41 protein-coding genes and 2 pseudogenes are annotated in these 45,848 nt (G+C 68.5%); 17 read left to right on the forward strand and 26 right to left on the reverse strand.

Going from position 1 to position 45,848, the window contains the following annotated elements:
• The 5 genes from AC3WRI_RS24705 to AC3WRI_RS24725 all read right to left on the reverse strand — a co-directional run.
• The coding region (locus AC3WRI_RS24705) for a DMT family transporter (RefSeq protein ID WP_492294268.1) at window positions 1-864 on the reverse strand (864 nt) is incomplete at its 3' end.
• A 353-nt stretch (window positions 865-1,217) separates the two neighbouring features.
• Entirely contained in the window at window positions 1,218-2,081 is an 864-nt protein-coding gene (locus tag AC3WRI_RS24710; RefSeq protein WP_010811188.1) for an NAD-dependent protein deacetylase, read from the reverse strand.
• Complete coding sequence (locus tag AC3WRI_RS24715; RefSeq protein ID WP_338031253.1) at window positions 2,078-2,260, reverse strand: oxidoreductase-like domain-containing protein; 183 nt, start codon at window positions 2,258-2,260, stop codon at window positions 2,078-2,080. Before AC3WRI_RS24715 ends, AC3WRI_RS24710 begins: the two co-directional genes overlap by 4 nt.
• A 98-nt stretch (window positions 2,261-2,358) precedes the next feature.
• Entirely contained in the window at window positions 2,359-2,685 is a 327-nt protein-coding gene (locus AC3WRI_RS24720) for a hypothetical protein (RefSeq protein ID WP_010811186.1), read from the reverse strand.
• 45 nt (window positions 2,686-2,730) lie between these two features.
• Window positions 2,731-2,967 (reverse strand): hypothetical protein, encoded by a 237-nt coding sequence (locus AC3WRI_RS24725; protein ID WP_010811185.1) that lies wholly within the window; start codon window positions 2,965-2,967, stop codon window positions 2,731-2,733.
• 224 nt (window positions 2,968-3,191) lie between these two features.
• Here AC3WRI_RS24725 and AC3WRI_RS24730 point away from each other — a divergent pair, with 224 nt between their 5' ends.
• The 4 genes and pseudogenes from AC3WRI_RS24730 to AC3WRI_RS24745 all read left to right on the forward strand — a co-directional run bounded on the left by AC3WRI_RS24730 (window position 3,192) and on the right by AC3WRI_RS24745 (window position 7,087).
• Window positions 3,192-5,486, forward strand: a complete 2,295-nt coding sequence (locus AC3WRI_RS24730) for a patatin-like phospholipase family protein (protein ID WP_011617946.1) — start codon at window positions 3,192-3,194, stop codon at window positions 5,484-5,486.
• Between the two features lie 232 nt (window positions 5,487-5,718).
• Window positions 5,719-5,844 (forward strand): annotated as a pseudogene (locus AC3WRI_RS24735) (YeeE/YedE family protein); the annotation flags it as partial.
• Window positions 5,845-5,847: 3 nt separating this feature from the next.
• Window positions 5,848-6,061 (forward strand): annotated as a pseudogene (locus AC3WRI_RS24740) (DUF6691 family protein); the annotation flags it as partial.
• Between the two features lie 177 nt (window positions 6,062-6,238).
• Entirely contained in the window at window positions 6,239-7,087 is an 849-nt protein-coding gene (locus AC3WRI_RS24745; RefSeq protein ID WP_010811182.1) for an IclR family transcriptional regulator domain-containing protein, read from the forward strand.
• Window positions 7,088-7,164: 77 nt separating this feature from the next.
• Here the strand turns inward: AC3WRI_RS24745 and AC3WRI_RS24750 are convergent, their stop codons facing one another.
• Together AC3WRI_RS24750 and AC3WRI_RS24755 are read right to left on the reverse strand one after the other, a co-directional pair.
• Window positions 7,165-7,938, reverse strand: a complete 774-nt coding sequence (locus AC3WRI_RS24750) for a flagellar brake protein (protein ID WP_037025021.1) — start codon at window positions 7,936-7,938, stop codon at window positions 7,165-7,167.
• A 159-nt stretch (window positions 7,939-8,097) separates the two neighbouring features.
• Window positions 8,098-8,991 (reverse strand): LysR substrate-binding domain-containing protein, encoded by an 894-nt coding sequence (locus AC3WRI_RS24755; protein WP_010811180.1) that lies wholly within the window; start codon window positions 8,989-8,991, stop codon window positions 8,098-8,100.
• A 132-nt stretch (window positions 8,992-9,123) separates the two neighbouring features.
• Here AC3WRI_RS24755 and AC3WRI_RS24760 point away from each other — a divergent pair, with 132 nt between their 5' ends.
• A complete protein-coding gene (locus tag AC3WRI_RS24760; protein ID WP_041688256.1) occupies window positions 9,124-9,747 on the forward strand; it encodes a LysE family transporter in 624 nt (207 codons plus the stop codon).
• Here the strand turns inward: AC3WRI_RS24760 and thpR are convergent.
• The 3 genes from thpR to AC3WRI_RS24775 are packed head-to-tail and all read right to left on the reverse strand — an operon-like array spanning window position 9,731 to window position 12,298.
• Entirely contained in the window at window positions 9,731-10,300 is a 570-nt protein-coding gene (gene thpR / locus AC3WRI_RS24765; RefSeq protein WP_010811178.1) for an RNA 2',3'-cyclic phosphodiesterase, read from the reverse strand. The two genes, AC3WRI_RS24760 and thpR, sit on opposite strands and share 17 nt — an antisense overlap.
• A gap of 19 nt (window positions 10,301-10,319) precedes the next feature.
• Complete coding sequence (locus AC3WRI_RS24770; protein WP_011617949.1) at window positions 10,320-10,820, reverse strand: methylated-DNA--[protein]-cysteine S-methyltransferase; 501 nt, start codon at window positions 10,818-10,820, stop codon at window positions 10,320-10,322.
• A complete protein-coding gene (locus AC3WRI_RS24775; RefSeq protein ID WP_010811176.1) occupies window positions 10,817-12,298 on the reverse strand; it encodes an AlkA N-terminal domain-containing protein in 1,482 nt (493 codons plus the stop codon). Before AC3WRI_RS24775 ends, AC3WRI_RS24770 begins: the two co-directional genes overlap by 4 nt.
• Before the next feature lie 163 nt (window positions 12,299-12,461).
• Here AC3WRI_RS24775 and AC3WRI_RS24780 point away from each other — a divergent pair, with 163 nt between their 5' ends.
• Window positions 12,462-15,308 carry a M16 family metallopeptidase gene (locus AC3WRI_RS24780; protein ID WP_011617950.1) on the forward strand — a complete coding sequence of 949 codons (2,847 nt, stop codon included), beginning with the start codon at window positions 12,462-12,464 and terminating at the stop codon, window positions 15,306-15,308.
• A gap of 171 nt (window positions 15,309-15,479) precedes the next feature.
• On the forward strand, window positions 15,480-15,854 hold the full coding sequence (locus AC3WRI_RS24785) for a hypothetical protein (RefSeq protein ID WP_010811174.1): 375 nt from the start codon (window positions 15,480-15,482) through the stop codon (window positions 15,852-15,854).
• A 101-nt stretch (window positions 15,855-15,955) separates the two neighbouring features.
• On the opposite strand, the gene AC3WRI_RS24790 is transcribed toward AC3WRI_RS24785, so the two are convergent.
• The 3 genes from AC3WRI_RS24790 to AC3WRI_RS24800 all read right to left on the reverse strand — a co-directional run bounded on the left by AC3WRI_RS24790 (window position 15,956) and on the right by AC3WRI_RS24800 (window position 19,623).
• Window positions 15,956-16,531: a hypothetical protein gene (locus AC3WRI_RS24790; protein WP_011617952.1), complete on the reverse strand. Its 576-nt coding sequence runs from the start codon at window positions 16,529-16,531 to the stop codon at window positions 15,956-15,958.
• A gap of 32 nt (window positions 16,532-16,563) precedes the next feature.
• Window positions 16,564-17,721: an acyl-CoA dehydrogenase family protein gene (locus AC3WRI_RS24795; RefSeq protein ID WP_010811172.1), complete on the reverse strand. Its 1,158-nt coding sequence runs from the start codon at window positions 17,719-17,721 to the stop codon at window positions 16,564-16,566.
• A 123-nt stretch (window positions 17,722-17,844) separates the two neighbouring features.
• Window positions 17,845-19,623, reverse strand: a complete 1,779-nt coding sequence (locus tag AC3WRI_RS24800) for an OPT/YSL family transporter (protein ID WP_011617953.1) — start codon at window positions 19,621-19,623, stop codon at window positions 17,845-17,847.
• A gap of 194 nt (window positions 19,624-19,817) precedes the next feature.
• Here AC3WRI_RS24800 and AC3WRI_RS24805 point away from each other — a divergent pair, with 194 nt between their 5' ends.
• Genes AC3WRI_RS24805 through AC3WRI_RS24815 form a run of 3 tightly spaced genes read left to right on the forward strand, consistent with a single transcriptional unit; the run spans window position 19,818 to window position 22,182 of the window.
• Window positions 19,818-21,500, forward strand: a complete 1,683-nt coding sequence (locus tag AC3WRI_RS24805; protein ID WP_492294269.1) for an FAD-dependent oxidoreductase — start codon at window positions 19,818-19,820, stop codon at window positions 21,498-21,500.
• Window positions 21,490-21,669 carry a hypothetical protein gene (locus AC3WRI_RS24810; RefSeq protein ID WP_011617955.1) on the forward strand — a complete coding sequence of 60 codons (180 nt, stop codon included), beginning with the start codon at window positions 21,490-21,492 and terminating at the stop codon, window positions 21,667-21,669. The genes AC3WRI_RS24805 and AC3WRI_RS24810 overlap by 11 nt, the downstream gene beginning before the upstream one ends.
• Window positions 21,670-21,711: 42 nt before the next feature.
• A complete protein-coding gene (locus AC3WRI_RS24815; RefSeq protein ID WP_010811168.1) occupies window positions 21,712-22,182 on the forward strand; it encodes a MarR family winged helix-turn-helix transcriptional regulator in 471 nt (156 codons plus the stop codon).
• Window positions 22,183-22,186: 4 nt separating this feature from the next.
• Here AC3WRI_RS24815 and AC3WRI_RS24820 read toward each other — a convergent pair whose 3' ends face one another.
• Window positions 22,187-22,642: a YccF domain-containing protein gene (locus tag AC3WRI_RS24820; RefSeq protein WP_010811167.1), complete on the reverse strand. Its 456-nt coding sequence runs from the start codon at window positions 22,640-22,642 to the stop codon at window positions 22,187-22,189.
• 385 nt (window positions 22,643-23,027) lie between these two features.
• Here AC3WRI_RS24820 and AC3WRI_RS24825 point away from each other — a divergent pair, with 385 nt between their 5' ends.
• The gene (locus AC3WRI_RS24825) at window positions 23,028-23,963 is read left to right on the forward strand and encodes a 2-hydroxyacid dehydrogenase (protein ID WP_439669504.1); all 936 of its coding nucleotides are present in this window, start codon (window positions 23,028-23,030) and stop codon (window positions 23,961-23,963) included.
• Window positions 23,964-24,023: 60 nt separating this feature from the next.
• Here the strand turns inward: AC3WRI_RS24825 and AC3WRI_RS24830 are convergent, their stop codons facing one another.
• The 5 genes from AC3WRI_RS24830 to zwf are packed head-to-tail and all read right to left on the reverse strand — an operon-like array spanning window position 24,024 to window position 29,289.
• Window positions 24,024-25,352, reverse strand: coding sequence for a sensor histidine kinase (locus tag AC3WRI_RS24830; RefSeq protein ID WP_011617958.1), 1,329 nt, complete (start codon window positions 25,350-25,352; stop codon window positions 24,024-24,026).
• Entirely contained in the window at window positions 25,352-26,065 is a 714-nt protein-coding gene (locus AC3WRI_RS24835; RefSeq protein WP_011617959.1) for a response regulator transcription factor, read from the reverse strand. The genes AC3WRI_RS24830 and AC3WRI_RS24835 overlap by 1 nt, the downstream gene beginning before the upstream one ends.
• A gap of 2 nt (window positions 26,066-26,067) precedes the next feature.
• Entirely contained in the window at window positions 26,068-27,081 is a 1,014-nt protein-coding gene (glk, locus tag AC3WRI_RS24840; RefSeq protein ID WP_011617960.1) for a glucokinase, read from the reverse strand.
• A gap of 35 nt (window positions 27,082-27,116) precedes the next feature.
• A complete protein-coding gene (gene pgl / locus AC3WRI_RS24845; protein WP_011617961.1) occupies window positions 27,117-27,797 on the reverse strand; it encodes a 6-phosphogluconolactonase in 681 nt (226 codons plus the stop codon).
• 34 nt (window positions 27,798-27,831) lie between these two features.
• Entirely contained in the window at window positions 27,832-29,289 is a 1,458-nt protein-coding gene (gene zwf, locus AC3WRI_RS24850) for a glucose-6-phosphate dehydrogenase (RefSeq protein WP_011617962.1), read from the reverse strand.
• 226 nt (window positions 29,290-29,515) lie between these two features.
• On the opposite strand from zwf, the gene edd reads away from it, so the two are divergent.
• Entirely contained in the window at window positions 29,516-31,372 is a 1,857-nt protein-coding gene (gene edd, locus AC3WRI_RS24855) for a phosphogluconate dehydratase (protein WP_011617963.1), read from the forward strand.
• Here the strand turns inward: edd and AC3WRI_RS24860 are convergent.
• Together AC3WRI_RS24860 and AC3WRI_RS24865 are read right to left on the reverse strand one after the other, a co-directional pair.
• A complete protein-coding gene (locus tag AC3WRI_RS24860) occupies window positions 31,369-32,307 on the reverse strand; it encodes a mechanosensitive ion channel family protein (protein WP_492294270.1) in 939 nt (312 codons plus the stop codon). The genes edd and AC3WRI_RS24860 overlap by 4 nt on opposite strands.
• Window positions 32,308-32,766: 459 nt before the next feature.
• Window positions 32,767-34,014: an MFS transporter gene (locus tag AC3WRI_RS24865; RefSeq protein ID WP_454750614.1), complete on the reverse strand. Its 1,248-nt coding sequence runs from the start codon at window positions 34,012-34,014 to the stop codon at window positions 32,767-32,769.
• Between the two features lie 351 nt (window positions 34,015-34,365).
• On the opposite strand from AC3WRI_RS24865, the gene AC3WRI_RS24870 reads away from it, so the two are divergent.
• Entirely contained in the window at window positions 34,366-36,522 is a 2,157-nt protein-coding gene (locus AC3WRI_RS24870) for a TonB-dependent receptor family protein (RefSeq protein WP_492294272.1), read from the forward strand.
• A 90-nt stretch (window positions 36,523-36,612) separates the two neighbouring features.
• Here the strand turns inward: AC3WRI_RS24870 and AC3WRI_RS24875 are convergent, their stop codons facing one another.
• Both AC3WRI_RS24875 and AC3WRI_RS24880 read right to left on the reverse strand, forming a co-directional pair.
• Window positions 36,613-38,214: a peptide chain release factor 3 gene (locus AC3WRI_RS24875; protein ID WP_010811156.1), complete on the reverse strand. Its 1,602-nt coding sequence runs from the start codon at window positions 38,212-38,214 to the stop codon at window positions 36,613-36,615.
• A 173-nt stretch (window positions 38,215-38,387) separates the two neighbouring features.
• Entirely contained in the window at window positions 38,388-39,461 is a 1,074-nt protein-coding gene (locus AC3WRI_RS24880) for a YihY/virulence factor BrkB family protein (protein ID WP_011617967.1), read from the reverse strand.
• Window positions 39,462-39,563: 102 nt separating this feature from the next.
• Between AC3WRI_RS24880 and AC3WRI_RS24885 the strand changes: the two genes are divergently transcribed.
• From AC3WRI_RS24885 to AC3WRI_RS24895, 3 genes are all read left to right on the forward strand, one after another.
• Window positions 39,564-39,758 (forward strand): hypothetical protein, encoded by a 195-nt coding sequence (locus AC3WRI_RS24885; protein ID WP_010811154.1) that lies wholly within the window; start codon window positions 39,564-39,566, stop codon window positions 39,756-39,758.
• A gap of 416 nt (window positions 39,759-40,174) precedes the next feature.
• The gene (locus AC3WRI_RS24890) at window positions 40,175-40,399 is read left to right on the forward strand and encodes a hypothetical protein (RefSeq protein WP_231881471.1); all 225 of its coding nucleotides are present in this window, start codon (window positions 40,175-40,177) and stop codon (window positions 40,397-40,399) included.
• A 146-nt stretch (window positions 40,400-40,545) separates the two neighbouring features.
• On the forward strand, window positions 40,546-40,935 hold the full coding sequence (locus tag AC3WRI_RS24895; RefSeq protein WP_492294274.1) for a hypothetical protein: 390 nt from the start codon (window positions 40,546-40,548) through the stop codon (window positions 40,933-40,935).
• A gap of 113 nt (window positions 40,936-41,048) precedes the next feature.
• Here the strand turns inward: AC3WRI_RS24895 and AC3WRI_RS24900 are convergent, their stop codons facing one another.
• The 3 genes from AC3WRI_RS24900 to AC3WRI_RS24910 all read right to left on the reverse strand — a co-directional run bounded on the left by AC3WRI_RS24900 (window position 41,049) and on the right by AC3WRI_RS24910 (window position 45,088).
• On the reverse strand, window positions 41,049-42,416 hold the full coding sequence (locus AC3WRI_RS24900) for a sigma-54 dependent transcriptional regulator (RefSeq protein WP_058697707.1): 1,368 nt from the start codon (window positions 42,414-42,416) through the stop codon (window positions 41,049-41,051).
• Window positions 42,417-42,541: 125 nt separating this feature from the next.
• Window positions 42,542-43,012: a hypothetical protein gene (locus tag AC3WRI_RS24905; protein WP_011617970.1), complete on the reverse strand. Its 471-nt coding sequence runs from the start codon at window positions 43,010-43,012 to the stop codon at window positions 42,542-42,544.
• A gap of 699 nt (window positions 43,013-43,711) precedes the next feature.
• Window positions 43,712-45,088: an NCS2 family permease gene (locus AC3WRI_RS24910; protein ID WP_010811150.1), complete on the reverse strand. Its 1,377-nt coding sequence runs from the start codon at window positions 45,086-45,088 to the stop codon at window positions 43,712-43,714.
• Window positions 45,089-45,506: 418 nt separating this feature from the next.
• On the opposite strand from AC3WRI_RS24910, the gene AC3WRI_RS24915 reads away from it, so the two are divergent.
• The gene (locus AC3WRI_RS24915) at window positions 45,507-45,710 is read left to right on the forward strand and encodes a cold-shock protein (RefSeq protein WP_010811149.1); all 204 of its coding nucleotides are present in this window, start codon (window positions 45,507-45,509) and stop codon (window positions 45,708-45,710) included.
• The last annotated feature ends 138 nt before the right edge of the window (window positions 45,711-45,848 follow it).

Raw genomic sequence — 45,848 nt, forward strand, 5'->3', positions numbered from 1 at the left:
CGCCAGCACCGCCCCCATCCCCGCCATCGCCAGCGGCGCCATGCGGTTGCCCAGCAGCAGGTAGTCGAGCACCGCCGTGCCCGCCGGCACCAGGTAGAACAGGCTGGTGACGTTGACCAGGTTGCCCGCGCGGATCAGGCGGTAGAACAGCAGCGTCGCGCCGATCGAAATGACCAGCGCCAGCCACAACAGCGGCGCAGCAAAAGCCAGCGAAGCATCGAAGGCGAAGGGCTGGAAAGGCAGGCACAGCAGGCAGGCCGCGAGGCTCACGCCGTATTGCAGCGGCAGCACTTCTGCGGGTGCGCGCGTGATGCGCTTCTGCAGGATGGCGCCGACGGTCGTGCTGGCGAGCGAGGCCAGCGCGCACAGCACGCCTGCCAGCGACAGCCTGGCCAGCAGCAGGCTGTCCGCCACCACCATGGACAGCCCGGCGAGCGCGAGGGCCAGGCCCGCCATGCGAGCGGCGCTGAAGCGCCGCTCGGTCAGCAGCAGCGTCAGCATCGGCTGGGCACCAAGCACGGTGGCGAGCACGCCGGGTGTCATGCCGTGGTCGAGTGCAAGGAAGTAAAAGACGGAGTAGCCGCCGATCAGCAGCAAGCCGGTCAGGGCGGTGTACCGCCACTCGCCGCGCGGCGGCAGCAGGCGGTGCCTGGCCAGGCCGATCGCGCCCAGCACGGCGCAGACCAGCGCGAAGCGCAGCGTCAGCAAGGCGAAGGGCGTGGCGTGGTCTAGGGCCAGCCGGGCGGCGATGGCGCCGCTGCTCCACAGCAGCACGAAGAGGGGCGTGGCCCAGGCGGAAGTGTTGGTGGTGCGTGTGCCGGTGGCGGCGTCGAAATGCGCCGGGCAGTCTTTGTCGGTTGTCATGGATGTCATCTGTCGTCAGCTTGGCAGGCTCCAGCGACGCGCATGCGGCCATGGCACAGCGGCAGCGCGCACAGGCGTGCGGCTGCCGTGCGCACAGGGACACGGATGCGGGACTACCGGAGACGAATGAGGCTGGGGGGCGTGCCCGTCAGCCGCGCGGCGGCGGCGGCGGGTGCGCACCGCCGATGCACGGCGGCGGCGCGACAGATGTGAACGCAGGCTGGCGACGCACGCATGGCAACGCGCGGCCCGGGGGCGCGGCGTTGACGGGGCGTTGGCGGTCTGCGGTCATGGCGGGAATTGAAGACTTCGAAGATGTGGTCTGGCGATGCTATGCCAGTGCGGCCATCGCGTCAACGCGATTCTGTTGTGCGCTGCTCCAGCCGGGACACCAGCGCCTGCAGCGTCGGCGCGCATCCGGCTTCCACCTTCAGCGCCAGCATCGCGTCCGCCCGCGTGGTGCCCAGGTTGAGCGCGGCCACGGGCTTGCCCATCTGTCCGGCCCAGACGCAGAAGCGGTAGCCGGAATAGACCATCAGCGACGAACCGACCACGAGCATGGCATCCGCTGCTTCCAGCGCCGCGCGGGCGGCATCTACCCGCGGGCGCGGCACGGATTCGCCGAAGAACACCACGTCCGGCTTGAGGATGCCGCCGCAGCGCCCGCACTCGGGCACGCGGAACTGCGCGAACAGCGGCGATTCGAAATGCACGTCGCCATCGGCGGCGGGCTCGGCGATCACGTCGCGCAGCGCGGCGTTCTGTGCCAGCAGCCAGTCCTGCAGGCCGGCGCGGTCATGGCGCGTGCCACAGTCCAGGCAGATGGCGCTGGCCAGGCTGCCATGCAGTTCGATCACACCCTCGCTGCCGGCGCGCTGGTGCAGGCCGTCGACATTCTGCGTGACCAGCGCCGTGAGCCGGCCGTGCGCGCCAAGGCGCGACAGCGCATGGTGCGCGGCATTGGGCCGCGCCTGCCACGCCACCGGCCAGCCCAGCATGCTGCGCGCCCAGTAGCGCTGGCGCCCCGCGTGCGAGCCCAGGAAGGCCTGCAGCGTGATCGGCTGCGAGCGCTGCCACTGGCCGCGCGCGTCACGGTAGCCGGGAATGCCGGAATCGGTGCTGATACCCGCGCCGGTCAGCACGAACAGGCGCGGGTGGCGCTGCACGAAATCGAACAGCGCGGACGTCGGGTGCGGGAGTTGCAGCGGCTCGCTCAATTTGCCGGATCCTCGGCATGACGCGCCGCCTGGCGCGCTTCCCAGGCGCGCAGCTCCTCGCGGTAGCGGTCCATTTCCTGGTAGTAGTAGTCGAAGATGCAGGGATCGCAGCCGGAGCCGCAGCACTCGTCATCGCCGGGCCGCTCTGGCGGCACCGGGCGGGGGTCGTCGGGGGACACGGCAGGGGACGCTTGGGACACTGACAGTTCGCGAACAGGCGCGTTGGCGGATCAACCGCCAGTATATTCCCGCCGGCCCCGGCCTGCCGCCGGACCCCTCAGTGGCTGAGCAGCCCTTCGCCGACCGGGATCACCAGCGCCGTGCCCGCCAGGCAGGCGATGTCGTCCTCGGCAAGCCGGCGCGACACCACGCTGGCCAGCCTGGCGCCGATGCGGGCAAGTTCGGCGGCGTCGGCCAGGTAGACGGCGTCGATCACGCTCTGGTCGAACTGCAGGGCCGCGCTCAGGCGGCAGCGTCCGGGCGAGCCGGCCGGCTCGGCCTGCCAGCTGACCTGCACCTGATTGCCGTCGCTGCGGTGGTATTCGGCCGACATCGGAAACAGCCGGCAGGTATGCTCGCGGGCCCACTCGACCAGGGCAGTCATGGCGATTCCCCTTTGGCGGGACAGCGCGTCCGCCGGTACGCCGCGTCAGCGGCTCAGTACATGGTAGAGCCAGTCGTGCGCGCGTGCCGGCACGCCCAGCGCGCTGGCATCGATGCGCCGCCCCTGCACCCGCAGTGTGCCTTCGTGCAGGGCATCAACCGCTGCCTGGGCATCCGGGAACCTCCCCATCACGCCATTGCCCAGCATCAGCATCCAGTCCTTCTCGCGGGGAATGAGCGTGAGCTGTCCCGCTGCGGTCTGGCAAAAGAAATAACCGTACATGCAACCCCCAAGCACCTCGCCTGTGTCCATCTTAGAGCAGGGCACCATGGGGCCGCGTGCCGATCTGCACGCTTCCGAACGGCGTGATGAATTGTTTTTGCACGGCCGCGAGGGGGCGGCCAGAATGCCGCATTTTGCCCGAAGATAGCCGGACCTCCCCGCCCGGCTGATGCCGGGCCGGGCTACTGCCGCCCGTTGCGGCCGACAGCGAACCCCACGGTGCCATGAAGGCAGCCTCATTCCATTGCTTGCACAAACTGCTCGTGCCGGCGGTCCTGGCACTGGCTGCGGGCTCGGTCCTGGCCGCTGAGCCGGCATCCATGCCAACGGCCTCGGGCATCGAGCCGCCCGCAGACCAGGCCGCGGCAGCCACGCCGCAGGTGGCCGCGGGCGCGCGCCCCCGCATCTGCCTGGTGCTCTCGGGCGGCGGCGCGCGCGGCGCGGCCCATATCGGCGTGCTCAAGGTGCTGGAGGCGATGCGCATCCCGGTCGACTGCATCGCAGGCACCAGCATGGGTTCGCTGGTGGGGGGCGCCTATGCCACCGGCATGGCTCCCGCCGAAATGGAGCGGCTGGTCGGCGGCCTGAGCACCGACAGGATCTTCAAGGAACGCCCGCCGCGCCAGGACCTGACCATCCGGCGCAAGCAGGACGATTTCACCAACCTGTTCACGCCCGAGATCGGAGTGCAGGCCAGCGGCCTCTTGCTGCCCAAGGGCGCGGTCTCGGGCGTGCAGTTGGAGACCGTGCTGCGCCAGCTGGCCAAAGTGCCCGGCTACCGGGACTTCGACCAGTTTCCGATTCCCTACCGCGCTGTCGCCACGGACCTGGTGGCAGGCACGCCGGTGGTGTTCAGCCAGGGCGAGCTGGCCAACGTGATGCGCGCCAGCATGTCGGTGCCGGGCGCGGTGGCGCCGGCCGAGTACGAGGGGCGGCTGCTGGTCGACGGCGGCCTGACCGACAACCTGCCGGTGGACGTGGCGCGCAGGATGGGCGCCGATATCGTGATCGCGGTGAACCTGGGCACGCCGCTGATGAGGCGTGAGGAACTGACCTCGATCATCGGCGTGACCGGCCAGATGCTCAATATCCTGACCGAGCAGAACGTGCGTGCGTCGCTGGCCTCGCTGCGGCCCACCGACGTGCTGATCGAGCCGGCGCTGGGCGATTTTTCCGCGACCGACTTCGACCATCTGCCGGCAACTATCCCCATCGGCGAGGCTGCCGCGCGCAAGGTCGCCGACCGCCTCGCGCCGCTGGCGCTGCCGCCGGCGCAATATGCACAACTGCGCGCCAGGCAACAGGCGGTGCAGCCGCCTGACACCCGCCCGGTCGATGAGATCCGGCTGGCGCCGCTGCAGCGCGTCAACCCGGACTACGCCACCGCGGTGATGGAAACCAAGCCCGGGCAGCCGGTCGACCAGGCCACGCTGGACCAGGACATGCGCCGCCTGTTCGGCACCGGCGACTTCGAGCACGTCAACTACGGCATCCTGGAAGAGCCCGGCAAGCGCGTGCTGGCGGTCAATGCGGTGGAAAAATCCTACGGTCCCGACTACCTGCGCTTCGGGCTCGGGCTGAGCTCGGATTTCCGCGGCGATGCCTACTTCAACCTGGTGGGCAGCTACCGGCGCACCTGGCTCAATGCGCTTGGCGCCGAATGGCGCACCGATGCGCAGGTGGGCCAGACCTCGTCGCTGATCAGTGAGTTCTACCAGCCTCTGGATACGCGCCAGTATTTCTTTATCGCGCCGCGCATCGAGCTGGAGCGGCGCCCGGTCAATGTCTTCCAGGGCAGCACGCGCATCGCCACCTATGACCTGCGCCGCTTTGACGTCGCGCTGGACGCGGGCAGCCAGTTCACCAAGTACGGCGAGCTGCGCGTGGGCTTGCAGACCGGCGCGGAACACGCCACGCTGAGCACCGGCCCGGAGTCGCTGTCGCCAGGCCCGGGCAATATCCGGCGCGGCGCCATCACCGGGCGGCTCATCTTCGACCAGCTCGACAGCGTCGACTTCCCGCGCTTCGGCTATGCGGCCCGGTTTCACATCTACGGCTCGCAGCCGGGGCTGGGCGCCGACCAGGCTTATGTCAAGGCGCAGGCGGACGGCATCTATGCCCACTCGTTCGGCGACAACACGGTCTCGCTGGCCTTCAAGGTCGGCAGCAATATCGGCGGCAAGCCGTTGCCGCGCTATGACCTGTTCCAGTGGGGCGGCTTCCTGCAGCAATCCGGTTATGCCACCGGGCAACTGCTGGGCGGCAACCTGCAGTTTGCGCGGCTGGTCTACTACAACAAGCTGGCGCGCCAGACCCTGCTGCAAGGCGTGTACGCAGGCTTTTCGCTGGAGGCGGGCCGCATGGGCGACCCGCTGGTGCCGGGGAGCCCGACCGGGCTGCTCAAGTCCGGCTCGGTCTTCCTGGCGCTGGACAGTCCGCTGGGCCCGCTTTACCTGGCCTATGGCCGCGCCGCCGCAGGCACATACAGCTTTTACCTGTTCCTGGGTAAACCCTTCTGAGCCGGTCAGCATAAGCATCCAGAAAATGTGAGCCGGCCGCACCCTACCAAAGTTGTATGTAATGTCTTAATTCAAATGTCTATACTTTTTACGTCACCAAGACCCCCTCTTGAATGACGACCTTCCCCGGTCGCCGCTCCCCAGCGGCGACATTTTTTTTGGGCGCCCGCCTGGCATGCGGCGCCTATGATCCGCGCCTCGGGCTGCACTGGCGGGCGCTCCGCGCCTTTGCTGCACCAGCGGGCACGGCGTGTGCGGCCTGTCGCGGGGCTCGGTGCGCTCGCTGGCCGCCACGGTGACCTTCATGGCGGCGGGCTTCCTGACGGTGCTGGTGCAGCGCCATTGGCTGGGAGGCTGACCGATGGGCACGCTCTTCTCATTGCTGGCCGGGCTGGTATTCGGCATCGGCCTGATCCTGTCCGGCATGGCCAACCCGACCAAGGTGCCTGGGGTTTCTCGACCTGGCCGGGGCCTGGGACCCGTCGCTCGCCTTTGTCATGGCCGGCGCGATCCTGGTGGGAGTGGTGGCCTTCGCACTGGCGCGCCGGCGCCAGCGCTCCTGGGCGTTGATGCCGTGCAGCATCCGGCCCGCGTGCCATGCGTGCCATGCGTGCCATGCGTGCCATGCGTGCCATGCGGGCGATGCGGGCGATGCGGGCGATGCGCGCATGCAGCAAAGGCTGGCCCCTGGCGGCCAGCCGGTTTAAGATTGCGCGATTATCGGACAACAAGCCCAGACAACACACCTCCCAATGGACGTCCTCCGCCCCCTCGGTCTTGGCCATGCACAGGCCGACACCGTCCGCGTTGCCCGGCCCCAGGCCGACCTGCTCGCCAGTTTTGCCGGCGATCCCAACTTCATGCTGTCGCTGGCGCGCGGGCTGACCGTGCTGGAGGCGTTCTCGGAACGCAAGCGCCCGCTGACGATCTCGCAGGTGGCGCAGCGCACGCAGCTGTCGCGCGCCTCGGTGCGGCGCTGCCTCTATACGCTGGAACAGCTCGGCTACGTCAGCCAGCAGGACGGCCAGTTCGCGCTGCGGCCGCGCGTGCTGCACCTGGGCCACGCGTATTTCTCGTCGACCTCGCTGGTGTCTCTGGCGCAGCCGATCCTGGACAACCTGAGCGCGCGCATCCACGAGACCTGCACGCTGGCGATCCTGGACGGCACCGACATCCTGTACCTGGTGCGCTCCGAAGTGCAGCGGGTGCTGAACTATTCGCTAGGCATGGGCAGCCGCCTGCCGGCCTACTGCACCTCCAACGGCCGGCTGCTGCTGGCGCACCAGCCCGCCACGGTGCTGGACGGCTTCTTCGAGCACGCCGAACTGCGCCCGCGCACGCTGCAGACCAAGGTCTCGCGCCAGGAGCTGGAAGCATGCTTCGAGCGCGCCCGCGAAGTGGACTACGTGATCGTCGATGAGGAGCTGGAACCGGGCCTGCGCGCGATGGCCGTCCCGGTGCGCTCGGCCTCGGGCATCGTGCTGGCGGGGCTGAGCGTGAGCGTGCGCGCCGCGCGTGTCTCTGAAACAGAGATGATCTCGCGGCTGCTGCCGCCGATACGCGAAGCCGCGGCGGCAATTGGCCGGCTGATCGGCTCCTGATTGCCGCTGACTACCCGGGCAGCCGCACGGGATTGAGGTAAGCCGGGTCCGGGTTGCGCGGCCTCGGCACCAGTGCTTCAGCCCCGGTGCGCCAGTTCCAGCGCAAATACCAGCCGCTGCAGGAAGTTCTCCATGCGCCCGTCCGGATGGATGAAGGCGCAGCCGAAATGGTGGATGGCGCTGTCGTCATGGCCCACCAGCCAGTGGCCAACCACCTGCAGGTCCAGCTCAAGCTTGCCCAGTTCGCGGAAGTCCAGCCGGCACTTGCCGACCGTGGTGCCGACCGGCAGGTGCTCTGCCGAGACCGTCTTCGAGCGCAGCCCCACGCCCGACAGCGACAGGTCGGCGATATCGAGCCCCAGCACGGTCTTGTCCGACATGTGGATCTCGCAGCGGTAGCCCCTGGTCACCAGCGTGCGCGCGCGGAAATGGCGGCGGCGCTGGAAGTGGTAGAGCTTCTCGGGGAATTCGACGACGAAGGCCGGGCCTTCCTCATAGCGCATGGCGGCCGGCTGGCCCACCACAAAGTTGACCGGCACGCCGCGCAACAGCCCCGAGAACGCATTTTCATCCGAGGTCATCAGCGACATCCGCTCGGGTTCCGCGTTGCACCAGTCGAACACGAAGGTGCGGTCGACCGGGTCGACGTGCAGGACCGACGTGACGAACTGGTGCCCGGTGCGGGTGCGCACGCTCAGCATGCACTTCTGCCAGGACAGGTCGCGCAGCACGGTGCCGATCTGCGAGTTGTGCGTCAGGCGATAACGGTCATCCGCCGGCTCAATGTCGGATTCGGCGCCGTTATCGGCTGGCCCGGAGGCATCGTGCTGATTCATGGATTCACGCAACATCTGGAGTGGCTGGGATCGCCGGGTACGGGGGCTTCGGCCTGCCGGCCGCGCGCATGTTAAGCGCGTGTCCCGATGCCCGGCAAGACGCATGCTCTCACTTCGGCAGATCTGTGGCAGAACTTGAGCACAGACTTCCGGGGGGTAGCGCGCACGGCGCTTTCAGGCGTCCGGGGGTAAAGGCGGCGGCGCAGCAAGCGTTGCCTGCGCCTCTTCGCGCAACCACGCCAGCAGCACCAGCCGGCGCGTGTCGTGTTCAAACGGCGCGGGCGACAACAAATGATAGGCCGTTCCGTCAGCAACGAAGCCGAACGGCGCGGCCAGCCGGCCATCGGCGATCTCGTCGGCGGCCATCAGCTGCGAGGCCATGGCCCAGCCCAGCCCCGCTGCGGCGGCCTGCAGGCTGAGGTAGAAATGTTCATACCAGGCGTCGCCGTCGCACTGCACGGCGGGGGCGGCATCGCCGCGCACCGCCTGCCAGCGCTGCCATGCCTCGGGCCGCGTGCGCGTATGCAGCCGCGCCGGGACCGTGGCTGCCCCCTGCGCAAGCTGTGGCCGGCACACCGGCCCCACCCGTTCCTGCGCTACCTCGCGCGCGTGCCAGCGCGCATCGAAGGCAAAGTCATTGCGCCGCAGTGCCAGGTCGGCGCCGCTGCGGGTGAAGTCGATCGGCCCGCCCGCAGCCATCAGGTGCAGCGGGATATCGGGATGGCGCGCGGCAAAGCGCGGCAGCCGCGGGATCAGCCAGCGCATGGCGATGGTCGGCTCGCATGACAGCACCAGCGCTCGCCCCGGCGGCTGCGTGCGGATGCGCGCGGCGGCGCCGGCCAGCACCTCCATCGATTGCGTGGACGCCGCAAACAGCGTGCGCCCCGCCTCGGTCAGGAAGACCCCGCGGTTGCGCCGCTCGAACAGCGCCACGCCCAGCGTGTCCTCGAGCTGGCGGATCTGCCGGCTGACCGCGCCATGGGTCAGGTGCAGTTCCTCCGCCGCCCGGACAAAGCTTTCGTGGCGTGCCGCGGCCTCGAAGAATCGGATCCAGCCCAGCCAGTGCATCAGTCAGTTTTTCTCACGTAATTGCGCGAGTATATATCGGTTGTGACGGCGCTTTCCGGCACGCAGAATTGGGTACGCCCGGATCTCCCGATGTGGCGATCTCCGGATAATTACAACGTAACCTGACAGAAAATGCCCCCAATCGCCGAATCCCTGGCGGTCGCCGCCGTGACCGTGCTGGCCGTTGTCAGTCCGGGCCCGGACTTCGCCATGGTGACCCGCAACAGCTACCTGTACGGCCGCCGCGCCGGCCTGCTCAGCGCCCTCGGAATCGCGCTGGGGGTGCAGGTGCATGTGCTCTATACGATGTTCGGGGTGGCGCTGCTGATGGCTCATGCGCACAGCATGCTGACGGTGGTGAAGATGCTGGGGGCGGCCTACCTGGTGTGGATCGGCGTCCAGACCCTGCGCAACCGCGAGGCGCTGGCAGCAGACCTGCAAGGTGCGCGCACGCTGCGGCCGTGGGCGGCGCTGCGCATGGGCTTCCTGACCAATGCGCTGAACCCGAAGACCACGCTGTTCGTGGTCAGCACCTACACCCAGGTGGTCGGTGCGCACACGCCGGTGCCGGTGCAATGGGCTTATGGCGGATTCATGTCGGTGGCGCACCTGGCGTGGTTCAGCCTGGTGGCGTGCGTATTCACCGCGCCGGCGCTGCGCGCGGCGATGCTGCGGCGCCAGCGGCTGCTGGACCGCACCATCGGCTCGGCCTTGTGCGGGCTGGGCGTGGCGCTGGGGCTCAGCAACCTGGCGTAGGGCCAGCCTGCGTCAGTGGCCAGGCCTGGCGCACGAGATGCTGGGGACCTTGCGGGCCGAGCCGGCTTTCGAACAGCACCAGCCGCTGCACGTGCCAGGGCTCGCTGGCCAGCGTGCGGTGCGTGTCGAGCCAGGCGCGCAGCACGCTTTCGGGCACTGACGGCTTGCAGCGCGCCAGCGTCAGGTGCGGATGGAAGCGCCGCCGCTCTGGGGTAATGCCCGCGGCCCCGGCCAGCGCCTGCCCGACATCGGCGTGCAGGGCGCGCAGCGCGTCCAGGCCGGGACCTGGCGCCAGGCCTGCCCACAGCACCGAACCCTGGCCGCTGCGGAAGCGCCCGGTACCGGCCGCCTGAAGCAGGAAGGCAGGCGCGCGGATGCTGTCGAGCGCGGCCTCCAGCGCGGCGCCAGGCACGTTGCACTCACCCAGGAAGTGCAGGGTCAGGTGGACCTGCTCTGGCGCTGCCGGCCGCACACCATGCGCGGGCGGCAGGGTCGCCAGCAGCCTTGCCGCCCGCGCGGGCGGGACTTCCACGGCAATGAACAGGCGCGGCATGGCAGCGCGGCCAGCGCCATCAGCCGGGCGTGGTGCCGACGCCTTCGCGCTGCAGCAAGGCGCGCTTGCGCTCGATGCCGCCGGCGTAGCCGGTCAGCGCGCCGGCGCTGCCCAGCACGCGATGGCAGGGCACGATCACCGACAGCGGGTTGCGTCCCACCGCGCCGCCGACTGCGCGCGCATGCGTGGGCGGCAGGCCCAGGGTGCGGGCCAGTTCGCCGTACGACGCGGTCTCGCCGCAGGGGATGGCCAGCAGCGCCTCCCACACGCGCTGCTGGAACGGGCTGCCGGCAAAGCGCACCGGCACGGTGAAGGTATCGCGGCGGCCGGCGAAATATTCGGCCAGTTCCGACGCGGCGCCGTCGAGCACCGCGGCATCGGCCGGCGACACGTCGCGGCTGTCGGCAATGCCCGCGGGATGGTATTTCTGCCCGGCGAAGAAGAGGCCGGTCAGGTGTGCGCCTTGCACGCGCAGCAGGATGGTGCCGAGCGGGCTGTCGATATGGCGATAGCTGGTCATGTGATCGTCTCCGGTTCGGCCGCGGCGCTGGCCGCGTCCTTCATCGCTTCGTAGCGATGCCACAGGTGGATGGCGGCGTAGGCACGCCACGGTGCCCATTGCGCGGTGCGCTCGTGCATCGCGCGCACGGTACTGACGCCCAGCACCTTGCGCAGCGCATAGTCGGTGCCGGGGAACGCATCGGGCCAGCCCAGCGCGCGCATGGCGACATACTGCGCGGTCCAGTCGCCGATGCCGTCGACCTCGCGCAGCGCCGCCACGGTCAGTTCCGGCTGCGCGTGCGCATCGAGGGCCAGCGTGCCGTTGGCCACGCGCTGCGCCAGCGCCAGCAGCGTGCGCGCCTTGCCCGCCGACACCCCGGCATCGCGCAAGCCTTGCTCTGGCAGTGTGGCAATGGCGGCGGCACTCGGGAACGTGTAGCGCAGGCCGTCCGGGGGCGTGCCGTCCAGCGCCTGTCCCGCGTGCCGCGCCAGCGCGCCCAGGATGCGCCGCGCCTGCACCACCGAGATCACCTGCCCCACCACCGCGCGCACCGCGATCTCGAAGCCATCGACGCTGCCCGGCAGGCGCACGCCCGGCATGGCCTCGGCAAGCTCGCCCAGGTGCCGGTCCACCACGTCCGGGCGGCAGCCCAGGTCGCACAGGCGGCGCACCTTGCCCAGCGCCTGCGGAATGACGCGCGCCAGCGAGGCCGACAACGTCACGCGCAGCACCAGCCGGCGCGGCACGTGTTCGATCCGTACCCAGCCGGTGTGCGTGCTGCCGCCGGCATCCACCAGCAGCGTGCGCATATAGGTGCCGTCCCGGATCGCCTCGATGCCATCCACCGCGCGGGTAGCCAGGAAACGCAGCCATGCCTCCCAGGCAAACGGCGGGCGGTAACCCAGGTCGAACACCAGCCGGTCGGCCACGCCGTCGGCGGCGCGGCGGCGCAGCGCCAGCGGCGTCAGGCCGTAGCGGGTCTTCAGCACATCGTTGAAGCGGCGCACGCTGCCGAAACCCGCCGCCAGCGCCACTTCGGTCACCGGCAGCGCGGTGTCGGCCAGCAAGCGCTTGGCCAGCAGCAGCCGCTGCGTCTGCGCGTACTCAAGCACCGACACGCCGAACTGCGCATCGAACAGGCGCCGCAGGTGCCGCTCGGTCACGCCGATGCGCGCCGCCAGCGTGGCCACGCTGCCTTCGGCCATGAAGCCCTCGTCGATCAGCGTGGCCGCTGCCTGCGCCAGCCGGCCTGAAATATCGGCCAGCCCATGCCCGGGCGCAAGCTCCGGACGGCAGCGCAGGCAGGGGCGGAAGCCATGCTTCTCCGCCGCCGCGGCGCTCTCGTAGAAGGTGCAGTTTTCGCGCTTGGGCGTGCGTACTGCGCACACGGGCCGGCAGTACACGCCGGTCGACGACACGCCCACGAAGAAGCGTCCGTCGAAGCGGCGGTCGTGCGAGGCGACGGCCTTGTAGCAGGTGTCGGGATCGAGGTGCATGACGGCATGCTACCGCTACCGGCAACCGCTTACCCGCTGGATTCGGACATTTCCCTCTGGCGCGCGGGCGTGGGCTGCGGCACAGTTCCTGGCAGGGGCGGCGGCTAGAATGCGCTTCGTGCCTCACCCGCCAACCCACTGCCACCGCCCGCCCGGAGACGCCATGCGCCGCACTGCCCTGCACCTGTCCTTGCTTGCTTCGCTTGCCTGCGCGCCGGCGTTGGCACAGCCGGTGCAGACCGCCCCCACGACGACGCCTGCCATGGCCACGCAGGTGGCATCGGTCGAAGGCATCACCGAATACCGCCTGCCCAACGGCCTGCGCATCGTACTGGCACCGGACGCGGCCAAGGCCACCACGACCGTCAACATCACCTACCTGGTCGGCAGCCGCCATGAGAACTACGGTGAGACCGGCATGGCCCACCTGCTCGAGCACCTGCTGTTCAAGGGCACGCCATCGCTGCCCGGCAAGACCATCCCGACCGAGTTCGCCCGGCGCGGCATGAGCGTGAACGGCACCACCGCGCAGGACCGTACCAACTACTTCGGCACCTTCAGCGCCAACGATGAAAACCTCGACTGGGCGCTGCGCATGGAAGCCGACCGCATGGTCAACAGCGTGATCTCGCGTGCCGACCTGGACAGCGAGATGACGGTGGTGCGCAACGAGATGGAAATGGGCGAGAACAGCCCCGGGCGCATGCTGATGCAGCAGACCATGGCCGCCGCCTACCGCTGGCACAACTACGGCAAGGCCCCGATCGGCGCGCGCAGCGATGTCGAGCACGTCAGCATCGACGGCCTGCGCGCCTTCTATCGCCGCTACTACCAGCCCGACAACGCGGTGCTGGTGGTGGCCGGCAAGTTCGATCCCGCCGCCACGCTGGCACGCATCGAGCGCTACTTCGGGCCAATCCCGCGCCCGACGCGCGTGCTGCCGCCCGAGCATACCGTCGAGCCCGCACAGGAAGGCGCGCGCGAACTGGTAGTGATGCGCCCCGGCGACAACAGCCTGGTCGCCGCGCAATACCACGTCAGCCCGGGTGCGCATCCGGACAGCACGGCACTCTCGCTGCTGACCCTCATCCTCGGCGATACGCCGGGCGGGCGGCTGTACAAGGCACTGGTCGAGCGTGGCCAGGCCGTGTCGGTCGGCACCGCGCTCTATGCGATGAAGGACCCGGGGGCACTGCTGCTCATGGTCGAGACGTCCAAAGACCAGCCGCTCGCGGCTGCGCGCGCCGGGCTGATCACGCAGGTCGAGGGCTTTGCCGAGGCGCCCGTGACCGAGGCCGAGCTGGAACGTGCGCGCGTGCGCATGCGCAACGCGTACGAGCACTACATGAACGATCCCGGCGCGCTCGGCGTGGCGCTGTCCGAGGCCATCGCCAAGGGCGACTGGCGCCTGTTCTTCCTGGCGCGCGACCGCATCGAGACCACCACGCTGGCAGACGTGCAGCGCGTGGCGCTGAACTACCTGCAGGCCTCGAACCGCACCGTGGGCGTGTTCCTTCCCGCCGAGCAGCCGTCGCGCGCGCAGGTGCCGCCGGCGCCCGATGTCACGGCCATGGTCAGCGGCTACCAGGGCAGGCAGGCGATGGCCGCGGTGGCGGCATTCGATCCCAGCCCCGCCAATATCGAGGCCCACACCACGCGCCAGACGCTGGCCAACGGCATGCAGCTGGCGTTGCTGCCCAAGCCGGCGCGCGGTGAAGTGGTGCACGGCGCGCTGGTGCTGCGCATCGGCGACACGCAGAGCCTGCAGGGGCTGACCACGGTGGGCGCGCTGACCGCCTCCATGCTCCGACGCGGCGCGGCTGGCATGGACCGCCAGCAGATCGCCGACCGCATCGAGGCGCTGCGCGCGCGCGTCGGCATCTCTGGCAGCTCTGAGCGCGTGACCGTCAGCTTCGAGACGCGCCGCGCGCACCTGCCGGAACTGCTGGCCCTGCTGCGCGACCTGCTGCGCGCACCGACCTTCCCCGAGGCGGAGTTTGAGACGCTGCGCAAGACCAGCATCGCGGAGATCGAGAGCATCCGGCGCGAGCCGGGCGTGATGGCGTCTAACGCGCTGGGCCGCCATGGCGACCCCTACCCCGCTGGCGACCCGCGCCATGCGCGCACCTTTGCCGAGAACATCGCCGACCTGCAGGCCGCCACCCTGGCGCAGGTGCGCGACTTCCACGCGCGCTTCTATGGCGCGGGCCATGCGCAACTGAGCCTGGTGGGCGACTTCGATGCCGCGGCCGCGGCCGCGCAGGCAGCGCAGCTGTTCGGCGACTGGAGCGCGCAACAGCCCTACGCGCGCGTCGAGCGCCCCTTTGTGCCGATCCCGCCGGCGGAGTTCACGCTGCCCGCGCCGGGCAAGGCCAATGCCATCTACCTGGCCTCCACGCCGATCGACCTGACCAACGACGCGCCGGACTATGCGCTGATGATGATTGCCAACCGCGTGCTCGGCGGCGCCAGCCTGCGCGGCCGCCTGGCTGACCGGCTGCGGCAGCGGGAAGGCCTGAGCTATGGCGCGAGCAGCTGGGTGCAGGTGGGCGCGCTCGACCGCGCGGGACGCTTCGGCCTGCAGGCGCAATACGCACCGCAGAACCTGCCGCGCCTGCAACGCGCCGTGACCGAGGAGCTGGAGCGCTTCGTGCGCGACGGCATCACCGCGCAGGAACTGGCCGAGGCCGTCAGCGGCCTGCTGCAGCAGGGCATGGTCAGCCGCAGCAACGACGCCGCGCTGGCCGGCGCGCTGGCCAACCAGCTCTACCTGGGCCGCACCATGGCCTTCACCGCCGAACTCGAAGAGCGCCTGCGCAACGCCACGCCGGACGCCGTCAACGCGGCCATTCGGCGTTACATGCAGCCAGGCACGCTGTCGCGCGTCTATGCTGGCGACTTCAGCGGCGCACCGGCGCAGGCGGGCGCAACCGGCAGCGGAAGTGGCTCCGGCGCGGCCGGCAGCACAGGCAACGAAGCGGCCGGCGCGGCACCGCAGGCGCAGCCCTGACATACGCAGGAAACAATATTCGGCTGCACTGGCGAAAGGCCGCAGGCGCGGCCAGCGCAACATCGCAGTGGCAAGGCAGGGAGCGCTCGGCAGGCGTCCGGTGCAAGCCCCTTGCCGCGACCCCGGGTTGACTGTATATTCGTACAGTATAAGTCGATATAAGAGGTGTGGATGTCAATCGTGCGAGCTGGCAGCAAGGCAGAAGCGCTCAGGCTTCTGGCCTCGGAAGGTGTGCTGGCGCTTGAGCTGGACTACGAGACAGGATGGCAGGATGCCGTCGAACTCGGCAGGCTCGGAGAAAAGCGCGGTATCAAGGTGCAGTATCGCGGACAAGAAAGCATCGCCGTCCGTTCCCGCGAAGCCCTGATCGAAGGGCTGGCCAAACCCAAGGCCACGTTCCGTCAACGCAATCTCTATTGCCAGTTCGATCTCGGGACGCTGGCGGACCATGAACTGCTCGACCTCGAGGCCAAGGCCACGCGGCTCGGGGACTATATCCTCGCCGGCCACCTGCTGCGCGATGTCGATGGCGTGTGGCCGCAATAAGCGGCTTGCGCGCACGCCGGGCCACTAGAAGAGAAAAAGCCGCCATGCAGGCGGCTTCCGTCATATTGCGCTGAGCACGTTCTTCGTGCCCGATGCCCCGGTCAATGCCACACCCGCGTGGCGTTGGCCCAACGCGCCGCGCACGACGACTGCGCTACGGCCGCGTCGATCGTTTCGTTGGCGGCCTCCGCCGCCGGCACCGTCGCGGCAACATCCAGCGCGGCGCGCCACAGCACCGCCGACACCAGCGTCTTGCATTGCCGCCGTTCGCCATGCGCAAGCGCGAGCAGCCGCTCATAGCCGTCCAGCACGATCAGCCGGTCACCACGGCGCGGATGCAGCGACAGCGTGTAGAGGTGGTCAGACTCGCATTGCAGGCTGCCGCCGCTGACCGCGACCACGATTGCACCCGGCAACGCAATGCCGCTGGCCTGGACCTCGCCACGCAAGCGCGCCAGGTACGCGTGCGCGCGTGGATCGCAGGTGCCGCCCACACCGCCCGCCATCTCTGCCGGCAGCGCGCAGAGCGCCATCAGCTCGGCCGGCGAAACCGCCAGCGTATAGGCCTGCAGCGTGGGACGATAGGTTGCCACCACGGCGCGCAGCCGGTGCGGCGCATCGCCATCATGCCCTGCCTGCAGCGGGCTGTCCGGCCCGCGTAACTGCATCGTGTTCATGTCGACTCCTGCCGCGCGGGGCGTTTACCTGGTCAGTCGCGCAGCAGTTGCTTGGCGATGATCAGCTGCTGGATCTGCGTGGTGCCTTCATACAGGCGCAGCAGGCGCACGTCGCGGTAGAAGCGCTCGGCCTTGTACTCGGCGATATAGCCGGCGCCGCCATGGATCTGCACCGCGCGGTCGGCCACGCGGCCCACCATCTCGGTACAGAACATCTTGGTGCACGAGGCCAGCATGCTGACCTCCGGATCGCTCTTGCCGGCGGGCTTGGCGTCGTAGCGCTGGGCGCAGTCGCGCACCATCGACAGGCCGGCGTAGAGCTCGGCCTGGCTGTCGGCCAGCATCGCCTGGATCAGCTGGAAGTCGCCGATGGGCTTGCCGAACTGCTTGCGCTCCCTGGCATAGGCCACAGCGTCGGTGATCAGGCGATGCGCCATGCCGCAGGCCAGCGCCGAGATATGCAGGCGGCCGCGGTCGAGCACCTTCATCGCGGTCTTGAAGCCCACGCCCGGCACGCCGCCGATGATATTGGCGGCCGGCACGCGCACGTTCTCAAGCACCACGTCGCAGGTCTTGGTGCCGCGCTGGCCCATCTTCTTGTCCGGCTTGCCCAGCGAGATGCCCGGGGTGTCGGCCGGCACGATGAAGGACGAGATGCCCGAAGCGCCCGCGCCGCCGGTGCGCGCCATCAGCGTGAAGGCGCCGGCGCGCGGTGCGTTGGTGATGAAGCGCTTGGTGCCGTTGATGACATAGTGGTCGCCATCCAGCTCCGCCTTGGTCTGCAGCGAGGCCGCGTCGGAACCCGCATTGGGCTCGGTCAGCGCGAACGAGATGATCAGCTCGCCGCTGGCGATGCGCGGCAGGTACTGCTGCTTCTGTTCCTCGGTGCCATCCATCAGGATGCCTTGCGAGCCGATGCCGACGTTGGTGCCGAACACCGAGCGGAAGGCAAAGGCGGTATGGCCCAGGTCGTAGACCACATCGCATTCCTGCGACATCGACAGGCCGATGCCGCCGTAGTTCTCGGGGATGGAGATGCCGAACAGGCCCATCTCCTTCATGTCCGCGACGATCTCGGCGGGCACGTCGTCGGTTTCCTCCAGCGTGTCTTCGGCGGGCTTCAGGCGTTCGTCGATGAAGCGCTGCACCGAGGCGCGCAGCAGGGCAAAGGATTCTTGGTCAAGGGCCATGATGATTCTCCGGGTCAAGCCAGTGCGTCAGTCTGGCCGCCTATGGTACGCTGGTCGCGGGATTTGACAATCCACTGAAACTTGGACAGAAGCGTCAGTATAATTTGACAATCGCAGCCGGCCTCAACCCAATGTGGCGGATAACAGGCCCGCCACGCCGATGGCCAGCGCCGCCAGCGCATCGCCCGCGATCAGGCCGCCACCGACCAGCGATGCCGTGCTCATATCCTGCGGCAAACCCCGGGCCGGCCTTGCGGGCCTGGCCACGGCGGCGGCCACGCTCGCCACCACGCCGCCGGCCGCCATCCACCCGGCCGCCGCCAGGTTGACGAAGCCGCCGAAAGATGACGCATAGGGCGAAGGCAGGATCACCGCATCGAGCAGGAAATCCGCCACCCGCCCGCGCCGGCTGGCTTGCGCGAAGCGCTGCCACGCCTGCCGGCCGAGGATGGCCTTGCGCAATACCGCGGTAGCCAGGCCGAGCGCGAGGCCCGTTGCCACTGCCACATGCTGGCCGGCACGGCTTTGCGCCAGCCCGTGCAGCACGCCCACGATCTTGTATGTCATGGCCGAGGTCCAGCGCGCCGGCTGCTGGTCGGCCGGCAGGCTGGTCTGGTCCAGCGCCAGCACCGGGTAGGCATGCATGAACAGCCGTGCCATCGCCACCGCAACCAGCGCACCCACGACGATGCCCGCCACCTGGTAGCCGAACTGCACCATGCGGTCGCTGCCCAGGCGCCAGCCGGTGGAGCGGTCCTGCTGCATGTCGCTCGCCTCGGCCGTGGCCACCAGCAAGACCGTGGCGGCGATCAGCCCGACATGGGGCGCGCGCAGCCCGGCGGCGGCCATCAGGATCACGGACAGCACGAAGGCCGACGAGATCGGGTTCTGGTCGACCATGCCGACCGAGATGCCGTTGACCAGCGCAAACACCAGCACCAGCAGCACGGCCATCAACTGGAAACCCAACGGCTGGCCGAACCATGCCACGCCCGCCGCCACCGTGGCCGCGCCCCACAGCAGCGCCCAGGCCGCCACCCAGCCCATGCCCGGCCCGCGCCGCGGCGCAGGGTGGCGGCGCGCGCGCCACTGGCGGCACGCCTGCGCCAGCAGCAAGGCCACATCGACCGCAGCCGCCCCCATGATCATGCCCAGGGCCACCAGGAAGGTGGCCTTGCGATAGGGCTCGCCAGGCGCCATCCAGCCCGCGGCAACAAACCACGGGGTCATGGCCCAGCCGGCCAGCCCGCCCACCAGCGCGGCAATGCCCACGCGCGCGCCGACGATCATCCCGGCGCCGAAGGTCGCGGCCGACAGGTCCAGCGCCGCCAGCCACGGCATGCGCGCGGCGCCCAGGCCGCAGCCCAGGCCCAGTGCCATGCCGCCCCCGAGCCGCGCCACCGAACGCCGCAGCAGCGCCGGATCGGTCAGCGCGCGCAGGATATTGGCCACGGCCAGCCCCGACGGAAAGGTCAGCTGCATCCGGTCCACCAGCAATGGCGTGTACAGCATGCCCACACCCACCCCGAACATGCCGATGCACAGCATGTACAGCACCAGCTGCCACAGCGGCGGCTGCGCCATGCCCAGCCACGCCATCGCCTGCAGCACCACGGCCATGCCGCCCATGCCCGCCACCGACGCCGCCGCGGTCTGGATGTAGTTGGCGCCGTGGCGCCCGGGCGCGCCATAGCCCGCCGTCACCACCGAGCCGAGGATGCCCGCCAGCACCTGCCCGCCAACAAAGAAGCCCAGCGAGAAATTCATATACGCGGCAGCGATGCCGCCCAGCGGCCCCAGCACCAGCATGCCTGCCGCGCCCAGCAGCACGTGGTACTGCCAGCTGCCCGGCGAGGGCAGCCTGGTGGCGCGGGGTGCGGCGTCGGTCGGGAGCGTGGGCATGGCGCAGCGGGCGGGCTGAGGCAGCGTGCCTCTTGCGAAGCATAGGCCAAGGCCGCCCTGCAGCAATGTGCGACTTGTCTCCGACTTTCGCCGGGCGGCCGATGCCCGGCCGGGTTAACACTAGTTTCGCACGCAACCATCTGGTCGATATAGTTGCGCACACAACTACATCGCAGAGACACCACAGCCCCGCCATGCCAGACTCCACCGCTCCCCACGCGGCCGTGCCGCCGGCACCGCCGCCCTCGTCATCGCGCCCATGGCCGCAGCGCGTGCCGGTACTGATTGCCGGCGGCGGCCCGGTCGGCCTGACGCTGGCCGCACTGCTGGCGCGCCAGGGCATTGCCGCGCTGGTGGTGGAAGCCGACGACGGCTACTGCGCCGGCAGCCGGGCCATCTGCATGGCGCGGCGTTCGCTGGAGATCCTCGGCTGGGTGGGCGCGGACCGCGCCACCGTCGAAACCGGCCTGCCGTGGGTGGGCGGGCGCAGCTACTACCGCGATGCCGAGGTGCTGCATTTCCGCATGCCCAGCGAGCCCGGCGAGCGCTTCGCGCCGATGGTCAATATCCAGCAGTACTACGTGGAGGCCTTCGCCCACGACGCCGCGCTGCACGGCGCTGCGCCAGCGGATGTGCGCTTCGGCGCGCGCGTGCAAGCAGTACGCCAGCACGGCAGCGGCGTCGTGGCCGAGATCCAGACAGACGAAGGCGTGGTGCAGGTCGACGCGCAATGGCTGGTGGCCTGCGACGGCGGGCGCAGCACCGTGCGCGAGCAACTGGGCCTGCGCATGGAAGGCACCCAGTACGAAGGCCGCTACGTGATCGTCGATATCGTGCAGAAGACGCGGCGCGAGGTGGAACGGCTGGCCTGGTTCGACCCGCCTTCCAACCCCGGATCGACCATCCTGATGCACCGCCAGCCTGACGATGTCTGGCGCATCGACTACCAGATCCGCGACGACGAAGACCCCGATGAAGCCGTCAAGCCGGAGAACGTGCTGCCGCGCGTGCAGAGTCACCTCGACATGATCGGCGAGACCGAGCCGTGGCGGCCGCTGTGGATCTCCATCTACAACGCCAAGTGCCTGACCTTGCAGGACTACCGCCACGGCCGCGTGCTGTTTGCCGGCGACGCCGCGCACCTGGTGCCGATCTTTGGCGTGCGCGGGCTCAACTCCGGGCTGGACGATGCCGGCAACCTGGCCTGGAAGCTGGCGTGGGTGCTGCGCGGCCAGGCGCCCGAAAGCCTGCTCGATTCCTATTCGACCGAACGCGTGCATGCCACGCGGCAGAACATCGCCTACGGCGCCAAGAGCACCGAGTTCATGGCACCGCCCGACTTTGCCTTCCGGCTGATGCGCGAGGCCACGCTGCGTCTGGCGCAGCATGAGCCCGCGGTGCGGTCACTGATCAATCCGCGGCAGTCGGCACCGATTGCCTATACGGATTCGGCGCTGAACGGTCCCAGCGACTTTGGCGACGACTGTCCTGGCGCCGCGCCCGGCCTGCCCGCGCCGGAAATGCGCGTGGCAGGCCCCGACGAGGTCGTGCACCTCACGCAATGCTTCGGGCAACGGTTCACGTTGCTGTACTTCAGCGATGCGCCCACGCTGCCCGAGCCACTGGCCGCGTTCGCGCATGCGCATCCGGACGCCATGCAGACACACGTGGTGGTCACCGGCGGCAACGTGGCCGGCGCCACGGCGCTGGCCGACGTCGCCGGCCAGGCCCACGCCCGCTACGGCGCACGACCCGGCACGCTCTACCTGATCCGCCCCGATGGCTATGTCCTGGCACGCTGGCGCGAACCGTCATGGGACGCCGTGCGCGCCACCCTTGCCCCCCTGATGCAAACCGGAGCCCGCCATGCAAGCTGAAGACCTCGACCTCGCCTACACCCATCTGTGCGAGGCCATGGGCCGTGCCGGCGAAGCGCGCACCCCGCTGCTATTGGCAATGGTGTGCCTGGGCCTGATGAGCCGGCAGGAAGCGCTGGCGCCGGTGCTCGCGCTGATCGACGAAGCCGAGGCGCGCAGCCAGAAATAGGGAACATAGGGCTAGAATGCCGACGCCTGACAAGGACACGCCATGAAGCCACTGCCACGCCTCGACCAGTTCCTGACCTACCGCCTGCACCAGGTCAACAAGCTCAGCGACAAGGACAGCGCCGCCGCCTACCTGGAGCAATGCGGCCTGCCGCTCGGCGAGGGCCGCTGCCTGGCCGCGATCGGCGCCTTTGCGCCGCTGTCGGTCAACGAGCTGGCGCACCGCGCCAACCTGACCAAGGGCCAGGCCAGCCGCTCTGCGCAGGCGCTGGTGGCGCGCGGGCTGGTCAGCAAGGAGGCCAGCGAGGCCGACGGGCGCGGCGTGGTGCTGTCACTGACAGCACAGGGCAAGCCGCTGTACCGGCAGGCGATCACGATGATCGCCAGGCGCAATGCAGAGATCTTCGGCTGCCTGAGCGACGCCGAACGGGCGCTGCTGGGCAGCCTGCTCGACCGGCTGGTCGCGCACGCCGGCCAGCAGGACGAAGAAGGCGCCGAAGACGCCGGCGCCTGATCCTTCAGCGGCGCAGGTTGTCCACCTGCACGCGCGCGCCATCGCGGCGCGCTGCGTCGGCCACCTCATTGGTGACCACGGTCTGGCCGATCGGCGCCAGCGCAATGCCGGCCAGCTTCAGGTGCTGGATCGCAAACGGGATGCCGATGATGGTTACGAAGTTGGCGACCGCCGCCATCACGTGGCCGATGGCCAGCCACACGCCGGCAAAGACAAACCACAGCACATTGCCGACCAGCCCCAGCGCGCCGGTGCCGACATCGTCGCGTCCGCTCAGCTCGCGCCGGCTGATGGCCTGCTTGCCGAACGGGAAAAAGGTGAAAGTGCCGATCACGAAGCAGGCCTTGCCCCAGGGGATCCCGATGATCGAGATAAAGGCCAGCAGCCCAACCAGCCACCAGGCCAGGCCCATGACCACGCCGCCAAGGATGAACCAGAGGAAGTTGCCGATTGCGCGCATGTCATTCTTTCGCGAGTGAGGAAGAGAACACGCATGATACGCAACGGTGTGGTGCGGGCATGGCGCCGAGCGGGTCGTGGCAGCAAAGCGTACCCGTTTCTGCGTGCCTCGCCGAAACCGGCGGAACGGCATCGCCGGCCCTTCGGGAAACGCGTTCGACCCTTGTTTATAGGCATATTCCATTCTGCAAGACCGATCGCAAACCCCGCTGCCGCGGGCAAAGCGTACCCGTTTCTGCGTGCCTCCGCGCGTGCTGTCGCCTTCGGCAAGCCCGGCGCCGCAGCGCTAGAATGTGACGTCTGCCCGCTATCCGCGTGACGGACTCCGGGTGCATCCCACCCGCTGTCACCCTTCTCCGACTCCATCGCCTGCTCCGCTGTCCCCCATGAAGCCCACGCTGCTGATCCTGACCCAAGTCGCCACCCACCACCGCGACGCCATTGCCGAACGATTCGAGATCCTCTACGCGCCAGACGCCGAAGGCCGCGCCGCGCAGATCGCCACGCAGGGCGAACGCATCCGCGCGGTACTGACCATCGGCTCCACCGGCCTGACCGCGGCGGAGATCGACGCGATGCCGGCACTGGAACTGGTGTGCGCACTGGGCGCGGGCTTCGAGAACATCGCCGTGGCCCACGCCCGCGCACGCGGCATCGCCGTGGCCAATGGCGCCGGCACCAACGACAGCTGCGTGGCCGACCACGCCTTCGCGCTGCTGCTGGCGACCGTGCGCGCCGTGCCGCAGCTGGACGCGGCCACGCGCGCAGGCACCTGGCGCACTGCACTGCCGCTGCGGCCCAATGTCTCTGGCAAGCGGCTGGGGATCGTCGGGCTGGGCACCATCGGCCGGCGTATTGCCCGGCGCGGCGAAGGCTTCGACCTGGAGATCGGCTATCACAACCGCAAGCCGCGCGAAGATGCCGGGTACCGGTACTTCGACAGCATCGGTGCGCTGGCCGCTTGGGCGGACTACCTGGTGATCGCCACGCCGGGCGGGGCAGGTACGCGGCACCTGGTCGATGCAAGCGTGCTGGCGGCGCTCGGGCCGGCCGGGTTCCTCGTCAATATCGCGCGCGGCAGCGTGGTGGATACCGAAGCGCTGGCTTCAGCGCTGCGCGCTGGCAAGCTTGGCGGGGCGGGGCTGGATGTCTATGAGAGCGAGCCGGCGCCGCCGGTGGTGTTGTTCGACTGTCCTAACGTCGTGCTGACGCCGCATGTGGCTGGCTGGTCGCCGGAGGCCATCACGGCGTCCGTGACGCAGTTCCTGGAGAATGCGCGGCGGCATTTTGCTGGGGAGGGGTTGTTGACGCCGGTGGGCTGAGGGGCAAGCTCTTGCATTGGACAACGGTACGCCGACAACAGCCCAAGCAGCAGCTAAGATCTACCCGGCCCCAAACACCACCCTCACCCTCAACCCCGGCCCCGCATCCTCCAGCACCACCCGCGCCCCATGCGACTGGGCAATCTCCGCCACGATGGCCAGCCCCAGCCCGCTGCCGCCGGTCGGCGCATCGGCCACCCGATAGAACCGGTCAAACACGCGCGCCCGCTCCTCAGCGGGGATCCCCGGCCCGTTGTCGCTGACAACCAGCTCAACGGCGCGCCCATCGGCGCTGCGACCCACCAGCACATCGATACGGCTTCCGGCAGGGATATAAGCCAGCGCATTGTCCAGCAGGTTGGTCAGCAGGATGCGCAACGCATCCACATCTCCACGCACCACCACCGGCGACGTGTCCTTGCTGCCGTCCAGCCCAAGGTCGATATTGCGATCCAGCGCTGCCTGCGCCATGTCCGCGACCACGCTTGCGGCCAGTTGATGCAGCTCCACCGGTTCGTGCCGGGGCATGGCTGCGCCCGGCTCCTGCCGTGCCAGCGTCAAAAGCTGGGTGACCAGGTGGGTCAGCCGCTCCAGCCCCTGGCGCAGCTTGCCGATCGCTTCGTCACGCGCTGCGCCGTTGGCGGCGCGCTCCACCAGCTGTGCCTGCAACTGCAGCGCTGCCAGCGGCGTGCGCAGGGCGTGCGCGGCGTCGGCGACGAAGGCACGCTGGGTGTCGATGGCGTGCGAGAGCCGCGCCAGCAGCTGGTTCAGCGCTGCGCTCAGCGGAGCGATCTCGTCCGGCATCTGGCGCACGGCCAGCGGCGCCAGTGTGTTGGCGTCGCGCGCGCGCACTTCGGTGGCAATTTCGCGCAGCGGGCGCAGGCCGCGCCCCACTGCCATCCACACCAGCCAGCCCAGCAGCGGCAGCAGCAACAGCAGCGGCGCCACGGTGCGCAGCGCCATGCGCGCGGCCAGGGTGCGCCGTGCGCTCATCGGCTGCGCGATCTGCACCACGGTGGGCCCAAGCTGCATGCTGTATAGGCGCCATTCGCCCTGCTGCGTGGTCACGTTGGAAAAGCCCAGTTCCGCACGCGCGGGCAGCGCCGGGTGCGAATGCGACAGGTACAGGCTGCGGCCGGAGCCGTCCCAGATGTGGATGACCACATCCTCGTCGGCGTGGGTCAGGTCGCCGGGCGAGCCCAGGAAAGGCGGCGCCACCGGGTCGGCGAACTGGCTGGGCAATGCCGCGGCCATCTGCTTCATCTGGTAGTCGAACAGCGCGTTGGCTTCCTGCCGTGCCTGCCCGTAGATCAGCGCCGTGGCGACGGCGATGCCGGCAAGCAGGCCCGCGGCCAGCCACCACAGCAGGGTTCGCTGGATGGAGCGCATCAGGGGGTGTCTCCTTCGCCCACGGATGCTGCATCCCCATCGAGGCGCGGCACCACATAGCCCACGCCGCGGATATTGCGAATCAGCGCCGCGCCGAACTTCTTACGCAGCGCGTGGATATAGACCTCGACGGTATTGCTGCCGACTTCATCGTCCCAGCCGTACAGCCGCTCCTGCAGCTGCGGCACCGACCAGACCTTGCCGGGCCGCGCCATCAGCGCGGCCAGCAGCGCGAACTCGCGCGCCGACAGGCGCACCGGCTCGCCGCGGTGGGTGGCCTCGCGGGTAGTGGGGTTGAGCACGATGTCGCCGTAGCTGACCAGCGGTTCCGCCCGGCCGGCGGCACGGCGCGCCAGCGCGTGCATGCGCGCCGCCAGTTCCTGCAGGTCAAAGGGCTTGACCAGGTAATCATCGGCGCCGGCATTGAGCCCCGCGACACGATCCGCGACGGCATCGCGCGCGGTCAGGATCAGCACCGGCGTCGGCACGCCGCGCGCGCGCAAGGTGCGCAGCACGTCGAGGCCCGGGCGCCGCGGCAGGCCGAGGTCGAGCAGGATCAGGTCATAGCACGCCTGGCCGTGCTGCGCGGTGCTGGCCGCGGCCAGGCCCGCGTCGCCGTCGCGCACCCAGTCGACGGTAAAGCCTTCCTGGCGCAGCGCCAGCTTGACGCTGTCGCCGATCATGGCGTCGTCTTCCACCAGCAGCACGCGCATGGCTATGCGTTCCGGCCGCGGCCGTCGAGCTGCTCGGCCAGTGCGCGCGCCAGTCCCGGCAGCGCGGGGTGGCTGGCGGTGATGACGTGGACCGGCACGGCCTCCAGCCAGCCGCGCATGCGGCCCTTGGCGACAAAGCGCTCGGCGAAGGCCGAGGCCTGCAGCGCAGGCACGAAGCGTGGCAGGATGCCGCCGCCCAGGTAGACCCCGCCACGTGCGCCCAGCACCAGGGCGATGTCGGCCGCAACCGAGCCGAGCAGGCCGAAGAACACCGCCATGGCGCGCTGGCACAGCGGGTCGTGGCGCTCGAAGGCGCCGGTGGTGACCTGCTCCGGCAACAGCGGCGCGAGCAAAAGCGTACCCGTTTCTGCGGCCAGCGCGGCATGGATATGCGACAGGCCGCTGCCGCACAGGAGCCTCTCCGCCGACACCCGGCCAACGTTGCGATGGGCGGCGCGCCAGGCGATCCATTCGTCGTCAGTGTCGGGCATCAGCTCGATATGGCCGCCTTCGCCGGCCAGCGCCACGGCTGCTCCGCCCGGCGCCGGCACCAGGCCGGAAACGCCCAGCCCGGTGCCCGGCCCGACCAGCGCGAGCGGCGCGGTGCGCACCGCGGTGCCGGCACGCACGGGCACCAGCCCGTCGGCAGGCAGGTACGGCAGGGCCAGCGCCAGCGCGGTGAAGTCGTTGATGGCCACCAGCGTCTGCAGCCCGAGCGCGCGCCGCATGCCGTCGATCGAGAACGACCAGTTGTGGTTGGTGAGCCGGACCTGGTCGCCGGTCACCGGGTTGGCCAGGCCGATCGCCGCGTGGCGCGGCACCGGCTTGCCCGACGCGGAAAGTCCGTCGAGGTATTGGCGCAGGGCTGCTTCGAGCGACGGGAAATCGGCCACCTTCAGCGCGGTCACCGGGCCGATCCGCATTGGTGCGGTTTCCAGTGCAAAGCGCACGTTGGTGCCGCCCACATCGCCGAGCAGGCGGGGGAAGTCAGCGCAGGAGGATGCAGTGGTGGCCATGGTGTCGGGTAGTGCTCCGCTTGGGAATCAGTCTGTCAGGTCTTGAACACGTCAAGCCCGTGCCGGTGCCGTGACAGCACCAGGCTGACCGGCAACGACGGCACAGGGCCCTGCAGCGCGCGTTCGAGCACCTCGGCCTTGGCCGCGCCCGACACTGACAGGAACACGCGCTCGGTGGCCAGCAGCGCCGCCAGGTTGAGCGTGATGCGGGCATGCGGCGCGGCTGACGGGCGCGTGATCACGTAGCCGGGCTGCGGCTCGCTCAGCGCGCCCTGCAGTTCGGGCGCATCCGGGAACAGCGAGGCGGTATGGCCGTCCTCGCCCATGCCCAGCACCACCACGTCTGGCTGGCGGAATGCGCTGTTGGCGCGCGCCACCGCCTGTGCCGGCGCGGCAGCGTCCTGCGCATCGGCAATCAGCGGCACGAAAGCGGCACTGGCAGCGGCCTCGCGCAGCAGGTGCGCGCGCACCAGGGCGGCGTTGCTGTCGGCGTGCTCGGGCGGCACCACGCGCTCGTCGACCAGCGTGATGGTCACCGCTTCCCAGCGCACGTGCCGGTGGCGCAGCCGCTCGAACATCGCCACCGGCGAGCGTCCGCCCGAGACCGCCAGCACCGCCCAGCCCTTGACGCGGATGGCCAGTTCCAGCGCATTGCCGATGGAGATGGCCAGCGCCTCGGCCTGGTCCATCGGGGTGGGATGCTCAAACACGCGCATGATGGTTTCCTTTGCGATTCTGCGAGCGCATGGCTCAGGCTTCCTCGTGCCACAGCCCGCCGTCGCGCGACATCAGCGCCGACGACGCGGCCGGTCCCCAGGTGCCGGCGGTATAGGGCTTGGGCGGCACGGTGCTGGCATCCCAGGTGTCGATGATGGGTTCGACCCAGCGCCAGGCCTGCACTTGTTCATCGCGGCGCACGAACAGGCCCAGCCGGCCGCGGATCACGTCGAGCAGCAAGCGTTCGTAGGCGCCGGCGCGGCGCACCTTGAACGAGTTGGCAAAGTCCAGGTCGAGCGAGGTCGGCGTCAGCTCCAGCGTGTCGCCAGGCTGCTTGACCAGGCAGTACAGGCGGATGCTTTCTTCCGGCTGCAGCTGGATCACCAGCCGGTTCTGCGGCGACAGCGTCAGCGGCCGCGGGAAGATCGCGTGCGGCACGTCGCGGAAATGGATCACGATCTCGGCCACGCGCGACTGCATACGCTTGCCGGTGCGCAGGTAGAACGGCACGCCTTCCCAGCGCCAGTTGGCGATCTCGGCCTTGATCGCGACAAAGGTCTCGGTGCGGCTGTCGGGCGCGATGCCCGCTTCTTCCAGGTAGCCCGGCACCGGCTTGCCGCCGATGGCACCGGAGCGGTACTGGCCGCGCACGGTCTTCTCGGCCACGTCCTGCGGCGTGATCGGCTTGAGCGCCTTCAGGATCTTGATCTTCTCGTCGCGGATGGCATCTTCGCTGAGGCTGGCCGGCGGCTCCATCGCCACCATGCACAAGAGCTGCAGCAAGTGGTTCTGCACCATGTCGCGCAGCGCGCCGGTGCGGTCGTAGAAGTCGCCGCGCGTTTCCACGCCGAGTTCTTCGGCGATGGTGATCTGCACGTCCTGCACCCACTCGCGCCGCCACAGCGGCTCGAACAGCGCGTTGCCGAAGCGGATCGCCATCAGGTTCTGCACCGACTCCTTGCCGAGGTAATGATCGATGCGGTAGATCTGCTCTTCGGCGAAGAACTTCGCCACTGCCGAGTTGATTGCCTCGTTGGATTCGAGGTCATGCCCCAGCGGTTTTTCCAGCACGATGCGCACGTTGGGCGCCTGGCGCGTGTTCAGGCCGGTGCGTGCCAGCTGCTCGCAGATCGACACGAACAGGTGCGGCGCGGTGGCGAGATAGCACACCACCACTTCAGGCTTGCGTGCCAGCACCTGCTCCGCGAGCGCATCGAAATGCGCGGGCACGCGTGCATCGGCCTGCACGTAGACAATGCGCGCGCAGAACTTGTCCCATGACTCGGGCGGCGCATGGGCTAGCCCGGGGCGCACGGTCTGCTCCAGCGAGGCGAGGTAGTCCGCGGTCGAGAGCGGCTGGCTGCCGGTGGCGAGGATGCGTGCGGCCGGATGCAGCAGGCCGGCGTGGTGGGCATCGAACAGGGACGGCAGCAGCTTGCGCCGCGCCAGGTCGCCGGTGCCGCCGAACAGCACCATGTCGAAATCAGGCATGCTCACCCTGGACTCCTTTAGCGATTTGAGGACCCGCCATGGAAGGCGCGCGGTGTGGCCAGTTTACGTGACTCGCCAGCGCTTGGCGAGGCGCAGGCCGCGGCACTTGCTTGGCAAAGGCATGACCGGAGCGCGAAGCGTACCCGTTTCTGCGTGTGCTGCGCAGTGGATCGTGCGGTACGCGGCAAAGTGCGCTAGGCTGAAAGCTCCCCCGCAGGAGAACCCCATGCCACGTCATCCAGTGCTCGAGCGGGTCACCGCCCGCATCGTCTCCCGCAGCGCCGCCTCGCGCCAGGCGTACCTTGACCGCACCCACGCCATGGCCGGGCAGAAGGTCGAACGCGCGCAGCTTTCCTGTACCAACCTGGCCCATGCGGTGGCTGCCATGCCGGACGCCGCGAAGATCCGGCTGAAGGCCGACGAGCGGCCCAACCTGGCGATCGTCTCGGCCTACAACGACATGCTGTCGGCGCACCAGCCGCTGGCGGCTTTCCCTCAGTGGCTCAAGGAAGCGGCGCTCGAGGCCGGCGGCACCGCGCAGTTTGCCGGCGGCACGCCCGCGATGTGCGACGGCGTCACGCAGGGCCAGGACGGCATGGACCTGTCGCTGTTCTCGCGCGATGTGATTGCGCTGGCCACGGCGGTGGCGCTGTCGCATCAGATGTTCGATGCCGCGCTGTACCTGGGCGTGTGCGACAAGATCGTGCCCGGGCTGGTGATGGGCGCGCTGTCGTTCGGCCACCTGCCGGCCGTGTTCGTGCCGGGCGGGCCGATGACCACCGGCATCAGCAACGACGAAAAGGCGCACACGCGCCAGCTCTACGCCGAAGGCAAGATCGGCCGCAAGGAACTGCTCGAGGCCGAGACCCGCTCCTACCACGGCCCCGGCACCTGCACCTTCTACGGCACCGCCAATTCCAACCAGATGCTGATGGAGATGATGGGCCTGCACCTGCCGGGCACGGCCTTCGTCAACCCCAACACACCGCTGCGCGAGGCGCTCACGCGCGAGGCCGCGCGCCAGGCGCTGAAGCTGGTGCACGGCGGCGAGCGCTATACGCCGGTGGCCGAGGTGCTGGACGAGCGCGCCTTCGTCAACGGCATCGTCGGGCTGCTGGCCACCGGCGGCTCCACCAACCACACGCTGCACCTGATCGCGATGGCGCGCGTGGCCGGCATCGTGCTGGGCTGGGACGACTTTGACGAGCTCTCGGCCGTGGTGCCGCTGCTGGCGCGCGTGTACCCGAACGGCAAGGCCGACGTGAACCAGTTCCAGGCCGCAGGCGGGCTGCCCGTGGTGATCCGCGGGCTGCTGTCGCTGGGCCTGGTGCATGACGACGTGACCACCATCGTCGGCCGCGGGCTGCAGGACTACACGCGCGAACCCGTGCTGCGCGACGGCAAGCTGACCTGGATCGACGGCCCGGCCGCGCCGCTCGACGACAGCATCGTGCGCGCCGCCGACGCGCCCTTTGCGCCGGACGGCGGCATCAAGGTGCTGGACGGCAGGCTAGGCCGCGCGGTGATCAAGACCTCTGCGGTCAAGGCCGAGCACCAGGTGGTGGAGGCACCGGCGATGGTGTTCGAGCATCAGGACGATGTGCTGCACGCATTCAAGCGCGGCGAGCTGGAGCGAGACTTCGTTGCGGTGCTACCGTGGCAGGGCCCGGCCTCGTGCGGCATGCCCGAGCTGCACAAGCTCACGCCCACGCTGACGGTGCTGCAGGACCGCGGCTTCCATGTGGCGCTGGTGACCGACGGGCGCATGTCGGGCGCGTCGGGCAAGGTGCCGGCGGCTATTCACGTCTGCCCCGAGGCGCTGCGCGGGGGCGCGATCGGGCGCGTGCGCAGCGGCGACATGATGCGCGTGGATGCGCCCGCGGGCGTGCTCGAGGTGCTGGTGCCGGATGACGAATGGCAGGCGCGCGCGCCTGCCCGTCCGGACCTCAGCGCCAATCGCCACGGCGTGGGCCGCGACCTGTTCGCCACCTTCCGCCGCCATGTCAGCACCGCGGAAAGCGGCGCCTGCACGCTGTTTTCGGACGAGGACGACGACGACAACAACGCACCCGTGCTCGGCTAGCCCAGGTGCTGCACCGGCTGGCGCGGGGCCCCCCCGGCCGGGTGCGGCGCGCTCGCCGATGGCGCACTGTCGGCCACCTTCACCGCACCCGGCACCGAGGCGGCGCCCGGCACGTGCAATTCCTGGATCGGCACCGCCAGCTTGCTGCCGGCTTGTTCCAGCACATGCTTGATGCGCTCGTAGAACGCGAAACGCACGTTCCAGTAGTCGTCATTCGAGGTCCAGTAGCGCACGTTCAGCGTGATGCCCTGCTGCGTGTAGTTGACCACCATGGTCTCGGGCCTGGGTTCGGCCAGCAGGCGCGGCTCGCGCGCGAGCATCGCGCGCAGCGCTTCCAGGCTGCGCTGCACATCGCTGTCGAAGGTCACCGTGGCCTCGATGTCTGCGCGCCGCGTGGCGTTCTCGCTGTAGTTGGTGATGGCGCTTCCCCACAGCTTGCCGTTTGGCACGCGCAGGCAGACGCCATCGAAGGTGGTCAGCTCGGTCATGAAGAGGCCGGTCTCGCGCACGGTGCCGGCCACCCCCTGCGCATCGATGTACTGGCCGACGCGGAACGGCCGCAGCAGCACCAGCATGATGCCGGCGGCAATGTTCTGCAGCGTGCCCTGCAGTGCCAGCCCGATGGCCAGGCCCGCGGCGCCCAGCATGGCGATGATGCTGGCGGTCTGCACCCCGAACTGCGACAGCACCAGCACGATGGTCAGCACGCGCACCATCCATTGCAGCGCGTTGGCCAGCAGCGGGCGCATGGTCTCGTCCACGTGCGTGCCGCTGAGCGCGCGCCGGGCGCCCCGGGCCACGCGGGCCGACAGCCACCAGCCGGCCATCAGGATCAGGATGGCTGCCAGGCAGTTCATTCCCTGGTTGATGGCGAACTGGACCAGGTAAGTCCAGCCCGCCTCCAGCTTGTTCGCATCGATGAAGTTCAGGTCCATGGGAGCGGCTCCGTTTGCGGTTGTTATGGAGGAGACAGGCGGTGCTGCGTACCCGTTTCTGCGTGCGGCAGCGGGCTGCCAGATCGGCCCCAGGCGCCTGGCGGGGAATTTCCCGCTTGACAACTTGCCGCACGTTGCCGGCGCGATGTCGGACGATCACCGACAATGCCGGCACGGCAATACAGTGAAGGGGACAAGCAAGGCGGGATTTGGTTTCCGGCGATTGCGTCACGCGGTTGCGTGCAGGCGCGCCAGCCCTTGTGCAATCAAGGCTGGCGGCGGATCAGAAAAATCCGAGCGAGGGAGGAACCAGGGGCAGCCAGGCCAGGCTCGGCGCGGCGGGCCGGCTGTGCGGCACAACTTTCAGCGACGAAAGTTGGCGAATAGGGGTCGGCGATACCGCCATCCGGGCATCGACAGGGACGCAGAAACGGGTACGCACCCTGCCCCGGCAATGGGTCAGGCCGGATGATCGTGCAGCCGGTCGCGCGCGGCCAGCGCGGGAAAGAGCCGCATCCACAGCGCCACCACCAGCAGCGTGCCGACGCCGCCCAGGATCACCGCGCCCACCGGGCCCAGCAATGCCGCGGTGACGCCGGACTCGAACTCGCCCAACTGGTTCGAGGCGCCGATAAACACCGAATTGACGGCGCCCACGCGCCCGCGCATGTCGTCCGGGGTGTCGAGCTGGACCAGCGTGGAGCGCACCACCACGCTGATCATGTCCGAGGCGCCCAGCACCACCAGCGCCACCATCGACAACGGCAGCCAGGTCGATACGCCGAACACCACGGTAGCCACCCCGAACAGCGCCACCGCGCCGAACATGATGCGCCCGGCGCGCCGGTTCAGCGGACGGCGCGCCAGCCACAGCGCCATTACCAGCGCGCCGACCGCCGGCGACGAACGCAGCAGCCCCAGGCCCCACGGCCCGGTGTGCAGGATGTCGCGCGCGTAGATCGGCAGCAGCGCCACGGCGCCGCCCAGCAGCACCGCGAACAGGTCCAGCGAAATCGCGCCCAGCAGCACCGGGCGGCTGCGGATATAGGCAAACCCGGCAAACACGGTGCGCACGCTGACCGGCGCGGTCAGGCGCTGCGCGGCCTGGCGCAGCGTGATGCCGCTGACCAGCACGGCGGCAATGGCAAAGAGCGTGGCACTCAGCCCATAGACCACGCCCGGCCCGGCCACGTAGGCAAAGCCACCAATTGCCGGGCCGATGATGATGGCGGCCTGCCCGGCGGAGCTGGCCAGCGCCACCGCGCGCGGCAGCTGGCGCGGCGTCACCACGCTGGGCAGCAGCGCCTGCAGCGTGGGGGTCTCGAACGCGCGCGTGGCGCCGATCAGCGCGACGAAGACAAAGATGTGATGGCTGTCGATCCAGCCGCTCAGGCTGGCCACGGCCATGCCGGCGGCCAGCAGCGCCTCGATCGCCTGGCAGGTGCGCACGATGCGGCGCCGGTCGAAGCGGTCGGCCACGTGCCCCGACATCAGGATCAGCACCACCGACGGCAGGAACTGCACCAGCCCGACCATGCCGAGCATCAGCGGGTCGCGGGTCAGGTCGTACATCTGCCAGCCGACCGCCACCGTAAAGATCTGGTAGCCAATCGTGGTGCACAGGCGCGCGAACCAGTAACGGCGGAAAACGGCGTCGCGGAAGACGCTGTCCGGCGCGGCGGCCTGGACGGTGGCTGGGGAAGACATGGATGCGGGAGGGAGGCGGAGATGGCTGCGCACCGCCCAGCGCCGCCGTGCCGTTGAGGACGCCACGACAGCCATTGCAGTGCACAAAGGCAAGATTCTAAAGCGCCTGCTGAATACCTGCATACAGATGCCCACACGCGCACACCTATCGAAAAAAATGTTAGTAATTCACCTCTTTTAGGTGTCCGGACGTCTGCACATTGATGCACATAAACCACAATCCCGGGCGGCGGGTGCTGGCCGTTTCGCTTCTGAGAATCACTCGCATTTATAATCTCGGCCCATTGGCGCGGCCGCCCACGACGTCCCTCCCCTTGGCTTGCGGAACGCGCTGCTTCTCAGGAATCCATCTTGCAGCCCGCTTTCCGCCTTTCCGGGGGTGCCATCGGCGCCGCCCTGCTGTTCGCCCAGTTTGCCGCCCTGCCGGCCCACGCCGCTGATCCCGCGCCTGCCGCCAACCCCGAAGCCACGCTGAACGCCGTCACCGTGGTCGGCAACTGGCTGGAGAACGCCAACGAGGCCAAGGTGCTGGAGCATCCCGGCGCGCGTACCATCGTCGACCGCGAGACCTTCCAGGAAGCCGGCGCCAACAACGTGCGCGAGGTGCTGCGTCGCATCCCCGGCGTGCAGGTGCAGGAGAACAACGGCACCGGCGGCAGCGATGTCTCGCTCAACGTGGGCGTGCGCGGGCTGACCTCGCGCCTGTCGCCGCGCTCGACCATCCTGATGGACGGCGTGCCGCTGGCAGTGGCGCCCTACGGCCAGCCGCAGCTGTCGATGGCGCCGTTGTCGCTGGGCAACCTGGAAACCATCGACGTGGTGCGCGGCGCCGGCTCGGTGCGCTACGGCCCGCAGAACGTGGGCGGCATCATCAACTTCGTGACGCGCCCGATACCGAAGACCTTCGCGGCCGATGCGTCGGTGTCGACCGACATCTACAGCCACGGCGGCAGCGTCAAGACCAACCCGACCGCATTCATCGGCGGCACCAACGACAACGGCCTGGGCGGCGCGCTGCTGTACTCGGGCATCCATGGCAACGGCTATCGCAAGAGCAACGACCACGTCAATATCGACGACCTGATGCTAAAGGGCGCGTACCGGATCTCGAAGACCGATGAACTGAGCGCGGCCTTCCACTACTACGAGGGCAGGGCCGGCATGCCCGGCGGCCTGACTTCGGCCCAGTATGCGGCCGACCCGTTCCAGTCGGTGCGGCCCTACGACAATTTCGACGGCCGCCGCAGCGACTTCAGCCTGAAGTACAGCCACAACGACAATAACCGCAAGTTCGAGGTGCTGACGTACTACACCGACAGCTTCCGCGGCAGCAACATCGAGCAGCAAGGCACCGGCACGCAGGCCAACCTGCGCCGCCTGACCGCGGCCCCGCGCAATTACCACACGTTCGCGTTCGAGCCGCGCTACTCGCAGCTGTTCCGCGGCGAGAGCATGAGCCACGAGGTCAGCGTCGGCTACCGCTTCCTGCGCGAAGCCAGCGACGAAAAGGCATCGCGCACGCTGTTCTACACCCCGGGCACCATCGATCCGACCACGCTGCGCTCGCCGGTGTACCAGTCGCGCACGGGCGGCACCACCGCCAATGCGGTCTATATCGACGACACCATCAACGTCGGCAGCTGGACCATCACGCCGGGCCTGCGCTATGAGTTCATCCGATCGTATGTGACCGACAACTTCACCGGCGCTCGCAATGACGTCTCGTCCAACGAGCCGCTGCCGTCGCTGGCGGTGATGTACCACGTCAGCGACCAGTGGAAGCTGTTCGCCAACGCCGGCGTTTCGTTCGGCCCGCTGCAGTACTTCCAGATCGCGCAGACCACCAACGGCCTGACGCCCGAGAAGGCCAAGACGTATGAGGTCGGCACGCACTTCAACGCCAACGGCTGGGGCGGCGAGCTGACGCTGTTCAATATCGATTTCGACGACGAGCTGCAACTGCGCGGCGGCACCGGCGGCGCGCCGGACGCGTGGACCAACCTCGGCGCCACCACCCACCGTGGCGTGGAATCGTCGCTGCGCTATGACTTCGGCGCGCTCGACAAGTCGCTGGCCGGCCTGTCGGCATACGCCACCTACACCTTCACCGAAGCCACCTACAACCAGGGCAACTTCGCCGGGCGCGACCTGCCGTTCTATTCGCGCCACGTGGCCACCGTAGGCATGCGCTATGCGCGCAACCGCTGGGCACTCAATGTCGATGGCTTCGCGCAGTCGAAACAGCGTTCGCCGGGCGATCCGAGCACGTCGACCAACTACCAGACGGCGGAAAGCGCAAACGGTGCGCTGGGCGATATCCCGGGTTATGCGCTGCTGAACATGCGGCTGGGCTATGACTTCGGCAAGTCGGCGCAGAATCTGAAGGTGGCGGTTGGGGTGAAGAACGTGTTCGACAAGCGCTATTTCACGCGCTCGACCGACAACAATGCGGGCAAGTATGTGGGGATGCCGCGGACGTTCTATATCCAGGCGTCACTGGCGTATTGAGGCGAAATCAGGCTGAGGGGGTGCTCCCCTCAGGTAGCAAAACGGCTCGCAGTTGCGAGCCGTTTTTGCTTTTGCAGCTTTAGTACGCGATCAAACGATCTCGCGCGTCTCCATGAACTGCAGCTCCGGGAACCGCTCCTGTGTCAGGCGCAGGTTCACCATGCTCGGCGCCAGATAGACATGGTCGCCCGCGCCATCGAGCGCCACGTTATGCCCCGCCTTGGCGATCAGCTTCTCGATCTCCGCGGGCGTGCCCTTGAGCCAGCGCGCGGTCGCGCATTCATGCGATTCGAAAATGGCATCGACGCCGTACTCGTGCTCGAGCCGGTGCGCGACCACGTCGAACTGCAGGATACCGACCGCGCCCAGCACCAGGTCGTTAGAAGCAAGCGGGCGGAACATCTGTGTGGCGCCCTCCTCGGCCAGCTGCTGCAAGCCCTTCTGCAACTGCTTGACCTTGAGCGGGTTGTTCAGGCGCGCGCGGCGGAAGAACTCTGGCGCGAACGACGGGATGCCGGTGAACTTGAGCGGCTCGCCCTCGGTGAAGACATCGCCCAGGCGGATGGTGCCGTGGTTGGGCACGCCGATGATGTCGCCGGCATAGGCTTCTTCGGTGGTGTTGCGGTCCTGCGCCATGAAGGTGATGGCGTTGTTGATCGCCACGGTCTTGCCGGCGGACACGTGCAGCAGCTTCATGCCGCGCTCGAAACGGCCCGAGCACACGCGCACGAAGGCGATGCGGTCGCGGTGGCGCGGGTCCATATTGGCCTGGATCTTGAAGACGAAGCCGGTGAACTTGGGCTCCTGCGGCTCAACCACGCGCGAATCCGTGTTGCGCGCCAGCGGCGGCGGCGACAGCTCGCACAGCGCATCCAGCAGCGACTGCACGCCGAAGTTGTTGATGGCCGAACCAAAGTAGACCGGGGTCTGCTTGCCGTTGAGGAACGCGTCCTTGTCGAAGGTGTGCGAGGCACCGCGCACCAGCTCGATCTCGATGCGCAGCTCTTCGGCCTGGCTGCCCAGGATGCGGTCCAGCTCCGGGTTGTCCAGCCCGTCCAGGATCGCGGCCGTGCCCTTCTCGCCGTGCGGATCGAACAGCTGGACCTTGTCGTTGATCAGGTGGTACACGCCGCGGAAGGCCTTGCCCATGCCGATCGGCCAGGTCATCGGCGCGCACTGGATCTGCAGCACCTCCTCGATTTCGTCAAGCAGCTCGATCGGCGAACGGCCTTCGCGGTCGAGCTTGTTGATGAAGGTGAGGATGGGCGTGTCGCGCAGGCGGCAGACGTTGAGCAGCTTGATGGTCTGCGCTTCCACGCCGTTGACCGAGTCGATCACCATTACCGCGGAGTCCACCGCGGTCAGCGTGCGGTAGGTGTCTTCAGAGAAGTCCTCGTGGCCCGGGGTGTCGAGCAGGTTGACGATGTTCTCCTGGGCCTTGCCATCGGCGGTCTCCCGGCGGTAGGGGAACTGCATCACCGACGAGGTCACCGAGATGCCGCGCTGCTTTTCCAGCTCCATCCAGTCCGAGGTGGCGTGGCGGTCGGCCTTGCGCGCGCGCACTTCGCCCGCGACCTGGATGGCGCCGCCGAACCACAGCAGCTTTTCGGTCAGGGTGGTCTTGCCCGCATCGGGGTGGGAGATGATGGCAAAGGTGCGTCGACGCGCAATTTCAGAAACGAGCGAGCTCACGGCAGCGGAGTTTGACTGGGAAATATTGGATGGCCCGGCGGGCGGCCGGGCCAGGGCCGGCAGCGCCCGCAGGCGATGGCGGGGCCGGGCTCTGCGGGCACGCGAAGGGAATGGGGCGCTATTTTACCGGTTTTGGGCACCGCTCCGGGTTTGTGGCGCCCAGGTGCGGCAAGTTATTCCGCCAGCTTCTCTGCCGGCTTGCCGCGCAGGCTGCCGAACTGCAGCGCGTACTGACGCGTCAGTTCCGCGCCGAAAAAGAAGATCTGTGCCGAGTAATACACCCATAGCATCAGCGCCACCACCGAGCCCGCGGCCCCGTACGAGGAGGCCACTGCGCTGTTGCCCAGGTACAGGCCGATCAGCCGCTTGCCGATCGAGAACAGCAAGGCTGTGATGACCGCGCCCATGGTGACGTCGCGCCAGGCAATGCGCGCATTGGGCAGCATCTTGAAGATCACCGCGAACAGCGCCGTCACCACGGCAAAGGAAAAGGCGGTGGAAAGCACATCGGCCACCGGCGCGAACCACGATTGCGTCCACAACTGGCCCCACAGGCGCTCAACCACGGCCAGCGCCGCATTGACGATCAGAGACACCAGCAGCATGAAGGCCAGCACCAGCACCAGGCTGAATGACAGCAGGCGCGTGCGCAGCAATTGCTGCCAGCCCGCCGTCTCGGGCACCGGCACATGCCAGATGTCGTCCAGGCTGCTCTTGAGCTCGGCAAAGGCACTCGTGGCGCCCACGAGCAGGATGCCCGTCGCCACCAGCGCCGCCATGCCGCTGCCGCCAGCGCGGTGCGTAGCCGCCAGGATTTCCTGGATGGCCGTGGCGCCTTGCTCGCCCACCAGGCCTTCAAGCTGCGAGAAAATCTCGCCGCGTGCGGCCTCGGCGCCGAAGAACAGGCCGGCGATCGAGATCACCAGCACCAGGATGGGCGCCAGCGAGAACAGCATGTAGAAGGAGAGCGCCGCCCCTTTGCTGGCCGCCCGATGCGCGAACCAGGAGTTGATGGCGGCAGCGACCACGCGCAGGGTGCGTGCGCCGGTATGGCGGTCCGGCAGCCAGTGCGGGCGATGCCTGCGGTGATGTGGCGCCGCGCTGCCGGCGGAAGAGGACTGGTGTTCGGTATTGTCGGTCACGGCCAGGTGCTGGCGCGATGCGCCAGGCGGATCGCGTGTGCGTTGCGCGTGCCTTCGCGGCGCGGTCTGTGCGGCGAAGGCCCGTGCGTTCATCATACTGCGCATTGCGCGCTGCCCCAAGCCGGCGCAGGGAGGCAACCTGCTACAGTAGGACCAGGCACACCTGCCGGCGCAACCCGTGCCTGCGCGCCGGCGCAAGGAGGCACCGTGACCTGCAACCTCCGCACGCGCCCTGCGGCCGTGCTACTGATCATCGGCATGCTGGGCTGCGCCGGCTGCGAACGCAGCCAGCCGGGCCCCAAGCCCATTTCCGGCGCGGCGGCCAGCGCCACCCCGGCCGCGCCCGCCACGCTCAATCCTCCCGACACACCAGCCGCGCCGGCATCGGGGCAACCACGCTGACGGCACCGCAGGACACTGACCGGGGCGTACCTGTTTCTGCGTGACCTATCGGCGGCCGGTGCAGGTGTTGCCGGGCCGCGTCAACTGCAACGCCGGTTTCAGGCGTGCAACGCGTTGCAAGAGCGCGCCTGCGGGCCTAGCGCAGCGCGTTATCCCGCACCCCGCGTACGCAACGGGCACCCGGCGCCGCACCAGCGCGGCCACCACGCGCGCCGCCGCGCGCATGGCGCGTTGCAGCGGCGAAACGGATTGGTCTGCCACCGCGCCCCAAGGCCTGCCCGCGCTCGTCCCTCATACCGCAAACCCGCGTGGCATAAGCCTTTGCGGCCCTTGGCACACTTGTCGCTCAGGCAAAACAGGGGCACATGGGCCCGTGCCCATGGAACCAGCCATTGCATGCAGGAGAAAACCCAGACATGCGTCATCCGCCATCACGCATGACGGCGCGCCGGCGCTCCTACCGGCTCGCGGGTCCGCCGCCGTCGGTGGTGGACCTGCTGTCGTCGCCACTGCTGCCCCATCCGCGGGCGCGTACGCCGCCCGCCACGCCGGCCGCGCAAGGCGCTGGCTGCGCAGCGACGGCCAGGCACGGAGTTGCCAGGGCTGCCTTCCGGCGCCACGCGGGCAAGCGGCGCGCGTGACCGCAGGCAGCATTGGCAACGCAGGATGTCGCGGCAGGCTGGCGCCGCGAACGGAATGATGGCGGGTACGCGAGCCAGCGTGCCCGCGCGGATTTGGTGCTCCGTCCCCCGGCGGGCACCGTTTTTTCCACAGGGAGGCACCCGCCATGACAGCCGGAATGCTTGCCGCCACGGTGCTGGCGGTGTTCTCAACCAGCGCCGCGGCGGCAAGCTATGCCTGGTTCGACCGCCCCGAAGCGGCCAGCGCCGACAGCCACGCGGCGGTCAGCAATGATGTTTACGTGCGCGGCTTTGGCTGGGCCTGGGGGGAACTGCGGCTTTCGCCGGACACGCCGTCCGGTGCCGCCACGTCAACGCCAGGGCGGCAAGCGCGCGACAAGCCGGAGCGCGGCGCGATCGTGCCGTGGCGCCAGCATGACGAGAACGGGCCGCCGCGCCAGCCGCGTGGCAAGCTCAGCATGAACCTTGCCGCCGAGCTGATGGATGCGGCCAGCGGCGAGTCCGGGGCCAGGCGGCCCCTGGCAGTGGTGCGCTGACGTGCCGACGGGCACGAGGAAAGGCGGAGCCGGCGGGCGGACGTCGCCTGTTCCCCTTTCCTGCGGCGCCTGGGATTGCGTCCGGCCTCCGGCAACCTGCGCCGGCTTGCCGCTTACTCGCCCGCAGTCACCTGACTCTCCACGCGGATGTTGTGCTTGTGCATGAGCCGGTACAGCGTCACGCGCGAGACATTGAGTTCGCGCGCGGCCGGCACCACGTGAAAGCCGTGGCTCGCCATCACGGTGCGGATGGCCTCGCGCTCGGCTTCTTCGCGGATCGCGTCAAGGGTCTTGCGCGGCAGCTCCGCCCCGCCGTGCAGCTGCAGGTCTTCGGCGGTGATCTTGCGGTTGTCGGTCATCACGATGGCGCGGCGCACGCGGTTGATCAGTTCGCGCACGTTGCCCGGCCACGCGTACTGCATCATTGCCTGCGTTGCGCAGGCCGAGAACCCGCGAATGCGCCGGTGGGCCTCGTGCCCGTGTTCGGCCAGCACCGCGTTGGCCAGCTGCAGGATGTCCTCGCCGCGCTCGCGCAGCGCCGGGATGGTCAGCGTCAGCACGCATAGCCGGTGGAACAGGTCGGAACGGAAGCGCCCGTCGGCCTGTGCCGCCACCAGGTCCACGTGCGTGGCCGAGATGATGCGCAGGTTCAGCGGGATCGACTGGTGCCCGCCCAGGCGGGTGATCATGCCCTGCTGCAGGAAACGCAGCAGCGCCACCTGGCTTTCCAGCGGCAGATCGCCGATCTCGTCGAGGAACAGCGTGCCGCCCTGCGCCTGCTCGATCCAGCCGATCTTGCGCTGGTTGGCGCCAGTGAACGCGCCCTTCTCATACCCGAACAGCTCGGACTGCACCAGGTGCGAGGGAATCGCACCGCAGTTGATGGCAATGAACGGTCCCTTGCGCCGGCTCGAGGCATCGTGGATCGCCTGCGCGGCGAGTTCCTTGCCGGTGCCGGACTCTCCGGAAATGAACACCGGTGCCTCGTTGTGCGCCACCTTGGCCAGCGAGCGGAACATCGCCCGCATCGCCGCGCACTCGCCGATCATGGTGCCGCGCGAGGCGGTCTCCTGCGGGCGCGTGCCGTGCAGCGACGCCATGCCCTGCGCATGCTTGAGCGTGTAGAGCAGTTCAGGCATCGAGAACGGCATGCGCACGTAGTCGACGCAGTAGTCGCGGATCAGCCGGCGCACGCGCTCCTGCGCCAGCATTTCATCGGAGGTGATGGCCACCCACGTAATGTGCAGGTACTGCAGTGCCTGTTCGAGTTGCGCGAACTCGGCATCGCTGTAGTCGGACTGCAGGTCGATCACGCCTGCCATGGGCGGGCAGGCCCGCACCACGCGTTCAAGGTCGCGAATCTGCTGGATCCGGCGGATTTCCCATCCCGTGGCTGTGCCAGACGGGTCAAAACCAAAATCTTCATGACGCGACACGACCACGATCTGTGCAGTGCGTGACGCCTTGCACAGTCGGTCCATCACGATCTCCCGGACGTTAGGCTTGTTCTTGGTTCGGGCACCCGTGTCCGCCGTCGCGGCCTGCAGCCGCGGCGGACGGTGGGGCTGAACTGGCTGCGGGCACGCACCCGCGCGCGACGTCGGTATCACGAGCTGGACAGACTGCGGAGTTGCTCATCGGGCGCGGCAAGATCGTCCGCACCCACCTGGAGCTGAGCGCGGATACGCCGCCGCACAGCCTCCTTTTCACGCATCAACTCCAGGCGCGGCGCCTGCTGCGACTGGCCGGAGTATTGGTAGTAGAGCGTCTTGTAGGTCTGTTGGCTCAGGATCCATTCCTGCAACAGCGTGCGCTGGCGTGTCAGTTCGCCTTCGAGCAGGCGATGGCGGCGCAGCAGGTTGGCCACGGCCGCGCGTGCGCTGTCGCTGAGTTCGCTGTCGTCGGCAAGCAGGGCGGCCACCTCGGCCGTCGCGCCATCTTGGACGGTCCGCTTGCTGGGTGCTTCGCCTGCGGCTTCCCCCACGGCAGCCCAGGCATGATGGATGGCTCGGATGGAGCGGTTATTAGTCTCCCTGACAGGCCCGATAGCGGGTCGCCGGATCTCTCCTGCGGTCATGATAATCCCCGTTGAACAACATCCCCCGGCACTACACGTCTGCGGTTACCACTTGTCAGTCTTTGAACTGGTTTTTTGTCTGCGTGGCGCGCGTGTTTCCCGCACGCTCCCGGATGGTGGCTATGCCGCCTTGTTGACGGTCTGGACCGAAATGTCCCCCGACTGGCGAACGGCGCTCAAGCGCTCTCGGTTGGCTCCGGCATCCTGCCGCATGCACCGGAGTCAAGAAGGGGCGCCTTGCCGCGCCCCTCTTTGCCACGTCTATAGTTCAGTGCATTTGGGGCACTTTGTCCAGCCCCGAGTGGGTGACTTACAGCCAATCTCATACTTTGGTATGAGGCCGCGCGCACACTGGCCGCCGGCCCGCGACCGGCACATTCCCAGCGGCCGGTGTCTGCATGCATGCTACGCAGAAACGGGTACGCTTTGACACCCCCGAACGGGTGATGGCAGCACCGTTGCGCGGGAATGGCAAGCCGTGCCGCATGCCGCGAGGGCGTGGCGGACTGTCACGCAGAAACAGGTACGCCCGGCCGGTGGACCCGCTCGCGCGGCACGCAGAAACGGGTACGGCTGGCGGGTGTCGGACGGCGCTACGGCGCCCGCCCGGCATCACGATGTCAATATCATGACAGCAGCGCACCATGGAAAAAGGGCGGCCCTGGCCGCCCTTCCTTCATCCCATGCCGGCTGGCGCGCTCAATGCCCTGGCAGGTAGTAGAACTTGAAGATGAACACCGCCGCGATGATCCACACCATCACGGGCACGCTGCGTGCGCGGCCGGTCAGCAGCTTGAGCGCCGCGTAGCTGATAAAGCCGAACGCAACGCCGTTGGCGACCGAGTACGTGAACGGCATGCCAAGCGCGGTCATCACCGCGGGCACGACTTCGGTGACGTCATTCCAGTCGATCTCCAGCAGCTCGCGCAACATCAGGCAGGACACATACAGCAACGCCGGCGCGGTGGCATAGGCCGGCACCGTGCCGGCCAGCGGCGCGATGAACAACGCCGCGAGGAACAGCACGGCCACCGTCACCGCCGTCAGTCCGGTGCGCCCGCCCGCCTGCACGCCGGATGCGCTTTCAATATACGCCGTGGTGGAAGACGTACCGAGGAACGAGCCCGCCATGATCGCGGTGCTGTCGGACATCAGCGCCTTGTTCAGCCGGTCCATTTTCCCGGCCTTGAGCAGGCCCGCGCGGTTGGCAACGCCCATCAGCGTGCCGGTGGCGTCGAACAACTCCACCAGGAAGAACACCAGCACCACGTTGATGATGCCGATCGACAGCGCGGCGGATATATCTAGCTTGAACAGCGTCGGGCCGAGCGACGGCGGCGCGGAGAACACGCCGTGGAAGGTATTGCCGGCAAACGCAAAGCTCAGCAGCGTGGTGAGCAGGATGCCGATCAGGATCGCGCCCTTCACCCGCAGATGATCCAGTGCCACGATCACGAAGAAACCGATGATCGCCAGCACGGCCGAAGGCTGGTGCAGGTCGCCGATGGTCACCAGCGTGGCCGGGCTGGCGGTGACGATGCCGGCGTTCTTCAGGGCGACAATCGCCAGGAACAGGCCGATGCCCGCGGTGATCGCCACCCGGATCGAATGCGGAATGCCATTGACGATCATCTCGCGCACGCGGAACAGCGTGACCAGCAGGAACAGGCAGCCGGAGATAAAGACCGCGCCGAGTGCCGCCTCCCATGCAAAGCCCATGCCCTTCACCACCGTATAGGCAAAGTACGCGTTCAGGCCCATGCCCGGCGCCATCGCGATCGGGTAGTTCGCGTAGAAACCCATGATCAGCGTGCCGATCGCCGCGGCCAGGCAGGTGGCGACGAACACCGCGTCTTTCGGCATGCCCGCATCGCCCAGGATCGACGGGTTGACGAAGATGATGTACGCCATCGTCAGGAACGTGGTGACGCCGGCGAGGATCTCGGTGCGTACATCGGTCTGGTGTTCGCGCAGCCTGAACAGGCGCTCGATCAGCGAAGGCGCGGCCTGTGGCTTGCCGTGCGGCGGATTGGCGGTTGACGTGCCCGGCTTGGAAGCGGGTTCCGGCATCGACATGACTGGTCTCCTGATATCGTTATCGTGTGCGCGGCGACAACAACGGCGCGGCCGCAGGTGGCTGGCTTCGGCCTGAAGCATCCCGCGACGCCCCGCTGGGCGGCGAGCGTACTCTGGTGCAGGCCGGCCCGCTTCGCCATGGCACAGGCGAATAAGCGATATGCAAAAGGCGTGATGATCCCACAGCGCGAACCGCTGAATCCAGCGCCGCCACGGGGGTGCTCCGGGGCGTCCCCGGCTTGACGCTTGCGGCAATCCCCCGTATAAAGCCGCCTAGATTCAAGCGACGAGGCAACAGTTCATTCGTTAGCCACCGTCTGGTACTTCGGTTGTCCATGGTGTCCTTTCCTTGAGTTCCCCGTGTCGGATGACGTTTTCGTCATGCGATGTTTTTTGTCCTTTTTCTGGAAAGCAAATCATGCAAACCGGTATCGTCAAGTGGTTCAACGACGCCAAGGGCTTCGGCTTCATCAAGCCGGACGCGGGTGGTGACGACCTCTTCGCCCATTTCTCGGAAATCCGCGCCGACGGCTTCAAGTCGCTGCAGGAAAACCAGCGCGTGCAGTTCGAAGTCAAGAATGGCCCGAAGGGCCTGCAGGCCGCGAACATCACCCCGCTGTAAGCATTGACTGCCGGCGCGCCCCGCGCGCGCCGAACAGCGTAGAACCCCGCCCATGGCGGGGTTTTTTGTTTTCAGGCGCGGATAGCGCGATTGGCGGTGCTGTCTGCGCCACCTTCATCACATCCCGGCCCCCGCCGC

Source organism: Cupriavidus sp. FW305-27 (genome assembly GCF_058787995.1).

What these genes read in the sequence shown, in the direction of transcription:
- AC3WRI_RS24720 (WP_010811186.1), bottom strand. Translation starts at nt 2,685, where the DNA reads ATGACTGCCCTGGTCGAGTGGGCCCGCGAGCATACCTGCCGGCTGTTT.
- AC3WRI_RS24725 (WP_010811185.1), bottom strand. Translation starts at nt 2,967, where the DNA reads ATGTACGGTTATTTCTTTTGCCAGACCGCAGCGGGACAGCTCACGCTC.
- AC3WRI_RS24730 (WP_011617946.1), top strand. Translation starts at nt 3,192, where the DNA reads ATGAAGGCAGCCTCATTCCATTGCTTGCACAAACTGCTCGTGCCGGCG.
- AC3WRI_RS24745 (WP_010811182.1), top strand. Translation starts at nt 6,239, where the DNA reads ATGGACGTCCTCCGCCCCCTCGGTCTTGGCCATGCACAGGCCGACACC.
- AC3WRI_RS24750 (WP_037025021.1), bottom strand. Translation starts at nt 7,938, where the DNA reads ATGTTGCGTGAATCCATGAATCAGCACGATGCCTCCGGGCCAGCCGAT.
- AC3WRI_RS24755 (WP_010811180.1), bottom strand. Translation starts at nt 8,991, where the DNA reads ATGCACTGGCTGGGCTGGATCCGATTCTTCGAGGCCGCGGCACGCCAC.
- AC3WRI_RS24760 (WP_041688256.1), top strand. Translation starts at nt 9,124, where the DNA reads ATGCCCCCAATCGCCGAATCCCTGGCGGTCGCCGCCGTGACCGTGCTG.
- thpR (WP_010811178.1), bottom strand. Translation starts at nt 10,300, where the DNA reads ATGCCGCGCCTGTTCATTGCCGTGGAAGTCCCGCCCGCGCGGGCGGCA.
- AC3WRI_RS24770 (WP_011617949.1), bottom strand. Translation starts at nt 10,820, where the DNA reads ATGACCAGCTATCGCCATATCGACAGCCCGCTCGGCACCATCCTGCTG.
- AC3WRI_RS24775 (WP_010811176.1), bottom strand. Translation starts at nt 12,298, where the DNA reads ATGCACCTCGATCCCGACACCTGCTACAAGGCCGTCGCCTCGCACGAC.
- AC3WRI_RS24780 (WP_011617950.1), top strand. Translation starts at nt 12,462, where the DNA reads ATGCGCCGCACTGCCCTGCACCTGTCCTTGCTTGCTTCGCTTGCCTGC.
- AC3WRI_RS24785 (WP_010811174.1), top strand. Translation starts at nt 15,480, where the DNA reads ATGTCAATCGTGCGAGCTGGCAGCAAGGCAGAAGCGCTCAGGCTTCTG.
- AC3WRI_RS24790 (WP_011617952.1), bottom strand. Translation starts at nt 16,531, where the DNA reads ATGAACACGATGCAGTTACGCGGGCCGGACAGCCCGCTGCAGGCAGGG.
- AC3WRI_RS24795 (WP_010811172.1), bottom strand. Translation starts at nt 17,721, where the DNA reads ATGGCCCTTGACCAAGAATCCTTTGCCCTGCTGCGCGCCTCGGTGCAG.
- AC3WRI_RS24800 (WP_011617953.1), bottom strand. Translation starts at nt 19,623, where the DNA reads ATGCCCACGCTCCCGACCGACGCCGCACCCCGCGCCACCAGGCTGCCC.
- AC3WRI_RS24805 (WP_492294269.1), top strand. Translation starts at nt 19,818, where the DNA reads ATGCCAGACTCCACCGCTCCCCACGCGGCCGTGCCGCCGGCACCGCCG.
- AC3WRI_RS24810 (WP_011617955.1), top strand. Translation starts at nt 21,490, where the DNA reads ATGCAAGCTGAAGACCTCGACCTCGCCTACACCCATCTGTGCGAGGCC.
- AC3WRI_RS24815 (WP_010811168.1), top strand. Translation starts at nt 21,712, where the DNA reads ATGAAGCCACTGCCACGCCTCGACCAGTTCCTGACCTACCGCCTGCAC.
- AC3WRI_RS24820 (WP_010811167.1), bottom strand. Translation starts at nt 22,642, where the DNA reads ATGCGCGCAATCGGCAACTTCCTCTGGTTCATCCTTGGCGGCGTGGTC.
- AC3WRI_RS24825 (WP_439669504.1), top strand. Translation starts at nt 23,028, where the DNA reads ATGAAGCCCACGCTGCTGATCCTGACCCAAGTCGCCACCCACCACCGC.
- AC3WRI_RS24830 (WP_011617958.1), bottom strand. Translation starts at nt 25,352, where the DNA reads ATGCGCTCCATCCAGCGAACCCTGCTGTGGTGGCTGGCCGCGGGCCTG.
- AC3WRI_RS24835 (WP_011617959.1), bottom strand. Translation starts at nt 26,065, where the DNA reads ATGCGCGTGCTGCTGGTGGAAGACGACGCCATGATCGGCGACAGCGTC.
- glk (WP_011617960.1), bottom strand. Translation starts at nt 27,081, where the DNA reads ATGGCCACCACTGCATCCTCCTGCGCTGACTTCCCCCGCCTGCTCGGC.
- pgl (WP_011617961.1), bottom strand. Translation starts at nt 27,797, where the DNA reads ATGCGCGTGTTTGAGCATCCCACCCCGATGGACCAGGCCGAGGCGCTG.
- zwf (WP_011617962.1), bottom strand. Translation starts at nt 29,289, where the DNA reads ATGCCTGATTTCGACATGGTGCTGTTCGGCGGCACCGGCGACCTGGCG.
- edd (WP_011617963.1), top strand. Translation starts at nt 29,516, where the DNA reads ATGCCACGTCATCCAGTGCTCGAGCGGGTCACCGCCCGCATCGTCTCC.
- AC3WRI_RS24860 (WP_492294270.1), bottom strand. Translation starts at nt 32,307, where the DNA reads ATGGACCTGAACTTCATCGATGCGAACAAGCTGGAGGCGGGCTGGACT.
- AC3WRI_RS24865 (WP_454750614.1), bottom strand. Translation starts at nt 34,014, where the DNA reads ATGTCTTCCCCAGCCACCGTCCAGGCCGCCGCGCCGGACAGCGTCTTC.
- AC3WRI_RS24880 (WP_011617967.1), bottom strand. Translation starts at nt 39,461, where the DNA reads ATGCGCAGTATGATGAACGCACGGGCCTTCGCCGCACAGACCGCGCCG.
- AC3WRI_RS24890 (WP_231881471.1), top strand. Translation starts at nt 40,175, where the DNA reads ATGCGTCATCCGCCATCACGCATGACGGCGCGCCGGCGCTCCTACCGG.
- AC3WRI_RS24895 (WP_492294274.1), top strand. Translation starts at nt 40,546, where the DNA reads ATGACAGCCGGAATGCTTGCCGCCACGGTGCTGGCGGTGTTCTCAACC.
- AC3WRI_RS24900 (WP_058697707.1), bottom strand. Translation starts at nt 42,416, where the DNA reads ATGGACCGACTGTGCAAGGCGTCACGCACTGCACAGATCGTGGTCGTG.
- AC3WRI_RS24905 (WP_011617970.1), bottom strand. Translation starts at nt 43,012, where the DNA reads ATGACCGCAGGAGAGATCCGGCGACCCGCTATCGGGCCTGTCAGGGAG.
- AC3WRI_RS24910 (WP_010811150.1), bottom strand. Translation starts at nt 45,088, where the DNA reads ATGTCGATGCCGGAACCCGCTTCCAAGCCGGGCACGTCAACCGCCAAT.
- AC3WRI_RS24915 (WP_010811149.1), top strand. Translation starts at nt 45,507, where the DNA reads ATGCAAACCGGTATCGTCAAGTGGTTCAACGACGCCAAGGGCTTCGGC.